47 protein-coding genes and 3 pseudogenes (1 of these 50 only partly in view) are annotated in these 44,357 nt (G+C 41.6%); 43 read left to right on the top strand and 7 right to left on the bottom strand.

Going from position 1 to position 44,357, the window contains the following annotated elements; translation table 11 throughout:
• From RJP21_RS21440 to RJP21_RS21450, 3 genes are all read left to right on the top strand, one after another.
• Nucleotides 1-1,045, top strand: the 3' portion of a protein-coding gene (locus RJP21_RS21440) for a cobyric acid synthase (protein WP_310861153.1). The gene continues 500 nt to the left of window position 1, outside the view; the window shows 1,045 of its 1,545 coding nt (coding positions 501-1,545); the start codon falls outside the window, past its left edge; it ends in the stop codon at nt 1,043-1,045.
• A gap of 333 nt (nt 1,046-1,378) precedes the next feature.
• Nucleotides 1,379-2,773, top strand: coding sequence for an L-cystine transporter (locus RJP21_RS21445; RefSeq protein WP_310861103.1), 1,395 nt, complete (start codon nt 1,379-1,381; stop codon nt 2,771-2,773).
• A gap of 315 nt (nt 2,774-3,088) precedes the next feature.
• Nucleotides 3,089-3,811, top strand: a complete 723-nt coding sequence (locus tag RJP21_RS21450) for a queuosine precursor transporter (protein ID WP_160042703.1) — start codon at nt 3,089-3,091, stop codon at nt 3,809-3,811.
• A 148-nt stretch (nt 3,812-3,959) separates the two neighbouring features.
• On the opposite strand, the gene RJP21_RS21455 is transcribed toward RJP21_RS21450, so the two are convergent.
• The 3 genes from RJP21_RS21455 to RJP21_RS21465 form a co-directional block, all read right to left on the bottom strand.
• Nucleotides 3,960-5,051 carry a M24 family metallopeptidase gene (locus tag RJP21_RS21455; RefSeq protein ID WP_310861104.1) on the bottom strand — a complete coding sequence of 364 codons (1,092 nt, stop codon included), beginning with the start codon at nt 5,049-5,051 and terminating at the stop codon, nt 3,960-3,962.
• Between the two features lie 294 nt (nt 5,052-5,345).
• Nucleotides 5,346-6,092 carry an MBL fold metallo-hydrolase gene (locus tag RJP21_RS21460; protein ID WP_310861105.1) on the bottom strand — a complete coding sequence of 249 codons (747 nt, stop codon included), beginning with the start codon at nt 6,090-6,092 and terminating at the stop codon, nt 5,346-5,348.
• Between the two features lie 227 nt (nt 6,093-6,319).
• Nucleotides 6,320-6,772: a DUF2231 domain-containing protein gene (locus tag RJP21_RS21465; RefSeq protein WP_310861106.1), complete on the bottom strand. Its 453-nt coding sequence runs from the start codon at nt 6,770-6,772 to the stop codon at nt 6,320-6,322.
• Nucleotides 6,773-6,974: 202 nt separating this feature from the next.
• On the opposite strand from RJP21_RS21465, the gene RJP21_RS21470 reads away from it, so the two are divergent.
• From RJP21_RS21470 to RJP21_RS21505, 8 genes and pseudogenes are all read left to right on the top strand, one after another.
• On the top strand, nt 6,975-7,844 hold the full coding sequence (locus RJP21_RS21470; protein WP_310861107.1) for an SDR family oxidoreductase: 870 nt from the start codon (nt 6,975-6,977) through the stop codon (nt 7,842-7,844).
• A 90-nt stretch (nt 7,845-7,934) separates the two neighbouring features.
• Complete coding sequence (locus RJP21_RS21475; protein WP_310861108.1) at nt 7,935-8,498, top strand: DUF2569 domain-containing protein; 564 nt, start codon at nt 7,935-7,937, stop codon at nt 8,496-8,498.
• 120 nt (nt 8,499-8,618) lie between these two features.
• Nucleotides 8,619-9,128, top strand: coding sequence for a GNAT family N-acetyltransferase (locus tag RJP21_RS21480; RefSeq protein WP_310861109.1), 510 nt, complete (start codon nt 8,619-8,621; stop codon nt 9,126-9,128).
• Between the two features lie 356 nt (nt 9,129-9,484).
• Nucleotides 9,485-11,020: a copper amine oxidase N-terminal domain-containing protein gene (locus tag RJP21_RS21485; protein WP_310861110.1), complete on the top strand. Its 1,536-nt coding sequence runs from the start codon at nt 9,485-9,487 to the stop codon at nt 11,018-11,020.
• Nucleotides 11,021-11,620: 600 nt separating this feature from the next.
• Nucleotides 11,621-11,953 (top strand): hypothetical protein, encoded by a 333-nt coding sequence (locus RJP21_RS21490; RefSeq protein ID WP_310861155.1) that lies wholly within the window; start codon nt 11,621-11,623, stop codon nt 11,951-11,953.
• Nucleotides 11,934-12,358: pseudogene (locus RJP21_RS21495) on the top strand (tyrosine-type recombinase/integrase). The gene RJP21_RS21490 and the pseudogene RJP21_RS21495 overlap by 20 nt, the downstream one beginning before the upstream one ends.
• A 155-nt stretch (nt 12,359-12,513) precedes the next feature.
• Complete coding sequence (locus tag RJP21_RS21500; protein ID WP_310861111.1) at nt 12,514-13,029, top strand: DMP19 family protein; 516 nt, start codon at nt 12,514-12,516, stop codon at nt 13,027-13,029.
• 277 nt (nt 13,030-13,306) lie between these two features.
• Nucleotides 13,307-13,747 carry a pentapeptide repeat-containing protein gene (locus RJP21_RS21505; protein WP_310861112.1) on the top strand — a complete coding sequence of 147 codons (441 nt, stop codon included), beginning with the start codon at nt 13,307-13,309 and terminating at the stop codon, nt 13,745-13,747.
• 388 nt (nt 13,748-14,135) lie between these two features.
• On the opposite strand, the gene RJP21_RS21510 is transcribed toward RJP21_RS21505, so the two are convergent.
• Nucleotides 14,136-14,219, bottom strand: a complete 84-nt coding sequence (locus tag RJP21_RS21510) for a putative holin-like toxin (RefSeq protein WP_310861154.1) — start codon at nt 14,217-14,219, stop codon at nt 14,136-14,138.
• 544 nt (nt 14,220-14,763) lie between these two features.
• Here RJP21_RS21510 and RJP21_RS21515 point away from each other — a divergent pair.
• The 14 genes and pseudogenes from RJP21_RS21515 to RJP21_RS21580 all read left to right on the top strand — a co-directional run bounded on the left by RJP21_RS21515 (nt 14,764) and on the right by RJP21_RS21580 (nt 26,834).
• The gene (locus RJP21_RS21515) at nt 14,764-15,318 is read left to right on the top strand and encodes a hypothetical protein (RefSeq protein WP_310861113.1); all 555 of its coding nucleotides are present in this window, start codon (nt 14,764-14,766) and stop codon (nt 15,316-15,318) included.
• A 213-nt stretch (nt 15,319-15,531) separates the two neighbouring features.
• A complete protein-coding gene (locus RJP21_RS21520; RefSeq protein WP_310861114.1) occupies nt 15,532-15,984 on the top strand; it encodes a hypothetical protein in 453 nt (150 codons plus the stop codon).
• A 509-nt stretch (nt 15,985-16,493) separates the two neighbouring features.
• Nucleotides 16,494-16,631, top strand: a pseudogene (locus RJP21_RS21525) (CPBP family intramembrane glutamic endopeptidase); the annotation flags it as partial.
• Nucleotides 16,632-16,816: 185 nt separating this feature from the next.
• A complete protein-coding gene (locus tag RJP21_RS21530) occupies nt 16,817-18,313 on the top strand; it encodes a serine hydrolase domain-containing protein (RefSeq protein WP_310861115.1) in 1,497 nt (498 codons plus the stop codon).
• Between the two features lie 309 nt (nt 18,314-18,622).
• Nucleotides 18,623-19,276, top strand: coding sequence for a lysozyme inhibitor LprI family protein (locus tag RJP21_RS21535; RefSeq protein WP_310861116.1), 654 nt, complete (start codon nt 18,623-18,625; stop codon nt 19,274-19,276).
• Between the two features lie 330 nt (nt 19,277-19,606).
• On the top strand, nt 19,607-20,083 hold the full coding sequence (locus RJP21_RS21540; protein WP_310861117.1) for a GyrI-like domain-containing protein: 477 nt from the start codon (nt 19,607-19,609) through the stop codon (nt 20,081-20,083).
• 250 nt (nt 20,084-20,333) lie between these two features.
• Nucleotides 20,334-20,819: a GNAT family N-acetyltransferase gene (locus RJP21_RS21545; RefSeq protein WP_310861118.1), complete on the top strand. Its 486-nt coding sequence runs from the start codon at nt 20,334-20,336 to the stop codon at nt 20,817-20,819.
• Between the two features lie 262 nt (nt 20,820-21,081).
• On the top strand, nt 21,082-21,585 hold the full coding sequence (locus RJP21_RS21550) for a hypothetical protein (RefSeq protein ID WP_310861119.1): 504 nt from the start codon (nt 21,082-21,084) through the stop codon (nt 21,583-21,585).
• A 214-nt stretch (nt 21,586-21,799) separates the two neighbouring features.
• Nucleotides 21,800-22,339 (top strand): hypothetical protein, encoded by a 540-nt coding sequence (locus RJP21_RS21555; protein ID WP_310861120.1) that lies wholly within the window; start codon nt 21,800-21,802, stop codon nt 22,337-22,339.
• A gap of 204 nt (nt 22,340-22,543) precedes the next feature.
• On the top strand, nt 22,544-23,206 hold the full coding sequence (locus RJP21_RS21560; protein ID WP_310861121.1) for a HEAT repeat domain-containing protein: 663 nt from the start codon (nt 22,544-22,546) through the stop codon (nt 23,204-23,206).
• Between the two features lie 1,065 nt (nt 23,207-24,271).
• Nucleotides 24,272-24,367: a competence inhibitor ComI gene (gene comI / locus RJP21_RS21565; RefSeq protein WP_015736610.1), complete on the top strand. Its 96-nt coding sequence runs from the start codon at nt 24,272-24,274 to the stop codon at nt 24,365-24,367.
• 1,233 nt (nt 24,368-25,600) lie between these two features.
• Nucleotides 25,601-25,786, top strand: coding sequence for a DUF4177 domain-containing protein (locus RJP21_RS21570; RefSeq protein WP_310861122.1), 186 nt, complete (start codon nt 25,601-25,603; stop codon nt 25,784-25,786).
• A gap of 139 nt (nt 25,787-25,925) precedes the next feature.
• The gene (locus RJP21_RS21575) at nt 25,926-26,066 is read left to right on the top strand and encodes a hypothetical protein (RefSeq protein WP_310861123.1); all 141 of its coding nucleotides are present in this window, start codon (nt 25,926-25,928) and stop codon (nt 26,064-26,066) included.
• Between the two features lie 78 nt (nt 26,067-26,144).
• The gene (locus tag RJP21_RS21580; RefSeq protein ID WP_310861124.1) at nt 26,145-26,834 is read left to right on the top strand and encodes a class I SAM-dependent methyltransferase; all 690 of its coding nucleotides are present in this window, start codon (nt 26,145-26,147) and stop codon (nt 26,832-26,834) included.
• Nucleotides 26,835-27,053: 219 nt separating this feature from the next.
• Here the strand turns inward: RJP21_RS21580 and RJP21_RS31330 are convergent, their stop codons facing one another.
• A complete protein-coding gene (locus tag RJP21_RS31330; protein ID WP_397386254.1) occupies nt 27,054-27,362 on the bottom strand; it encodes a putative holin-like toxin in 309 nt (102 codons plus the stop codon).
• Between the two features lie 223 nt (nt 27,363-27,585).
• Here RJP21_RS31330 and RJP21_RS21585 point away from each other — a divergent pair, with 223 nt between their 5' ends.
• The 11 genes and pseudogenes from RJP21_RS21585 (at nt 27,586) to RJP21_RS21635 (ending at nt 36,873) form a co-directional block, all read left to right on the top strand.
• Nucleotides 27,586-28,425 carry a P-loop NTPase family protein gene (locus RJP21_RS21585; protein WP_310861125.1) on the top strand — a complete coding sequence of 280 codons (840 nt, stop codon included), beginning with the start codon at nt 27,586-27,588 and terminating at the stop codon, nt 28,423-28,425.
• 1,081 nt (nt 28,426-29,506) lie between these two features.
• Nucleotides 29,507-29,872 carry a DUF4180 domain-containing protein gene (locus RJP21_RS21590; RefSeq protein WP_310861126.1) on the top strand — a complete coding sequence of 122 codons (366 nt, stop codon included), beginning with the start codon at nt 29,507-29,509 and terminating at the stop codon, nt 29,870-29,872.
• 174 nt (nt 29,873-30,046) lie between these two features.
• Nucleotides 30,047-30,633 (top strand): annotated as a pseudogene (locus RJP21_RS21595) (sigma-70 family RNA polymerase sigma factor).
• A complete protein-coding gene (locus RJP21_RS21600) occupies nt 30,623-31,384 on the top strand; it encodes a DUF3600 domain-containing protein (RefSeq protein WP_310861127.1) in 762 nt (253 codons plus the stop codon). Before RJP21_RS21595 ends, RJP21_RS21600 begins: the two are co-directional and overlap by 11 nt.
• A gap of 380 nt (nt 31,385-31,764) precedes the next feature.
• The gene (locus tag RJP21_RS21605) at nt 31,765-32,484 is read left to right on the top strand and encodes a hypothetical protein (protein ID WP_310861128.1); all 720 of its coding nucleotides are present in this window, start codon (nt 31,765-31,767) and stop codon (nt 32,482-32,484) included.
• 51 nt (nt 32,485-32,535) lie between these two features.
• The gene (locus tag RJP21_RS21610; protein ID WP_310861129.1) at nt 32,536-32,784 is read left to right on the top strand and encodes a hypothetical protein; all 249 of its coding nucleotides are present in this window, start codon (nt 32,536-32,538) and stop codon (nt 32,782-32,784) included.
• 153 nt (nt 32,785-32,937) lie between these two features.
• Nucleotides 32,938-33,531 (top strand): YdeI/OmpD-associated family protein, encoded by a 594-nt coding sequence (locus tag RJP21_RS21615; protein WP_310861130.1) that lies wholly within the window; start codon nt 32,938-32,940, stop codon nt 33,529-33,531.
• A 144-nt stretch (nt 33,532-33,675) separates the two neighbouring features.
• On the top strand, nt 33,676-34,215 hold the full coding sequence (locus RJP21_RS21620) for a GNAT family N-acetyltransferase (protein WP_310861131.1): 540 nt from the start codon (nt 33,676-33,678) through the stop codon (nt 34,213-34,215).
• A 331-nt stretch (nt 34,216-34,546) separates the two neighbouring features.
• Nucleotides 34,547-35,488: a phosphotransferase enzyme family protein gene (locus RJP21_RS21625; RefSeq protein WP_310861132.1), complete on the top strand. Its 942-nt coding sequence runs from the start codon at nt 34,547-34,549 to the stop codon at nt 35,486-35,488.
• Nucleotides 35,489-35,722: 234 nt separating this feature from the next.
• Complete coding sequence (locus RJP21_RS21630) at nt 35,723-36,184, top strand: GNAT family N-acetyltransferase (protein WP_310861133.1); 462 nt, start codon at nt 35,723-35,725, stop codon at nt 36,182-36,184.
• A gap of 116 nt (nt 36,185-36,300) precedes the next feature.
• Nucleotides 36,301-36,873: a GNAT family N-acetyltransferase gene (locus RJP21_RS21635; protein WP_310861134.1), complete on the top strand. Its 573-nt coding sequence runs from the start codon at nt 36,301-36,303 to the stop codon at nt 36,871-36,873.
• Nucleotides 36,874-37,059: 186 nt separating this feature from the next.
• On the opposite strand, the gene RJP21_RS21640 is transcribed toward RJP21_RS21635, so the two are convergent.
• Nucleotides 37,060-37,527: a winged helix-turn-helix domain-containing protein gene (locus tag RJP21_RS21640; protein WP_160042664.1), complete on the bottom strand. Its 468-nt coding sequence runs from the start codon at nt 37,525-37,527 to the stop codon at nt 37,060-37,062.
• Nucleotides 37,528-37,791: 264 nt separating this feature from the next.
• On the opposite strand from RJP21_RS21640, the gene RJP21_RS21645 reads away from it, so the two are divergent.
• The 7 genes from RJP21_RS21645 (at nt 37,792) to RJP21_RS21675 (ending at nt 43,547) form a co-directional block, all read left to right on the top strand.
• A complete protein-coding gene (locus tag RJP21_RS21645) occupies nt 37,792-38,586 on the top strand; it encodes an aminoglycoside phosphotransferase family protein (RefSeq protein ID WP_310861135.1) in 795 nt (264 codons plus the stop codon).
• Between the two features lie 407 nt (nt 38,587-38,993).
• A complete protein-coding gene (locus RJP21_RS21650) occupies nt 38,994-39,359 on the top strand; it encodes a hypothetical protein (protein ID WP_310861136.1) in 366 nt (121 codons plus the stop codon).
• 442 nt (nt 39,360-39,801) lie between these two features.
• Nucleotides 39,802-40,791, top strand: coding sequence for a phosphotransferase enzyme family protein (locus RJP21_RS21655; RefSeq protein ID WP_310861137.1), 990 nt, complete (start codon nt 39,802-39,804; stop codon nt 40,789-40,791).
• 191 nt (nt 40,792-40,982) lie between these two features.
• On the top strand, nt 40,983-41,528 hold the full coding sequence (locus RJP21_RS21660; protein ID WP_310861138.1) for a GNAT family N-acetyltransferase: 546 nt from the start codon (nt 40,983-40,985) through the stop codon (nt 41,526-41,528).
• Nucleotides 41,529-41,614: 86 nt separating this feature from the next.
• Entirely contained in the window at nt 41,615-42,076 is a 462-nt protein-coding gene (locus tag RJP21_RS21665) for a DUF2691 family protein (RefSeq protein ID WP_310861139.1), read from the top strand.
• A 118-nt stretch (nt 42,077-42,194) separates the two neighbouring features.
• Nucleotides 42,195-42,974: a phosphotransferase family protein gene (locus RJP21_RS21670; RefSeq protein ID WP_310861140.1), complete on the top strand. Its 780-nt coding sequence runs from the start codon at nt 42,195-42,197 to the stop codon at nt 42,972-42,974.
• 87 nt (nt 42,975-43,061) lie between these two features.
• Entirely contained in the window at nt 43,062-43,547 is a 486-nt protein-coding gene (locus RJP21_RS21675) for a hypothetical protein (RefSeq protein ID WP_310861141.1), read from the top strand.
• Nucleotides 43,548-43,714: 167 nt separating this feature from the next.
• Here RJP21_RS21675 and RJP21_RS21680 read toward each other — a convergent pair whose 3' ends face one another.
• On the bottom strand, nt 43,715-43,927 hold the full coding sequence (locus tag RJP21_RS21680; protein WP_310861142.1) for a hypothetical protein: 213 nt from the start codon (nt 43,925-43,927) through the stop codon (nt 43,715-43,717).
• Nucleotides 43,928-44,357: the final 430 nt, after the last annotated feature.

A 44,357-nucleotide genomic window follows, 5' to 3' on the forward strand; every position in this document is an offset into this window, starting at 1 on the left:
GTTTGCTTTTCTCGTGGGGACGCTGGAGCTGCTGGAGCCTCATGAGCGTGCGCGCGTCAAGGGCTTCATCATCAACAAGTTCCGCGGGGATCTGTCGCTGCTTCAGCCGGGGCTGGATTGGCTGGAGGAGCGGACAGGCATTCCGGTGCTTGGCGTGCTGCCTTATATCCATGATCTCCGGTTGGAGGCGGAAGACTCCGTGGCATTGGAGGGACGAAGCCGGCCTGCGGCGGACCGACAGGCTGGCGGAGGCATCGACGTTGCCGTCATCCGCACGCCGCGCATCTCCAATTTTACGGATTTTGATCCGCTGACCGGGGAGCCCGGCGTGTCCGTGCGTTTCGTCAGCCGCTCCGCCGAGCTTGGGCAGCCGGATGTCATCCTGTTGCCCGGCACGAAAAACACGATCGGCGATCTGGAATTCCTCAAGGAACAAGGATTCGACGCCGCCATAGCCGAAGCGATGCGCTCCGGTTCGACCCAGCTGATCGGCATTTGCGGCGGTTATCAGATGCTTGGCAGAACTTTGTCCGATCCGGACGGGCTGGAAGGCCGGCAAGCCGGCGAGACGGAAGGGCTCGGTTATTTGCCGCTTGCAACCGTTTTTGCCGTGGACAAAAAAACAGTCCGGGTCAGCGGCCGGCTGCTGCCGGATTGCCCGCTGCGCCTTGAAGGCGGTTGGGACGCGGCGGCTATTCCGGTGGAAGGTTACGAAATACATATGGGACGCACCACCGTGGTCGAGGACCATCAAGGGAGCGCACATCCGCTGTTCGAAATTCGGGAAACAGACGGGGAGCCGAAAATGGAAGGATGCGGCGCAAAAAACGGCCGGATCTGGGGCACGTATTTGCACGGCATTTTCCATAACGACGAGTTCCGCAAAAGCTGGCTGAATGCGATCCGCGCGGCGAAAGGGCTTCGGACCGAAGCGGAAACGTTCTCGGTTAAGGCTCTAAAGGAGCGGGAATTCGACCGCGTCGCCGAAACGGTAAGGCAGCATGTGAAGATGGACGAGATTTACAAGCTGCTAAGTATTGGCTGAATAGCCTGCCCACCTCCGAACCTGAGCATGAAGTTATAAATTCTTCAAAAAAGGAAAAAACTGAAGAGAAGTCATCCCTAATGACAAGGGATGACTTCTTTTTGCGTCATATGCTTAAAAATAGCAAAAAATTAATCCTATCCAAATACTATGAATTGTGCTAAACTTAAAATCAATTTCAAAGACTGGCCAAAAGAAGCCTTCCAAATGCTTTACGCGAAGGCTGTTTTACCGGCCGCGCCATCATCAATCATCAAAGGCCAGGCGAACTTCCGGTTGCGGACGGAGGTTTTGCCGGGGAGCCTTAAGAATACTAAGGGGTGCTAAAAAGAGATGAACACATTATGGGTTATTGTCAACGTGATCGTCATGCTTGCCTTGATCGGCCTGCTGATTTGGATGCAGAAGAAGCATATATCGTTCACAAAACGCGTATTTACGGGCCTTGGCCTCGGCGTCGTGTTCGGCGTCGTTTTGCAGTTGATTTTCGGCGTCGACTCCAAGGTCATCACCAAATCGGTAGACTGGTTTAACCTGGCGGGTTACGGCTATGTCGGCCTGCTGCAAATGGTGGTCATTCCGCTGATCATGGTTTCGATCATTTCCGCCATCATGAATTTGAAGGGCAGACAAAATCTCGGCAAAATGAGCGGGTCGATCATCGCCGTGCTGCTGATTACCGTAGCCATCGCAGCCGCAGTTAGTATTGCGACCAGCCTTACCTTCAACCTGAAGGCTATCGATATCAAGGCTGGAGACCGCGAGGCGCAGCAGGGACAGAAGCTGGAGCAGAAGCTCGGGGATGTCCAGGATAAAACGATTCCGCAGCAAATTCTCGAATTCGTTCCGACCAATCCGTTTGCCGACATGACGGGCGCCCGCCGTTCGTCCACACTGGCCGTCGTCATTTTCTCCGCCTTTATCGGCGTAGCCGTGCTGGGCATTGACCGCAAAAAGCCGGAGCAGGCGGCAACCTTCCGCAAAATGGTTGAAGCGGTCTACGCGGTGGTGCTCAGGATCGTAACGCTCGTATTGAGGCTGACGCCATACGGTATTTTGGCCTTGATTACGAAGACGGTGGCAACGACCAACGTCGACGAGATCCTGAAGCTGATCAAATTTGTTGGAGCATCGTACGTCGCTTTGATCATTATGTTTATTATTCATTTGATCATCATCGCTCTTTTCGGATTCAATCCGGTGCAATACGTTAAAAAGGTGCTGCCGACGCTGACCTTTGCGTTTACTTCCCGTTCGAGCGCGGCTACGATTCCGCTGAACGTGGAGACGCAAACGAAAAAGCTGGGCGTATCCGAAGGGATCGCCAACCTGTCCGCAACCTTCGGCGCCACGATCGGGCAAAACGGCTGCGCCGGCATCTATCCGGCCATGCTGGCCTGCATGATCGCGCCGACGGTCGGCATCGATCCGATGAGCTGGAGCTTTATCGTACAGCTGATTCTGATCGTCGTCATCAGTTCCTTTGGTGTTGCCGGCGTAGGCGGCGGGGCGACGTTCGCTTCCCTGATCGTCTTGTCCACGATGAACCTGCCGGTTGCGCTTGCCGGTCTGTTGATCTCGGTTGAACCGCTGATCGACATGGGCCGTACGGCGCTGAACGTCAACGACTCGATGGTTGCCGGGCTGGTGTCCAGCAAAATTTTGAAAGAAAACGACCATGACGTGTTCAAAAACGACGTAGAGCTCGACAACGCCGTTCAAGCGTAAAGCTTGGACCATGAAAAACGTTCTTCTCTCGGGATTTGCGGGCATTTCGATCCTGGTTTCGCGCTTGGCCGCGGCAGGATCTCTCTCTAGGATTTGCCTGCAACATCCCAAACCATAGATGCTTTGGAGCTTCGGCGGCCGCCGGGGCTCTTTTTTTAGGTTTACGGCGGATGGGCAAAAATATTTTTCCGAAAATAAACATAGCCACAAGGGGACGAATTATGTTACATTAGAACATGTTTTTGGGCGGGACAGCCTGCCCGGAAACCGCGGTTCGAAACCATCCCGCGTAATCAAAACTAGGAGGAAAACCTGATGTTCAACTTGCTTTGGGGTATCGTGTACGTACTCGTCAATTTTTCGCTATATTTGCTGTGTTATCGACTGTTCGGCAAAAAAGGCTTGTATGCCTGGATCGGCGTCGCAACCGTCGTGGCCAACATTCAGGTGACGAAAACGATCGAAATGTTCGGCATCGCCATGACGCTGGGCAATACGATGTATGTCAGCCTGTACATGACCAGCGACCTGCTGAACGAAAAATACGGCCGGCAGGAAGCGCGAAAGGCCGTCTGGTTCGGTTTTTTCACCTTGATTATCACGACCGTGCTGATGCAGATGGCTTTGTATTTCAAGCCGATGGGCGGAGCGGACGACGAAATGCAGAAGGCGCTGCAAAACATTTTCGGCCTGATGCCGCGTCTGGCGCTTGGAAGCTTGACCGCATATTTCGTGAGCCAGTTCCTGGACGTAAAGCTGTACAGCTGGATCCGCAAGTTTTACGGCAAACGCCATCAGTTCTGGATTCGCAACAACGGCAGCACGATGATCAGTTCGCTGGTGGATACGCTCGTCTTTTGCGTGATCGCTTTTGCGGGACGGGAAGGTTTTACGTGGACCGTATGGCTGGAAGTGTTCCTGACGACGTACATCATCAAGTTCATTTTGACAGCCGTTGGAACGCCGTTTTTGTACATTGCCCGCGATTTCAAGTTTGCCGATGAGGAGGATGGCGCAAGCCGTCCGGCGCAGTCATAGTTTACGGCATGTTTTTTCATGAACGGTCTATCGCTCAGCTATGCTGAGATGTTCGTATAAACACCAAAAAACCGGAAGCAGCATCCGAAGAGGATGAGGCATTCCGGTTTTTTTGTTTTCGCGTGATGGTTGTGTTGAAAGTCCGGTGTCAGCCTTCGAGGACGATCAATTCTTTCGGGTAGGATGTCAGCACTTCCGCGCCGTTGTCCGTCACAAAAATGTCGTCTTCGATCCGCACGCCGCCAAGGCCTGCGACATAGACGCCCGGTTCGACGGTGAACACCATGCCCGGCTGCACAAGATCGGCGTTGTTGCCATGCACGGAAGGATATTCATGCACATCCATGCCGAGGCCGTGGCCGAGGCGATGCAGGAAATACGGGCCGTAGCCGGCTTTTTCGATCGCATCCCGGGCCGCTTTGTCCACCGATGCGAGCGTCACGCCCGGTTTGATGGCCTGAATGCCGTGCAGGTTGGCTTCCAATACGGCGTTGTAAATCTTTTTCAGTTCAAGGGAGATCTCTCCCACCGCAAACGTGCGGGTAATGTCGGACGCGTATCCGTCAGCGTATACTCCCATATCGAACATCAGCAGGTCGCCGTGCTGGATTTTGCGGTCTCCCGGCGTGCCGTGCGGCAACGCGGTTTTCGGTCCGGACAAGACCATCGTATCGAAGGAAGGCCCCTGCGCGCCGAGTTTCTTCATTAGATATTCCAGCTCGGCGACGATTTCGATTTCGGTGACGCCGGTTTTGACGCTTTTCAGCCCTTGGCGCAGCACTTCCTCGATCAGGTCCATCGCATGTTTCATCCGTTTGATCTCTTCCGGCGATTTGTTGACGCGCATGCTGCGGAGCAGCGGGCCGATATCCGCGTATTGCTTGGCCGAAACGGCTGCGGACAGCTCTTCGTAACGGGCCACGGTCAGCTGTTCCTTCTCGATGCCAAGCGTGCCGATGCTTCCTTTAAACTGCCGCTGCAGCAGCTCATACGGATTGTCCGTATCGTTGTGGGTCACGATGTTTTTGACGCTGGAGGCGGCGTTCGCCGCTTCGGCGTCCAGGGCCGGCACGATCAGCATCGGCTCTTCGCCGCGCACGAGCAGCAGGCCGAGAAAACGTTCATGCGGATCGCTCGCAAATCCGGTCAAATAGTAGACATGTTTGGGATCGGTCACCAGCAGGCTGTCCAGTCCCTTTTCATTCATGGATTGCTCCAATTGCTCGATACGACTGCTCATGTTCAGGTCTTCCTTTCTAATCCCTATGGGTTCTCGTTCTTGCCTCGCCTTCAGCGAAAAAGAAAAGCGTTAGAGGTTTCACCCTAATTCGCCTTCAAAACGCCCGCGTAAACGCGGGCTGTCTTCCGTGGGAGGACATCATAGACGTTGTTTTCATTATAGCACTAAACACGCCCAATGAAGCTTTTCATTAGAAGCGATGAACCAGCTGTCGGCAGCCAAGCGGGAGAACCCGGGATTTCAAGAATGATTTTGCATTGGCTTGTACGGTAACCGCATCGGACTGCGGAATTTTTAGTCTTCGGTTTCTTCCAATGTTTTGAGCAGCTCGGCGAGCCGTGCGGAAGGGTTCCGATCGTATAATCCGCCGTGATAACAGAAAATGCCGTTCAGCGTCAAATCGGTCAGCTTGTGCATGCTGCGTATGGCTTCTTTCATGTCCGGGGTGAAAAATCCTTCCGGAGGTCCCGCCAAATCCCCGTCAACGACACGCAGCTCGTCCGCGGCCAGCAGCAGCTTCTCTTCCGGAAGGTAGAGGCAGACATGTCCCGGCGTATGGCCCGGCGTGTGGATGACGCGCATTCCGCCGTGAATGTCGAGCATTTCGCCGTCCTCGAGCACGCGGGAAATTCGGATGGAAGGCAGCTTCTCAAAAAGAGCACGGATGGCGGACTGCGCCGCCTCGGGCATTTGCACAATGCGTTCGTCCGTCATTTTGATGATGCGTTTTTCGCCTGTGATGTACGGTATGTCATCGGCATGCGCCCACACCTCGATATTCGGATTTGCTGCGATCAGCGCGGGCAAATTGCCGACATGGTCCACATCCTGATGCGTCAAAATGATCCGTTGGATATCTGAAAGCCGGAGTCCGGCTTCGCGAACCGCTTTTTCCATCTGCTCCATTTGCCCCATCATGCCGGTGTCCACCAGCGTAGCTCCATGTTTATCGTCCCATAGCAAAACAGGCTGATAGGCCGGCTCGGCGGCGCCCGGTTGGTTGTACAATTCAACGGATACGATCTGTTGTCCAAGTTTCATGCGATTTCCGGATAAATATCCGGTGCACCTCCTTTGGTATGCTGTTCTCTTTCATTATAATGCGGCGGAATGGAAAAGAAAAAACGCCGGCCGTCGATCCGTGATCCGGCGGGCAGGCGTTGAAGCGCGTTGTAGATATCGGTGAAAAAAAGGTGGGGGCTTTCGGGCCGGTCGGTTGCCGTTTTCGCGTATAAAATCCCGGGCTTCCCCCCGTCAATGACACTTGATCAAGGATTGGCGGATGCTTGCGTGCCGTGATACACGATCTGTCCGCCGTAATGGCCGGTGTAGTAAACCAGCACGAGTCCGGCCAGGGACAAGATCATCACCAGCGGCGAAGCCCAGCGCATGCCTGCAGCGAAACGGCGCCGGACCCCGGGCAGCCGAAACAAGATTTTGACAGCCAGCAGGAGGCCGTAGACGATGAGGGTATAAAATGCGATATTTTCGTGTTTATGGATCATGTCCCGGGTAGCCCCGAATACGCTGATGGCGTAACGTTCGCCTCCATCCCCGGTCATATAAGCCGCGATTCCGCTGAGGAATCCCAATCCGAGAAGGATGTCCGCGGTCCGGTCGAACAGCCGGGGGCGCCATATGGCAAAGAGCTGCATAACGGCTGCAAGAAACAGCAAGGCGATGGGAAAGTGAACGATTAATGGATGAAGAGGCGTAGTCATCGGTTTTCCTCCCTGAAATAGGTTCATAGTTCCTGCTCCATTGTATAAAGAACGGATTAAAATTCCATGAGAAGCCGGCGCAGCATCAAAAATGATTGATTTCCTCCAGCCGGCATGTTTAATTACAGTTAGGGAGAAAAAGGAAGAGACGAACGGCAGGCATGGTCATTTGGAGCGAAAAAGAGACGGGAGGAATGAAGCGGTGGACAAATTGATCGTCGTGACCGGAGCCAATTCCGGCATGGGTCTGGCTTCCACGATTGCGCTCGCGAAGCAGGGCGCGGAAGTCGTCATGGCATGCCGCCATGAACGGCGGGGCCAGGAAGCGCTGGCGGAGGCCATCCGGCAAAGCGGTTCGGATCGCATTCATCTGATGCTTTGCGACTTGGGCCGTTTGGACGGCATCCGGGAATTCGCCCGGACGTTTCGGGAGCGCCACGGCAAGCTTGACGTGCTTCTCAACAATGCCGGCGTGGTAATGCTCAAACGGAAGGAGACGGCCGACGGCTTCGAAATGGACCTGGGGGTCAACCACTTGGGCCATTTTCTGCTGACGAACCTGCTGTTGGAGCCGCTGCTGGCGGCTGAGCAGGGGAGAGTCGTGACGGTGGCCTCCGGCGCGTATAAGGCGGGAAAAATCCATTTCGACGATCCGTTCCTGACGCGCGGTTTCAATCCGGCCAAAGCCTACGGGCAATCGAAGCTGGCGAACATTTTGTTCACGAAGGAGCTTGCTTCGCGCCTGGAAGGCACCCGTGTCACCGCGAACTGTTTGCATCCGGGAGCGGTCGGAACCCAAATCGGCGTCAACCGCGATACCGGGTTCGGCAAAACGGTGCTGGCGATGATGAAGCCATTTTTTCTAACCCCGGAACAAGGCGCCGAGACGGCGGTGTATCTCGCTTCCGATCCGGAAGCGGGGCAGGTTACCGGGCAATATTTTTACAAGAAAAAACCGCAAAAACTGGCGGCCCGAGCCGAAAACATGGAGGATGCCAAACGCTTGTGGGCATGGAGCTGCAGTCAGGTGGGGATCGCGGATGAACCTATTGATCGTCTCCTAGGAAAATGATTCGTATCACATAAAAGCGGGCATCTGTCGATGTAATCACTAAGAACTTAACGCATGTCGTAAATGCGATAAACGAAAAAGGAGAACGCGATGAATCCAAACGATAACCTTGAGCGCGAGGATCAGCCTGTAAGCGGCGAGATAAGGGGCGGACCGCAGGCATCCGTTCGGACGGATGACCTCCGGGGGCTGGGCGGGTGGTTGGTGCTTGTGCAAATTAACATGTATTATTCGCTTCTGCTGCTTTCCGATTATTTCTTTCGGAATTTGCTTCCGATCTATTCTCCTGAGACTTGGAATTCATTGACATCTCCGAACGGAGAATATTACAACCCGCATGCCAAGCGGCTGTTTATGCTGGAAACCCTGTCTACGGCTGTTTTGCTGGGCCTGCTCGTCGTCGCTTTTGTCCTGCTGTACCGGAAAAAGGCGGCGTTTCCATGGATCTTGATTTGTTATTTTGTGCTTTCCGTGATGTTTGATCTGGGCACGAATATGGTGTTTGACCGTTTTTTGACGTATGAAGACTTGAGCGGAGCCGAGAGGGACCAGTACATGCAAAATGGGCAAATCATTCGGCGGTTTGTGTTTTCTGTCGTGTGGGTGGCGTATTTGCTCCGGTCCAAACGGGTGAAAAATACGTTCGTTCATTGATCTCGGATGGCTCCATCTTGGCAGGGCGTCCCTAAATCTGCCGTATAGCGCGCCCGCCGTTCTTCCTATACAATAGATATCAAAATCTATCGGACTCGCGCGAGGAGGACTATCTACAGCATGACATGGGACAACTATACGATCGAAGATGCCGCACCTGAAGATTTGCCGGACATCGTCGCCATTTACAACTCTACGATCGCTGGAAGGAAAGTAACCGCGGATTTGGAGCCGGTAACGGTGGAAAGCCGCCGGCGCTGGTTTGAGGAGCATAACAGCCATCACCGCCCGCTGTGGGTCATGAAATCGGAGGGGAAGACGGTCGCCTGGCTGAGCTTTCAATCCTTTTATGGACGGGCGGCTTACAATGCGACGGCGGAAATCAGCATTTATGTTTCGGAGGACTGCCGGGGCAAGGGTGTGGGCGGCATTTTGCTGGAAAAAGCATTTGAGGCCTGTCCGCGTCTTGGGCTGAAACGGCTGGTCGGCTTCGTGTTCGGCCATAATGATCCGAGCTTGAAGCTGCTGCGTAAATACGGTTTTGAGAATTGGGGATTGCTGCCCGGCGTAGCCGAGCTGGACGGCATCGAGCGCGATCTCGTGATCGTCGGGAAAAAGGTTGAGGCCTAAGGCTCGAAGTGGCAGGTTAGAACACGCAAAGAACGATTGCCGGGAATTTTGGTCGGCTCAAAAACGCCGGGTTTTTCGGTGATTATGACCCGCATGGCTTCATCCAAATGGATAGGAGAATCAACGGTATTCGCATCGCCGCCGGATAAATGAAAAAAGCGGATCCATCTGTTTTTTCGGACAGAATCGGGTCGGCTTTTTGTGTTTTTCGGGCGAAGCTCGCGACTAGTTCCAAAATGATGTAAAAATAGTGTTTACACCGTTATACAAGCACTGGCATACTATACTCAACCGGGATGTTCCCGGCCGCTTTTTGCGCAAGAAATTATTATGGGTACATAAGGAGGAACATGATGATGAAGCGTTTCAAATGGGGACTGGCCGCCGCGCTGTCCTTGCTTTTGGTGGTGCTTGCAGGATGCCAAGCCGTTGGCGGCGTGGATGTCTCCAAAGCTGCGCTGAGCACGCTGGATGTCAAATCGGCGATGTCCAAACAAACGTTGTCCCTGCAGCTGGTTCCGGCAGACGGCAAGCTGAGCGAAGAGGACAAAAAAGCCATCGATCTGCTGAATTCCTTGTCCGTTACGATTGACCAAGCCATCATGCAGGACATGAACCACGTATCTATGGAAGGAGCCGTTCAGCTCCAAGGCAAAAAGCTTCCTTTCCATCTCGCCATTGACGATAAGAAGATGGACCTGTCCGTCGAAGGCATGACGCAGCCGATTTCTGTATCGCTCGTTCCGGAGGAATTGGATCCTTCCTTTGCGGTTCCGCAAATGAACAACGAAAGCGTCATCCAAATGTACAAGGACATGCTCGGTTTTCTGCTGAAGCATACGCCGAATCCGTCCTCGATTTCGATCGCGCCCGTAACCGATAAAGTGAACGGGGAGTCGTTATCCCTGCAAAAGCTGCACATCGAAATCCGCGGCGATGAGCTCGCCGGCCTTGCCAAGGGCTTCCTGACCAGCTTGTCTCAGGACAAAGACGGCCTCAAACAGTTGATCACCCGTCTGTACGACACATATTATCCGATCATTGCCGCTTACTACGCCGGCGTTCCGGGAATGGAAACGGCTGCGCCAACCAGCGCGGAGAAGGAAAAAGAAATCGCTGCCGTAGCGGATGAACTCATCGGTGCGGTAAACAAGCTGCTGCCTGACTTCGATAAAAACGTAAAAGCGCTGTTCGAGGGAACGCCTGAGCTGCGTACGATTTTGGGCAAAGACACCGTGCTTTCGCTCGACTACCTGCTCGACAGCAAGCTGAACATCCGCAAGCAAAACATGGACCTGACCGTGCAGCTTCCGGCGAATGATGACGTTCCGATCAAGCAGGTGAAGGTGCATTCCGAGGCGGAAACGTGGAAAATCAATGAGCCTGTGACCATCCATGAAGTGGACGGCTCCAAAGGTTTCTGGAACGTGGCTCCGGGCGAAGGAACGCCGGGCGAGATGCTGCGCCATCTGGACAGCAAGTCGGACCTGTACCGTTTCATGAAGGATGACATGAAGATTACCCACAAATCGTTCGACATGTATGCGGAAGATGATCCGACAACCATGTTAGTGCCGGGATACGAGCCGGTCATCGTGAACAACACGTTGATGGTGCCGGTAAAACACGTCGCAAACCAGCTGGATGCAAAATTGTCGTGGGACAAAGCGACCAAGCAAATCACGCTCACGGAAGACCTTACCGGTGCCAAAATCGTCCTGAAAGTAGGCTCCAAGCAAGCATCCATCAACGGCACCGCCGAGGTGCTTGCCCAGCCCGTGCAAAACTTCGATGGCTCCAACTACGTGCCGATGCGTTTCATCACCAAAGCACTGGGAGCGCAAGGGCATTGGGATGCGAAAGGGAAGGTTTTGACGATTGAGAGGGATTAAGCGGGGCTTAGCTTGGGTGCTTGATCGTACAGGCAGACAAGGGACGGAGTGAATGTAAGTCGTAATTCCGTCTGGGCCCGGCCCGCATGAGAAAAGAACCGAAGAGCCCGCCTGTTGCCTCTGAGGTATAAAAAGGGATTTCAAAAAGAAATTTTCCGAAAGAATCGGAGACGGTTGCGAAACCGTCTCTTTTTTCATTCTTGGAGAAGCGCATCTGTAGGTAAGGAGAACATATTTGAGGGAGGGACAAACCGTGGATGTAAAACGTATTGAAGTGCAAAATGTCTACGAAGGGCGACTATGGCTGACTCTTTCTCCCGAGAAGGATTGGATTCGGCGAATACGTAACGTTCCGAAACGAAAATGGCATCCAGATCTAAAGCAGTGGAGCTTTCGATGAAAATACCATTGGAATGTTTGTAGAGTAATTTACGGATTGTCCCGTTCATGTGAAAGAGGTGATGGGGAGTGAGTATCCGCAATTAAGAAGATTATCTCCTTATGGAAACCGTTGGCGTAAAAGACACACAGAAGCCATGAAATTAAAAGGATATAGCAGAAATACGGAAAAAATCATATTTAGGGCATTGGGAAAGATGCATGCAGCGTACGGAAAGCAGCTTGGAATTCATGCGTGCAGAGGATGTGCGAAAGTACTTGCTTGAGCTTCTAGGTCAATATCACTCTCACACTTATGTGAACCAGGCGATCAGTGCTTTAAGTTTCTGGTTTAAGGAAGTAGAGAAGCGAAACGATTTTCCGAAAGTATGGGCGCGGCCGAGACGGGAAAAGAAGCTACCCGCCGTTCTATCGGCACCGGAAGTATCCACGCTTCTTAAAAGTGTTCTTAATTTAAAGCATAAAGCCATTTTAACCCTAATTTATTCGGGCAGGACTGCGGATCAGCGAGGCTGTGTATTTGAAGGTCCGTGATCTGGATGTAGAGCGTGGCATCATTCATATACGCCAGTCAAAAGGAAGAAAGGACCGATATACGGTTTGTCACCGACGGCATACAAGCTCCTGAAGCAGTATATCCGAATAGAAGAGCCTGAAACCTGGCTTTTTCCTGGGCGAAGCAAAAACAGTCCGATCACCACGAGAACGATTCAACATGTATTTGAAAAAATAAAACAAAAAGCAGGCATTCAAAAGCCCGCGACTGTTCATACGCTGAGACATTCTTTTGCTACCCATCTCTTGGAGGCAGGTACAGACATAAGATACATTCAAGAATTACTAGGCCATACGAGTTCCAAGACTACTGAGATCTACACTCATGTGAGCATTAGAGATATCCGTCGCATCCAAAGTCCTTTGGACCGAATGCAAGAATGAATTGAATATACTGGAAACTTCGCATAACATTATAATATATGGATTTAATGCGAATGTCGTAATATTTCGAGAAAGGGGAGGGATTACGACATTCGCAGAATAAGAGTTATACGAAATTTCTGGTTAATATTTAAAACTTCAAGGAGAGAATCTTAATGAATGAAGAACTAATCGAAGTAGTTATTGATGACTCTATTATTAGCTCAAATAATCTCTTTAAGATAATTGAGCCTTTATGGTGGAGCGTAAATATATATGAAAGTGAAGAACAGTATTATAAAGACTTATCAAACTTTACTAAACCACAACAATATGTGTTTGCAATTCAATGGTATTTATCTGAAGTAAATAATGGTGGACATGATCAATTTTATTACAATTCTACGGGTATAATTTGGGAAGAAGTTATGAATGGATTTAAAGAGATAGAATTTAATGAGTTATATGAATTGATAAAGGAATCAATAAGTAGACTCGGAGGTTCTCCTTCTAAGGTAAGAGAAGTTAGACAAGATCAACTTGATAAATATGAACCCGATTTTGAAGATCTTGATATGGAATTTTACAAATTAGAAAGTAGATTGGAAGCACATCTTATGAAATATATTAAAGACCATCAAAGAGATTTCTATTTTAAAGGATTTGTTCCAGTGCCAAAAGAATTTAGATAAGATTGTGGTAGTAACTCGAAGAAGTCAGAAACTTCGCATAACATCATATCCACGCTTCGGAGCCTGACGGTTCCTCGGTCCGCCCGAAGGGGATTGGCAGGGAAGCAGAATCAGGCGGACACATCCGCACCGACTAACCGCATCGCGGCCGGCTGCTGGCGCAGCCTTAAGTCGGTGGGACGTCGTGGATATAGGAACGTTATATGAAACCAGCGCAAACATATATCTGAACAACCTTGAATTTACATATAAACTAAATCCAAAGAGGAGAATGAACATGGAATTAGAAGTCACAAAGATGGAACTTACAATGAAAGATATTTCTGGATCTTCATTTAAGGATGTTAAAGCTCAAGGATTAGATTATGATAATGTTAATTTATCAAAGACCAAGATAAATAACGCTAACATGCGTGGGATGACAATGAATGACATCAATGCAGCTGAAATTACAATTACCAATGCTAACTTGTCAGGCACTTCAATCCAACATGCAAATATGAGCAATATGATGATCGATCATGTTCACCTTTTCGGAACTGAATTTGTCAATATTGTATTGCCCCAAGAATCTGATGGTAATTATGACCCGCAAGGGAGTTATAAGCCAATAAAATTTAACAATTGTGATCTAACTAATATGGAAATTAATAATTGCAATATTTCTGGACTCAAGATAAATGGAATTCTTATTGAAGAATTGTTAAATAGGAAGTAATAGATTCTTAAGAGTCTCGAAGATGGCGCTGGCAACATATAACACAATATTCACGCTTCGGGCCATTCGGCCCTCGGTCCGCCAGATGCATCTCGATGAAGCAACTCAGAGGACACATCGATCCCCCTAAGATAGGAGCTATCTAAGGGGGATCGACGTCGTGAATACGGGAACGTTATATGAAATTACTAACAGACACCATTACAGACCTTATATAAATAAAAATAATCAACAAAACCTATAAAAGCGTTATAAAATGAGTTATACTGAGGTAAGAATAAATAAGGATCCGTGCGGGAACACGACTCCAAAGCACAATAACTGCATAAAGAGCAGTCGGCCACAGGACTTAGGTCGAGAAGTAGACCGTTACCTTAGCGAGGGCGGTCTATTTCTTTTTCATGTAGGTGAGCAATGCCAAAATGAACATGCCGAACATGAACATTAAGGAAAGTGCATCTTTGATCTCCATGGGCATCACCTCCCTTCTGGGAGATTAGCCGACCGCCCTTATAGCCGTATATTGTACTGGAAAATTATAACATATAAAACATGATGAAATATCATTGAAATACTATAAATAACTAGAATACATAGGAAACAAATATATTTATCTAAACCGTATATGGAATGTAAATACAGAGAAGGCAGTAACATCACTTAACAATGCATCTATGCTGCGGGGCATTCGGCCCCTTGGTTGTCAGAAGCAAGCTCATAGGGGCAAATTCAGACAACACACGACCCGGCCTAAGATAAGAGCTATCTAAGGCCGGGTCGCGTCATAGATGTGGGAACGTTAGACGAAAGGGCCTGATGTCCCTTGGTCTGCAGAGGCTATTCGAAGAAACGGAATCAGCAGACAACCCTACACTGGCAAAGTCCATCGGACCCCCGGGGCTGGTGCCCCTTAAGCCAGTAAGGGTTCGTGAATACAACAACGTTATATAAAATCGCGCACAAGATGTTAAAGACAGTGTACTTACAATATAAATAAGTATTTAAGGAGTGATCAAATGCTAGATACTGCATGGGATTTGGAGATAAAGATGATAATACCATTTCATTCATTGATATTTTACCCAGATGATTACAAGGATGAGTATGTAGAAGAACCGACTTTTGAAAAGCTGAGAAAAATATTAAATATTGACATGAACGTTTCTGAAATAATTGAAGAGATACGTATTAATCGAGGTAACATTAACTCAGAGATTTCCATCTACTATTCTGAGAAAACATACAAAAATTTTATTATCATAGACTCAGAGATGGACCCTACAGACCAATTGGATCTAATAACAATATGTATTAGGTGTACAGCATCTCTTGGGGGAGTTGTTAGAAATTACGCCCATGATTTTTATACTAATTGTTGTGAGTATAATATTATTTACTCTGAGGGGAATTATGTAGTTGAAAATCTCTATAAGATAGATTTTAGTTTATATGGTCAAACTAGTGAGCAAGAATATAAAAATAATATAATAAAGAAAAGTATAAAGTTCTTCAAATCTGGGGAATTATTAAGACATTTCATTTTTAAAAATAAATTAACTAATTGTTTGTAGATATAGCAAAGATGGCGCGACTCTACATAACACAGCATTCACGCATCGGGGCTATCGCCCCTCGGTTATCTGAAGTATAATCGTGGGAGAAGCTCGAACAATAAACGCCCCAGCCTAAGATAAGAGCTATCTAAGGCTAGGGCGTTTCGTGAATACAAGAACGTTATAGGAAATCGGGGTAAAGACAATAAATAATAGACAAGGAAGAATAATATGAAACATATAATGATTTTAATTTTTTTTATATTGTGTATTACCTTAGGTGGATGTGTCAGTAAAGAAGCAACATCAGTTTTTGTCAATTACCAAGTAGATCAACCTTCAGATACAGACTTAGAAGAGACCATTAGTAATTACTTCAAAAATTTTGATGACGTTAGAAAGTGGAGAAATTACTCAACAGATGAATTTATTAAAAGAGCATACGCTTGGTGTAGTAGCGATTACTCAGAAGAAAAATCACTAGAAGAGATGATCCAGATATATTACAAAATTAATAAAAAAAGTCTAAAGTTAAAGTCTGCTCAGGTGAATAACATATCAGAAGTAAGTGAAGAGGAAGTCATAATTGACGTAATAAGAATATGGGAGAATGACGAGCAGGATGAAACGACATATACAATTTTGAAAGAAAGTGGAGAATGGAAGGTAGATAACAGAAATTGAATGTATTTCAGGAAGTCCCCGACATCCTATAACACTATATCTACGCTGCGGGCTTTGCCCTTTGTTCGCAAGAAGAGGTAGGCAAGGAGGCTGATTCAACTCACAACCGAACCTAACTGCGCAAGTGCAGCCGGCGACTCCGTCGCCTTAAGGTTCTCGGGATCGCGAATGCAACAAAGTTAACTGAAATGCCCTAATGATTGTAAACCAATCTATGAAGACCAAAGATAGTTCAACAAGAAGCAAACCAATACTTGAGACGTTATTTTAAATATAGAAAGATCGATTCCGTATCTTGAAACTCATTGCTTGTAAGGGTTACCTAGATACGGTTTTTGTCGTTTGAAGGAATGTAGCAAGATAAGGTTGAATTCCTTTTAGGAAGATATTAGATTTTTGGATGAAGGCGTATCTGATAAGGGACTGACTAGACGAAATTTGAAATGGCAGAAAGCAAACATTAGGTGATAAAAGTTGAAGCGTCCATACGTCAAAATTAATGTATATACATGTTCAATGCGGCAAGCTCCGTCTTTGGCATCCTGCCTATGACTTGGGCGGGAACAATTGCCGCAAATGCTGTGATTGTTCTTGTTTCAATTGTAACCGTTGTGATATACGACAAAAAGAGCAGGCGAATAGTATAAGTATTTTCTCCATTATGCCTTAGTCCAACAATGTGAATGTACAACTTGCAGATTTACTCGCAAATCGGGCCGTTACGCCTATCCAGCCAGTCAATGGACGAGTGGTATTTTGCTGACGCAAAATCTCCATATATAGTTTGGTTCATTATTATTTTTTTAGAAGACTTACAATAGGGAGAACCACATTGAAGAAAATACTAAGTAAAACAGGCCCATTAACAGTATGTGTCATCCTACTTATCGCAATCATTACTACTATAGCGTGTTGGGATGAACTTGGAAGTTTGGTAAGGACAGGGGATTATGATAATACGGATAATATGGTGGAAACCATAATGGCTAAATCAGCGATTCCAGGGGTGGCTATGGTAGTATCAGAGCAGGGCAAGACAGAATATAAGAATTACGGGTATGCGGATGTTAATAATAAGAAGAGGGTGACTGAGGAGTCATTATTTGAATTGGGATCGACTACAAAGGCATTTACGGCTTTGGCCGTTATTTTATTAGAAAATGAGGGCTACTTATCTCTTTCAGATTGTATTACAGATTATATTCCATCGTTTGAGCCAACCATTAAGGGTAAGAAAGTTAATATTACGATTCATCAGTTGTTAGCTCATACAAGTGGAATTCCACCGTGGAGTATTCGGTTAATTCCTGAAGGTACCACGGATGATATGCTTGAAAAAACGATACATAATGTGTCAGGCATTGCATTAGATACGTATCCCGGGACAGCATATAATTATGCTACAGTTAATTATGATATTTTAGCGATGATTATTGAAAAAGTTACAGGCAAACGTTATCAGGATTACATGACTGAAAACATACTGGTTCCTTTAGGAATGACTGATAGTTATTTTTCAACAGGTCAGGAAAAGGAATCTGATAAACTTACCAAAGGATATCGTGTATTTTTTGGAAAAAGCTTAGAATATGATGCCCCTAGATATTATGGGAATATCGCTGCAGGATATTTGGTAACGAATTCAAAAGATTTAGAACGCTGGATTAATGCCCAAATGGGGATAGGCGATATGCCAGATCATTTATTGAAAGCGATACAACAATCTCATCAAGTCGACATCAAAACGGCGGGATACGAAGATGAAAATCAATACTATTCATTCGGATGGAGTATTGATACGGAAAATAGAGTTGTTAGTCATAATGGATCTAATCCTAATTACTCCTCACAGGTTCTTATTGATTTAGAAAAGCAGCAGGCCATATTTGTTCTGGCTAATTTGAATTCAACTGCACCATCGCTTATTGCTAATAACATATATGAGAATATGAATGGAAGTCACATGAATAAATTTAATTATGATGACGTGTATCTATTAATTGATTTGGTATTTTCATTCTTAGTGATAATAGCCGTCGTTATCTTATGTGTCCAAGTAATTAAAATCTTTAGAGGAATAAAACTAAATATTAAAGATGAAAAGACAAGATTCAGAAAAATGACAGGAAGTAGTATCACTCTAATCTTAAGCATTATGCTTTTGGTATTGGTAATGATCTTGCCTTTTCTATTAGACAATAATTATTTAATGGTATGGGTGTGGATGTCGTATTCAGTATTTATTTGGATGGGTCTTACTTCTATCAATTGTATTTTATCGATAATAATTAATATTAAAAAAATCGGAATTATTAGAAGCAATTTATAAAAAAATTAGAGGTGAAATGTGAAAATCACATACGATTGTTTGTCTGTTCTTGATCTCTCAAATCTTTAAAGAAGAATAGGTATATTTCGAAGAAGGCGCTGACATCTGATAACACAGCATACCTACAGCGGGCATTCGCCCTTGAGCGCTAAGAAGGATTTCCAAGGAGTTTATTCAAGCGATACATTCAATCAGCAAAGTAAGACGACACGTTTCCTACGGTCACTTAAGCTGCTTAATCGTCAGGGATGTCAAACGTTATGCGCTATTACCGGTAAATATTAAAGATAATATTTAAGGAGATAATTTATGAAAGATAAGATACTCTTATTATTTTTTATTACGATAATGTTTTCATCTTGTCAAAATATTAGTCAATCGACTACCTTGAACAGCAAAACTAAATCAATAATGAATTCTGAACGGCCTCCTGATGTAGTGAGTACAGGTAATGGAATAGAATCGAAAGAAATAACTGAAGGTCGATCAGATCCATCTAACAATGAAGTGTTATCCATGAGCATTGGGAACTATGATTTGAAAGGAGAATTTTATGATGAAATGCTTCGAAATCCTATAGATCATGATTATGAAGTCGAATTAAATGAATTAATAAATTCCAAAGAGAATAATACAACATTGGGATGGGGGGCGTTGGAAGGCAAATATACCGAGATTTGGGATAAAGAGTTGAATCAAATATATAAAAAGCTTCTTTCTAAGTTGGATAGAGAACCAAGAGAAGCACTAATTGAATCGCAGAAAGAATGGTTACAGTATCACTTAAAGGAAACAAAATTTGCAGAGAAGACATTTATTAATAATGGTTACCTTGGATCACGAGGATCGGTAAGCCTAGCTACGGTTATACGGGAGAGAATAAGGGAAAGAACAATGCAATTATTTGAATACCGATATTTGCTAGATGGTGAAGTTGAGTTTTTATACCAAAGCCAAAAATAGAGTTGGAATCTTGATCAAAGGTTTTAAGTGATGCTTCGAAGACAGTAACGGCGCATAACAATGTATTCACGCTGCAGGGCTACCACCCCTTGGGTGTCAGATGTATAGAAGGAGATTCAAGGCGGCGATTTCAGTAGCAGGGAAGCATATTCAGCCGGACACACCAGCACCACCTAGCCGCATCGCTGCCGGCTCCTTTGGAGCCTTAAGGTGGTGGGGCGTCGTGAACACAAGAACGTTATACGCAATTACTGCGGGAATATAATAGAGATCAAAAAGAATTGGCATCATGATATTCAGAAAGTAAAAACCAATTGGAGAGTGATAATCATGGAAGCAAAGAAAGTAAGATTACCGTCATTCATAGTTGTAGGATTTAGGATTGAAGCAAACCTAGACGAATTAGAATCTGGCATTGGGAAGAATACATATGATTCATTGATATCGAGGAAAGACGAAATTCTCCTCAAGAAGAATGAGAATATGATTTTCATGCAGATTTATCCAATGAAATCTGGGTTTAATCCAAGGATCGATCGTTTTACCCAAATATTCTGTTATGAGGTCAATGAAGTTGACTCAGTTCCATCAGGGATGGTAAGCCATCAAGTAGCTGAATGCAACTACGTAACATATACACATAAAGGTCTCGAATCCGAGTTGGGAAGATCATATGATTATCTATATGGACAATGGATGCGCGAACATGGACATGAACCGATAGGATATGACTTTGAAGTTTGGGATGACAGGTATAAACCTGAAAGTTCAGATAATGAGATCGATATGTACGTTGCATTAGGATAAATTATTAGCAAATTCTTCGATAAAGGCAGTAGTAACTGCGTATAACTCTGCATTCACGCTGGGGGACTTACGCCCCTCGGTCGTCAGGTGTATAATCATGGAAGATGGCTCAGACGACACACGAGCCGGCCTAAGATAGGAGCTGTCTAAGGCCGGCTCGCGTCGTGAATGCGGGCACGTTATACGCAATTGCTGGAAACCGCTAAATAAATTCATAACGCCATAATTTGTTTAGGGAGGGTATAACAAAATGACGCTTACATTGTTCAAATCAGGTATCAATGAAGCAGTTGTTATTCACGAAATGCAAATCAAGGCATTTATGCCCTTACTAAATAAATATCAGGACTATGAAACAAACCCTGCGAATGAGTCATTGGAACGAGTAATAGATCGAGTAAATCAAACCTATTCGGATTATTACATTATTAAAAACGATAATATTCCAGTAGGGGCAATTAGGATTAGAAGAAAAGAAAATAAAGTGTATCGAGTCAGCCCCATTTTCGTTTTACCTGAACATCAAGGGAACGGAATTGCTCAAAGGGTATTTACTATTATTGAAGATAAATATAATGATGCGAGAATCTGGGAGTTGGATACCATATTACAAGAGCAAGGAAATTGCTATCTTTATGAAAAATTAGGATATCAAAAGACAGGCCAACTAAAACAAGTAAACGATAAAATGACATTAGTGAGTTATGAAAAACGTATAATTGAATCTAATCAATAGTGAAATAAACAGAAAGTTTAGGTTAACTCACCGAAGTCAGAAACAGCTTATAACAGAGTATTATCGCAGCGGGCCGGCTTGCGCCGTTCCTTGGTCCACCCGAGGCATTTCGAGGAGTTGAGTCAGGCGGACAACCCTGCGAACCTAACCGCGTTACGGCTTGCCCCGATGGGGTTTAAGTTTCTCGGGTTCGTAGATACAAGAACTTTACAAGTAACCGGAGAAGTGCATTTAAAAACATATAGAAAGATGGTATAACTATTTGAAACAAATCATTCATTTCTTATTATTGATTTCTTTCCTATGTAGTTGCTCCGGTGGCAATCGTACAAAAATTGATCAGAATCATAATACAATTTTTAGTTATAACAACAATTCATTGAAATCAGTAGAGATCAGTATGTATCGAACCAATTCTATAAGAGTCCAACCCGAGTTAATAAATGTATATTTTGAGCAATCTGAAATAGAAAAAATAAAAAGTTGGATTATGAATACAACAAATGCGACCACATCAATTTCCTCATCAATAAATTCAATTTTTCTTTATAAGTTCATTTATCAAGGATTAAATAATATTGAAGAAGAAAAAATGCTAGTATATGTGATAGACCAAAATAATGATGTATTTATTCATCAGATTTCGGCAGACACTTTAAGAAAAATAAATAGTTTTGATACATTCCAAGAAAAAGATCGGTCAACCATATTAAGTTATATAGGAGAAGATGATTGGTATAAGACAAACGATTTAATAATGAATTAAGAGACTGTGTAAGTAGTTCAAGAAGCCTCTGGCTGATAACAATATTCACGCTTCGGCCCATTCGGCCTTCGGTCCTGCCGAGGTTCTTCGGGGAAGCGGGAGCAGCCGGACAAATCAAACTCCCTAAGATAAGAGCTTTCTAAGGGGATTGATGTCGCGAATATAATAACGTTAGCCGAAAGCCCTTAAAAACTTGTAAATATGGGGTAAGCCAATGAAGTTAGAACTTAATAAAAATTTTGCTTGCAAGCTCAGCAATATGCTTATGTGCAAACTGATATGGTACAAGCATTTTCAGCCTTTTTGTGATGAGATCATTGAAGAACAAGAAAGACCACCGTATTGGATCATTGAATTGTCTGTTGTGAAATTCCAACCTACAGCGATTGAGATAGTGAATAATTATATATATTCGGAACCATTTGTTGAGTTAGATTATGACTATATGGCAAATCAATACATTGGGTGTCTTTATCTGAAATACACTAGTAGAGAAACATCTTGGGCTAGTTTTCTGTTTTCATCAGGAGAATATGCAGATAGTTGTCAATGTGTTAAAGAACAATGTGAATATTTTTATGAACTACTTACTAACTATGAAGACTCTGATTTTAATCCTGAAGTTGAACAGAGACAAAAAAAGGAGATATATAGTAAATTTAGTGCTGAAATAGATGAAATAAAACCCATATACATGTCTTTTAAGAGCTACTATAAAAAATATTTACAAGAGCAAAGAAATAATAACGAGTAGGTATTTCGAAGAAGAAGTGCCATCGGCTAACACCGTATTCACGCTGCGAGATTACCGCCCCTTGGTTGTCAGAAGCAAGCTCATAGACGTTAACTCAGACAACACACGACCCGGCCTAAGATAAGAGTTATCTAAGGCCGGGTCAGGTCATAGATGCGGGAACGTTTGGTGAAATTACCGAAGAACATGAAAGGAGTCAAATCCTTGAATGAGTATTATAGGTATATCCATGATTCTACAAAGAGCTTAGAAATCAAAATAGATGAACAAGTTGATGAGTTTTGGCAATGGTCGAAGACTCAAAAACAGGTTAATGAATGGGAAGCAAGTTACTCAGAATGGAGCTTAATTAATACATTACTTGATCGATTAGTACGTTTTACTGATTTTACTCAATGGGATCAAAGGACAATAAACAACATTCTATATTTAATTGCTCGTAACAATGAGTGTGAGACTCTGATTGATACAATAAGTGAAAATCCAGCATGTCTGATCTATTTATCAAGAGAAGGGCTAAAGTATCAGGACGATAATGCAAGATGGCAGTTGGTCCATTACCTTTCTAAGATAATAGTTGAGCAGCCTGAAGCGGAAAGGTTAATTCTGATGTATTGTGATGATCACATTGAATATGTAAGACGTAGAGCATTACTTGCCTTGGGGGATATCAAATCTGAACATGCTGAACAAAAAGCAATAGAGGCCTGGAGTTCAAATCTGGAATACCAAAGAATCGCAGCACTCGAAACGCTGTATCAAGTAGAATCACGAGAACTAGAGAAGTATCTACAATTAGGATTACAAGATTCATTTGATTATGTAAGGATGAACGCAGAAAGAATATTAAAATTATTACGTGATTAAATCGAAGAAGTCAGTAACCTCTCCTAACAACGTGTTCGCGCATCATGGGCAAACCCCCTCGGTCCGGCAGAGGAATTTCGAGGAAGTGGAAGCAGCCGGACACATCCGCACTGACTATGCGCTTCGCTCCCGGTCACTTCGTGACCTTAAGTCGGTGGGACGAACACAATAACGTTAGATGAAATCGGAATAAAGGAGAACTCATTTAATTTATGTTTAATACTCTTCAATCACAAAATTTATTGATGCTGGGATTTTCTTGCTAGGTTATTGGACTATGACTAATTTTTTCGAGTTAGAAACACGCTTTATTTTGAGTTTTTCATTAGCAGGTTTTTTGTTTATAGTTTCTGATTTTGTTAACTTCAAAATCGAAAGAATAAAGAAGACAAAGATATTAACTCGTACATTAAAGTGGAAACTTAAATCCTTAAGATACACCAGTGGATCAATGCTTTTATTATCAGCCTTTTCAATTGTTATTTTTCCTCATTTACCGATAAATTGGGAATCAGAAATTATTAAACGAATAAATGATTCTATAGTATTGCTAAGATTAGGTATCGCATTTTTCTTATTGGCTTGAAGTCTGATGCAGAATTTGATGAGATGTTGGATCGCAGAAGTGCTAATTCAACCCAACTTAATGAATCTGCTGAAGAGTTGAGAGCATCCATAAAAGAGCTAAAATCAGAATTATCAATATTGAAAAAACAGAATGAAGAAAGTTCTATGAATCTGAAAGCAAATCAAGAATATTCCGACATCATCTAACATTATATCCACACATTGGAGCCTGGCGGCTCCTCGGTCCGCAAGTAGCAATCGGCAAGGTAGCGGGATCAGAAATGACACATCCGCACCGACTAACCGCATCGCGCCCGGCGACTTCGTCGCCTTAAGTCGGTGGGAAGTCGTGAACACATTTACGTTATATGAAAGAGATGCAGAATAAAGACTAGAAAACAAATTGAGAACGCTTGTACGCGGATGTAAATAAAGGTAAAATATAACTACAATTGAATCTTGGGTGGGCATGGTTTCCCTTCGAAAGGAGGTGAAGCCATGGAAGTGAAAGATGCGTTAACGATCATGTTCCTCTTTGGAACGTTCATTATTGCTCTTTTAACATACATCAATAATAACAACAAGAGAAAGTAAAAACCCACCCAAAGGTTGAGGCCAGAGGTGGGTTTTGTTCCTTTACGACTTAGAAGGGAATAAACCATCCAAGCCAATTGTACTGACCAAGTGTTCGCAGCACTTGGTCTTTATTACATATATAATAACACAAAGAAAAAAATGTATCAAAGCGTGAAATAAAATTGGAATGACAATATAAACAAATATGCTTAAGGGCTAAACAAATATGACATCCCCATCATATAACATCGTATCTACGCTGCGGGCTGTTCGGCCCTTGGTTTGCAAGAATAGGCACGCTGAGAAGCGGAATCAGCTCACATGTATTATCAATGTAAGCGAATTAATAATAAAGTAAACCGAGGGGAACGGATCAAGGAATTTTAGCTGATTCGAAGTAGGCAATAACCTCGAATAACAACATATTCACGCTGCTGGCTCTGAAGGTCGCGTGGTGCCTGGAAGTTATAAGAAGTGAATCCGTAATTGAGGCGAGTTCAGAAGTAAGGAAGCGAATTCAGGAGACAACCCTGCGAGGCTGTCTCGGACCCAATGGAAAGTACTCCTTTAAGCCTCTCGGGTTCATGAATACAAGAACGTTATAAGAAATCCCCCGATAAAACTCATAGTAAAAACTGAAAGGAGAGAAAAGTAATAAAAGCATATAAAAGAATGGCAATGATACTGTTGATAATTGTGGCTTTATTCATGTTTTGGAACTCGTATCGTTCATCAACTATTGAAGCAGTTATTATTCAGAAAGTAAGTAGAAATGAAATAACCGTAGTAAATTTAAATAATAGAGAAAGAACAATAAAATTACCGATCGATATTTCTAAACTGTTAGAGGAGAATAAAGAATATATAATTTCTTACGACAAAAGACTCTTTGATAAACATAGACTTAAGTATATATCTTCACAAGTACCTGAATAACAGCTCAAGAATATACCAAATGAGTTAAGTCAATGCTTCGAAATCAGAGACATCTTATAACACTATATTCGCGCTAGGTCGCTATCGCTCTCCTTGGTCCGACCGAAGCAATAAGAAGCGGTTTTCGGAGATGGTATTTCAGTGGCGAAGAAGAATATTCAGCTGGACAACCTTGCACTTCTAACCGCGTCGCAATCATTCCCTACTGTCACTTAAGGCAGTGAAGGATCTTGAAAAAAACAACAACGTAAGACGATGAGATTATTGCTTGCCGAAAGAAAAATAGATCAAAGTCAAATGGGAGGCATTAAGTATATGTACAAATATATCTTTGTGGAGACTGGTCTTGGTGGATTTTTTAGAGAAGCTACACACCATGAAACAATAGCTGAATATGCCAAGAATGGGTGGAGATTAGTTCAAGTTTTACCAACAAACTATAATGGTCAAGGCAAGCCCACGAATTATGAAATAATCTTTGAAAAACTTGTAGACGAATAGAAGAAATTGAACATTAGGTTTACATAGGAAGGGCTTCATTTAAGATCAAATGTAAGAGCATAGATAAGAGAGAGTTCATATTATCCAAATTTTGTAGGGTTATATATAGGAGTATGAAATCGATTGGGAGTAACGCAAGATGGCAATAACCTCATCTAACATCATATTCACGCTGTGGGGCATTCGCCACTTGGTTTGCCCGACGGATTTCGACGAAGAATTTCAGGCAAGCACACCCGGACTCCCTAACCACGTCGCGGCTGGCTCCTTCGAAGCCTAAAGTGAGTGGGCCGCTAAGAATACAACAACGTTAGCCGAGATCATGTGCAAGTAATAAACTCATTGGAGGCAATATTTTATGACAAGTCATAAAGAAATTTACAATGAAAAATCTATTTCATATGAAGATATGATTAGTCGGCAGCCTGATTTAACGGAAGTCATTAAAGAAATAAAACCTTTTAAAGGGATTGATGTATTGGATCTGGGAGCAGGATCTGGAAGGCTTTCTAATTTTATTGCCCCGGAAGCTAAATCATTAGTGTGTACTGATATATCGAAGTCAATGTTGGATATTTTGAATGAAAAATTAAAAAGCAAAAATACGACTATAAATTGGACTACATTAGTGGCCGATCATCGGGAAATTCCTATTGAAGATTCTTCTGTTGATCTTGTGATATCTGGATGGAGTATAAGCTACTTAACTAATTCCAGTAATGAAGATGGAAATAAGAACCTTGAGACGATTATAAAAGAAATTAAAAGAGTTTTGAGACCAAATGGATCCATTATTATTTTGGAAACGTTAGGGACAGGAACGGAAACACCAAATCCTCCGCAATTCTTGAAGGAATACTATTCACTTCTTGAATGCAAATATGATTTTTCACACCGATGGATCAGAACAGACTATAGATTTTCTAATACATTGGAAGCAAAGAAAAATACGGAGTTTTTCTTTGGAACTGAACTTGCAAGAAAAATAGATGAGAACCAATGGTCAACAGTTCCAGAATGTGCGGGGATATGGTGGAAGCATCTGTGATTGGTTTGACGATGGTGACATCAGCTAACATCATATTCACGCATCAAGCATTCGCCTCTCGGTCCGGTAGGAGTTAGAAGTTGGATCAAAGAAGTATTTTCAGCAGCAGAGAAGCAAATTCAGCCGGACACATCCGCACCGACTAAGCGCTTAAGCTGCCGGCTCCTGACGGAACCTTAAGTCGGTGGGACGTCGTGAATACGGGAACGTGAAGTGAAATTACTGCAGGATAAACCTGAATAAAACATCTAAGACATAACCTATAAAAGCGTTATAAAATGAGCTATACGGAGGTAAGAATAAGTAAGGAGTGCCGTGCGGCGAACATGACTCCATGTACAATAACTGCGTAAAGAGCAGTCGGCCATGCAAGATGGGGCGAAAATAGACCGTTATCCTACCAGGGCGGTCTATTTCTTTTTTTATGTAGGTGAGTAATGTCAAAATGAACATGCCTACCTTGAACATTAAGGAGAGTGCATCTTCGCTGCGAGTATTCTCACCTTGGTTGTCAGAGGTTATATACATAGAAGAATATTCAGCAAACAACCCGGCCTAAGATAAGAGCTGTCTAAGGCCGGGTCATGTCGTAGATCGAGAACATTATCTGAAAGGATGTATGGTCACAGTAGTAAATGTTACTTCGCAAAATATTGAAGAAATGGGTTTCTTCTGTCGTGGGAACGTTAGCTGAAACCAGATAAATGAATAGTACTTCATAGTTTAACTTTAATTAGAAGGGAAAAGCGATATGAATACAAAATTGATTATTATTGAGGGATTACCTGGATCAGGGAAGTCTACTATCGCACAATTAGTATATGAGATGCTTACTGGCAGAGGTATTGAAGCTCAATTATTTCAAGAAGGTAGTTTAGAACATCCCGCTGATTACGATGGAGTTTCTTTTTATAGACAAGATGAGTTTAATCAGTTGTTATCCGACTATAAAGGATTTAAGGAAGTATTAGAGAGTAGGGCCATAAAACGCAGGAATGATTTTTTAATCCCCTATCGAAAAATAAAAAATGAATTCGGATCTGATTTTCCAGATGAGTTACTACAGGAGATATTCACAAAAGATATTTATGAATTGCCCTTCGATCAAAATGTTAAGCTGATTACGGAGAGGTGGAGTAGCTTTAAGAAAGATAGTTTTCATAATAATTCAATCCATATTTTTGAATGTTGTTTCATACAAAATCCTCTAACGATAGGTACTGTGAAATATAACATACAGAAAAGAGAAGTTATTAACTATGTTTTGCAATTGGAGGATATAATAAAGCCTTTGAATCCCTTATTAATTTATATTGATCAAAAAGATATCAGGTCCACTTTTGAGAAAGCAGTAAATGAAAGGCCAAAGGAGTGGTCGGATGGATTCATCGAATATTATACCAATCAAGGATTGGGTAAGATGCAAGGATATCATGGGTTTGATGGGGCTGTTCAAGTTCTCCAAGAAAGAAAGAAGATTGAACTAGAGATTTTTAATTTATTAGAAATTAACAAGCGAAAGATCGATAATTCCCAATATAATATTGAAACGTGTAAAGAAGAAATAAGAAAAATCCTTGTTATTATTTAGAAACAAAATGCAAAGTGAAACCATGCTCAAAGACGTGTCTGACATCAGCTAACATCATATTCACGGATCGGGCATATGGGTTCGGCAAATATTTCAGGGAAGCAGAGACAACCGGACACACCTGGCATACGCCAGGCGTCGTGAATACAGCAATACGTTGTATGAAATCATTGCAATATCAAAAAAACGAGGTGATTTTATTGGTGTCGAGCTACATACATCATCGGATTGACGAACCTCTTAAGAACTTAAGACTATATTGCAATTTGACAGAAGATCATCTATCAAGTTTAAGCAAAGAGGTTGAAGATACGCCTTTTAATGATGATAACATTTTAGATTGGATTAGTAATTCCGTAACGTACTCAGTCGAGTTAACAACAATTCTACGACACTCTTTGTTAGTCTCATTGTATTCATATTTTGAAAACCAATTGATATTATTATGTAAATCAATTCAATTTCATAATAACATCATTTTATCTGTAACAGAGATTAGAGGTTCGGGAATTGAGAAGGCTCAAATTTATATAAAGAAAGTTCTTGAATTAAACGTTCCAGACGATACAGTCGAATGGCAGTTTGTAATTCGATGTAACCTAATAAGAAATTGCATTGTTCACTGCGGTGGGGACGTAGATTTATTTCCACAAAAGAAAGAACTGCGCAGATTGATAGAAGAAACATCAAGTATATATGAGGGACCGAATAACAGAATTGTTCTTTCAAAAGAGTTTTTATATAAAATAATGGATTGTGTAGAAACTATATTAAAGTCGCTATATATAAATGCTAAAGAGACAAATTTACTCTATTGAGTTTCGAACATGACAATCGCATCAGCTAATATCATATTCACGCATCGGAGCCTCACGGTTCCTCGGCCCGCTGGCAGCTATGAGCAGGGAAGCGAATTTCAGCGGACACATTACACTTACTAACCCCATCGCAGCCAGCTCCTGACCGAGCCTTGTGGGACGTCATGAATACAACAACTATCAGACCATGGCAGAATAAAACTTGAAAAAAACGTGAATTAAATTCAATTTACGAATTCAATTATTGAAGGAGATAGATTTATATGAACATAAAATTGATTACCGAGAATGGAATTGATATTGCCCTTATAGATAGTAGTGAAATTTTGATTTATGATATTCAGTCCGCGTTGGATCTTATGGCTACTATTAGTTATCAAACAGGGGCTGATCGGTTTGTTCTAAACAAATCAACCATTGATGAGAAATTCTTCGATCTAAGTTCTGGACTTGCCGGAGAAGTTCTTCAGAAATTCACCAATTATCGAGTGAAAGTCGCTATCATAGGTGATTTTTCAATCTATTCGAGTAAAAGCTTAAAGGATTTCATATATGAGAGTAATAAAGCAAACCATATATTTTTCCTACCCATTGAACAACAGGCCATCGAAAGATTAAGCAAAATATAGATTATCATTTAACTCAGAATATGAATGCACCCCCCCAAAAAAAGTCCTTCGATTGTCATAAACGGAGGGCTTTTACCATTTCTTTCTCCATTACAGATACATTTTGAAAATAATTCGAACGATATCATTCGTTTTTACCAATAAATACTGTAAGGCTTAAGGGGGAGGTGGCAAATGAATCATTCAACTGATTATTTAAGGCTCGTTGCACTTACATTAGCGGGAAGCCGTGATGCATTTGGCGAGTTATATGAAGCAACCATCAAGGATGTATACAAAACCGTTTGTTTTCTTGTTAAAGAACAGTCTGACGCAGAGGATGTCATTCAGGAGATCTACATGCAAGTATATCGGTCTCTGGACAAGTTTGATGCAAACAGGCCGTTTCGGCCTTGGTTAATGGGCATCGTGATGCGGCAAATATTCAAGCACATCGAAGAAAAAGTTGGACGCATGTACGAATCATCAAAAGAGTGGAACAGATTGAACAATTGGTGGCCTATGATTTCTCCAACGAAGTGGTGAACAAGGTATCGAACCGTTCGCTGCTTGCATGCGTAGATCGGCTTCCTTTCAAGCTGAAAATCGTAATTACCCTGCATTATTTAAATGATTACACGCAAGAAGAGATTGCAGCCATACTCGAGATACCTCTGGGTACCGTAAAATCAAGGATCCATGCTGCTCTGCAAAAGATACGCAAAAAACAGAATATGAACATTCTGGCGATGGGAAGGGTGAAGAAACTAAATGAGTCTTGATGAAAGATTGAAAACGGCTTTTACGGAAGAAACCAAAGATTGGAACGTACCCGCGGATCTTAAGGGGAAAATATTGAGCCAGGTCGTAACTCATCAAACTGGACGGCGAATGAAAAAATGGATTGCTGCGGGTATTTTGGCCGCCGCCTTGTTAATCCCGACCGGTGCATATGCCGGGTACAGTTACCTAGCGGATTCCATCTATGGTTCGCAGGAGAATATCGCCAAGTATGGCGTAAGTCAAAAACAGTACGAAGAGCTCGAGGCAAAGCTGCAAAGCGCCAAACAAAACCTCAGTGAAGAGGAATTTACAAAATGGCTGTCTTTACTTCAAGAGTTGGAAACAATGAATTTGAAAATTGCCGATGCCCATGGGGACACCCATCCAGATCGATTGAGCCCAGAGGAGCTTAAACACTATAAAAGCTTAACATCAGAGCTTGAGCCTATCTTTAATAAATTGAACGAAATTCAATCATCATCAACAAGGGAAGTTAAAATGGTAGATAACGCTGCTTTTTGGGGAGGAATCGTAGACCAAGCCAGGCTGGCATTAAGTAAAGAGGAATTCGATGCGTTTCAAACATTGATCAATGAATGGAAGGCGTATGACGACAAGACGCTCGATCCGGATGGAAGCGTTCATTTAGAACGAATCTCAGAGGAAGATGAATCGAATATAGATCGGTTGACAGAGCAGCTGCAGCCGTATTTTAAGAAGTTGGGCATCATGGTTAAACCAAAATCTTGATTTTCCCTGATTATATGAGTTTTTTAAAATGAGCATTCTATACTGGAAGTAAGTCTATCAACATTGGGGGCGCATCATCACTGCGGGCCGATTGACGGCCCCTTGGTGTGCCCGGTTCGTAATCCATTTTTAAAGGATGATTCCATGAAAAAGAATCTTATACTCGTTGAAGGAATTCCGGGTTCAGGCAAATCCACATTTGCCCGATTTTTGGCCAATCAATTGAACGGAATGGGATCGCGTGTGGATTATATCTTGAAACGACATATGAGCACCCGATTATCGAGTTTACCGGTCACGAAAATAATGCAGTGTTCCTTGAAGCATATTATGATCGATGGTCTGAATTTCTGGATCATTTTCCTAAAGAAGTGGTTGTGATGGAATCAGCGTTTTTGCAGAATCCGATGGTTCATTTGCTCCATAAAGAAGCGGAAAGAGAGCTTTTTAAATCATTGGTACATAAAGTGAGTAATCGGCTGAGTACGGAAAATTGTAATTTGATCTACTTTTACCAGAAGGATACGCCAACCGCCATTAACAAGATGATCGAGGACCGTGGTGGCAGAGAGTACTTGTTGCGAAAACATGAGGAATATAAAGATGAGCCCTATTTTAGAAAACGGCAAGAGCAAGGACCCGAGTCGCACATCTCGTTCTTTTTGGAATATGCGGAAATTGCCAATGAGATTGTTCGTGAATTGAACATCCCAGCTGAGATCATCGAGAACTCGTCCGCAGATTACGAGGCGTATCAAAAACAAGCGCTGGAAAAATTCGATTTGAAATACGTTCCCGATCCCGTTCTTGAAACTTCATTGCTCAGGAAATACTCAGGTTTATATCATAATCAGGATATGGATCTAAAAATTTCAGTAGAATTCATCAAGGATAAACTGTGGATCTTTGGAAACAAAAAATTGAAGCCGAAAGGTACCGACCAATTTTATCTGGATGATATAAGCGTAACTGTAACGTTTATTACTGATCAATCGAATGTCACTGGATTATGGATAACCGAAAAGGATTTATATGCGAACCACAACGATGGGGGGACCGTTTTTGAAAGAATCTCAGCGCTTGATAACAATTCTGTTTAAGGCTTATAAATAGATGATACAATATATTTAAAACGTTTGGAGGGATCTAACGTGAAGTGGCAAGAGGTGCGGAAAATTTTCCCAAACCAATTTGTGAAATTTGAAATTCTTCATTCCGAAGAGAAAGATTGCCAAGAAATTATTGATGACGTGGCTGTAATTGGACCTATTAGAGATGAAGAAGCGACAGAGGAATTATTAAACAGCAAAGGAAAAACCTTGGTTTACCACACTTCAAAGGATCAGGTTATCGTAAAAATTCGGAAGAATGTTGGCCTGATTAAGGCAAATTCAATATAGACCTGGACAGCCTTGAACTACTACGTCTGCAATGATGATTGCGGATTTTTTGTTTATTTTTAGAGGATACAACCCCGTATCAGACACCAGCTTTCTGTAAACAAATATGGATATATTACCAAAACCGCTGCGAGAAAAGGAACGAGCATAACCATGGAAAATAAAATGAATCCCAAAGTAGATGCATTTGTAGGCAGAGCCACAATGTGGCTTGAAGAAACGGAGAAATTGAGAGAGATCCTGCTAGACTGTGGGCTTACCGAGGAATTGAAGTGGGGGAAACCTTGTTACTCGTCCCAGGGACGAAACATCGTGATCATCCAAGGGTTTAAAGCTTACTTGGCGCTGCTGTTTTTTAAAGGTTACTTGTTACAAGATCCTCACGGTGTTCTAGTCAAAACCGGGGAAAATACGAAGGTAGGACGCCAGATTCGGTTTAAAGATACCCAAGAAATCGTGCAGTTGGAACCCATCTTGAGAGCTTATATTGCGGAAGCCATTGAAGTAGAACGGTCCGGTGTGAAAGGGGATATCATCAAAGAAACACACCTCGATATTCCCGAAGAGTTTCAAAATAAACTAGATGAAAACCCTGCCTTGAAAGCGGCCTTTGATGCCCTGACGCCGGGGCGGCAGAGAGCGTACGTGTATTACTTTTCAGCGCCCAAACAATCCAAAACCCGGGAGTCCCGGGTCGAAAAATGTACGCAGCAAATCCTCGATGGCAAGGGATTGAACGATCGGTAAAATCCGGTAGGAAGGGCATAGCTAAGTTCATTTTTAAAGACGGATTTTACATCCGGAAAACGCAGCATTCATCCAATCCTTCAGGTCCTTTTATATACTTAGAATGTTGGTTATAGCTAATCACAAGGACTAGGGTGGGATGAAATGTTAAAACAACGTGATTTGCACGAATGCTATGCATTGTACAACCTGATGACGGATCCGGCCGTTTTTCCCTATGTCCGTTATCCATGCCAATCGTATGAGGAATACTTATTCATCACCAAGCAGTTGATCGTTGATGAAGAGCAGGGGACGTGCATTTCCAGAACGATCCTTGACGAGATCGGCCATCCCATCGGCACTATTGATTTATATCATATCCATCATCAAACAGGCTTCCTCGCGACTTGGATTGGGGCTCCTTACTTTGGAAAAGGGTATAACCAGCGCGCAAAGGAAGCATTTTTGGCTGAGCTGTTTCTTGGACATGATATCGAAACAGTCTTTTTGAAGATCCGCACCCAGAACATCCGATCGAAGAAAGCAGTGAAAAAGCTGCCGTATGTCAAATTAGCCAATGAACGGTACGAGCAGGTCTATCAATCGATTAATCATTCGCAGCAGCGTTATAATTTGTATTGTGTGGAGCGGTCCGATTTTTTGGAAAGCAGTGGAGGCATACAGCATGAGGTTGCCACATAACCGATCGTGCAAAAATGCTCTTAATGAAATTTCACGACCAGTCTAAAAAAAGTTAAGGCTGAGGTGCTTTGTCAACATATCATGAAGACCGTACTGTTGGGATGCTGCAGGCGGTTTTTTTCTTTTCAGAAGGAAACTCAATGGAACCCCCGGTAAAACGAATTTCACGCTGCAGGACTACCTTCCTTTGGTTGTCAGTTGTATAATCAAGGGAGACATAGCAGACAACAATCGACCCAGCCTAAGGTAAGAGCTATCTAAGGCTGGGGCTTTTCGTTGATACAGAGCGTTACCTGCAATCATATCCAATGACAATTAGGGGGGGAGATCAATGAAAGTTGACCAATCGGTAATCAATCAAATTCTTGATGTATTGGACCACCACGGAACAGACATTCATTTACTTGGTGGATATTTTAATAATGTTTACGAAATCACTTCCGAAGTACCGATCGTTGTTAAGATTTTTAATAGAGAGTTTAATACGGAGCAGGAAATTTTGTCTGAAATCGAATGGACTCAATTCCTTCATGAAAATGGAGTAAATGTATCGATTCCTATAATTATAAATGGAGAATCATATATCAATAATTTGGCGAACGATCTATTTTTTGTTGCTTACGAGAAAGTTAAGGGAACCCATATTGATATTAACGGTGAAGACTGGAACGAACAATTATTCAAGCAATGGGGTAAGGGGATGGGGACGATGCATTCCTTATCCAAAAAATACAAAGGAAAGTACAAACGACCGGAATGGAATGAGCATAAGATTTATCAGATGAGTATGGATTCGTTTGACAGTAAGATTAAAGAGAAATGGGAGCAATGTCTTGAAAATATCAAATCAATGGGCAAGTCTGAAGAATTATATGGAATCATACATGGCGACCTAAACCATCATAATTTTATATATGATAAGGGCGAAATCACCTATATTGATTTTGGAGACAGTGAATTTAATTGGTTTGCATATGATATTGCAATTGCTATATACCATGCATCGCAAACGATTAAAGATAGAACTCAGCGGGATCAGTTTGCGTCTATATTTTTCAATTCATTTATTGAAGGATATTTAATGGAGAATTCAGTGAATGAAATATTGAAGCACGTAGATTTTTTTGTTGATTTTAGGCATCTGTATTCATTTGTTTATCATAATCAGTTTTCACAAAAAGATCAGTTGAATAGACAACAGCTTAAATATTTAGAAGAAATGGGACAGACCATAATAAAAGAGAAAACTTATTTGAGAATTTCGTTAGTTTAACAGGAAGGCATATGACATTAGCTAATAATACATCTACGGTGTGGTCTTTGTCCTTGTTTCGCTAGAGAACGGCAGTAAGTGGATTAAACTCAACCCCCTTCAAGGCTAAGTCTGTCCGGATCGGCTCGTCGTCATGAATACAAAAATGTTAGCTGAAAACAACGAAATAGTGACTGAAAATAGAACTGAAAATAGAACTGAAAATAGAACTGAAAATCGGAAGGAATATAAAGAATGAATTTAATCCATATCGAACCAATTAATAAAAGTAATTTTGAAAAAGCCCTCTCGATATCTTTACTTCAATCCCAAGAGAAGCTAGTTCCCTCTGTTATCGAATCTTTAGCATGGGCTTATATCAAACCGTGGGATGAGGCTTTTGATCCATATATTTTGTGTAAGGATGATAAGACATTTGGATTTTTTTATCTTTCCTATATACCTCATAGTACGAATAACTACTGGATCGGTGGTTTTCAAATTGACAAGGAGTATCAAGGGATTGGATTAGGAACACAATCTCTAAAAAGAATAATAGAATTTATTCAAGACATGCACAAACAATGCGAAGTAATATCTCTAACCATCGAAAAAAGTAATGTTCATGCTAGAAAGCTTTACGAGAAATTAGGGTTTGTAAATCAAGATAGAGAGAATCAAGATGGTGAGATAATATATAAACTAAAGTTAAAATAAAACTTGTGTTTGGCTACTCGAAAACCCGGCTGCCTTAAGCCGCTTGGACGTCAGCAATGTAAAAATGTTAACTGAAATTGATGAAAAATTAAAAAATCGAAAGCCTGAGGATCCATATGCCATTTAAAGATGCATTTAATACTTTTCCTAAGCTTGAAACTGAGAGATTTATACTGAGAGAGTTACGTTCTGATGATGCCAAGGAATATTACGCTTATCTCTCGGATCATGAAGTAACAAAATATTGGGGATATGAAGGACCTAAAAATATGGAGACAGCCGCAAAAACATTTACGCGGTTTCAAAACGCATTTACTAGAAAAGAAATGATTACTTGGGGAATAGCTTCCAAAGATGATGATAAGATTATTGGGACATGCATATTGAACGATTTTTTTAGAGCATCAATGGTTAACTTGTCCTACAACTTATCAAGAGATCATTGGGGAAAAGGAATAATGACCGAAGTGCTCCAAACGATCATTCCCTTTGCATTTCATGTGCTTGATATGAATCGAATACAAGCTAAAGTAATGCCAGAAAACAATTCATCTGTAAAACTTTTATCAAAATTGGGTTTTGTGCAGGAGGGTTTACTTCGGGACTTTATATTTGGTGAGATCATTACGGATACATTGATATTTTCAATTTTAAAGAAAGATTTTATTGAAAAGGCTTCTTTGAGTTAATTCAGAGATGTTATCAGCACTAGCTAGCATCGTATTTATGCTTCGGGCTATTGCTCCCGGTCCGCCCGAGGCAGTTCGAAGAAGTGGAATCAGGCGGACGACTCTGTGATAACCTAACCGCCTCGCGGTCGGCAGCAGAAGCTGCTTAGGTTTTCGGGCTCGTGAATACGGGAACGATTCTTGCTATCACAAATCAAGTGAATCTTCAAGTTCATGCTTTAACTGATTCAATATTTCTGGAGCACTTGTTAAAATACCCTTTTTAAGAAGGAAGATTATTGTATCTTCAATAGAGCACGTGGTGGAGTTGTTGTTGATTTGGTTGATTATATTGATTTTGTTTATTATGCTCTTAGGAAGCCGAATAGTAATTTCTTCTGTAACTGATGAATCATTTGTATTAGTAATTCTAGTTTGAATAGATGGTAGTGTTATTTTTCGCCCTGAACTTGTTTGAACGAATTCTAATCGAGGATTATTTCCTGAATTCATTCTAATATTTCTCTCAAGTGTTTGAGCAAAGGATAATTCAGGTTCTTTTGCAGAACTAGATACTAAATTTCTATCAATAATTAATTTTGCAAGTTCCTTAGAAGATAAAGGTTGGTTAAATTCTTTTAATAAGGTTTCTGCAGCTTGTTGAACAGTCAACATAAAGTCACCTCTCCAATGATTATGATCTGATTATAATCATTGGATCTGGGATTGTAAAGTGATTTTTTGGTGTTGCGGTAAACTATTCTGGATGATTATTCAATGAAGGCAATAACTTCATCGACATTGCATTCAACGCGGTGGGCCGAGCGGCCCTTGGTCAGTAAGGGGCATTTCGGGGGAGTGATTCCACCGTCGTGGATGCAAAACGCAAAGGAGCTCAGAGCATTGACATACAGATGATTCAAGGAGGGTTTATACATATTGAAAGATCACGAGGAAATCCTAACTGGTGGAAATATTAATAAAGTCGTAAAGGTAGGAGAGACGGTCCGCCGTGAATCAAAACCAAACCCATATGTAAATGATCTTCTTAGGTACCTCGAGAAAGAAGGTTGTCCATACGTTCCGAGATATTTGGGAGTTGACGAGAGGGGAAGAGAAGTACTCTCTTACATTCAAGGCGTGGTTCCCGGGAATAATTACCCTGAAAATGAAAGTTATATGTGGTCAAATATGGCGCTGGCTGAATTGGCAAAGATCCTAAGGGGCTTCCATGATTCATCTGTAGGATTTTCAACATCTGAAAAATCTTTAAATGATTATCCAGAGGAATCTCAGCATGAAGTAGTCTGTCATAACGATGCTGCGTTATATAACATTGTGTTCAAGGACGAGCTCCCAGTTGGGATTATTGATTTTGATATGGCGGGATTTGGGCCCCGTATTTGGGACATTGCTTATACTCTGTACACGTCTGTTCCCCTAGCTGGGTTTGCGCCAAGCGGAGAAGATTATACTGTTGTTGAATACAACAAAATAGATCATGCATCCATGCGGAAAGAACGAATAAAGTTATTTTTTGATTCCTACGGTATGGATATGCCGATGGATTTAAAAAGATGGGTTATTTCTCGTATCAATTTTATGTGTACCACACTGTCTGAGCGTACTGCCGCCGGGGATCCTGCCTTTATAAAACTAGTTGAAGAAGGTCATCTAGCTCATTATAAAAAGGAATTAATCTTCCTAGATAAACATTTCGATGATTGGAGTTAATTGGTTCTCTCCGCCGGTAGCGAAGTAAATTCGATTGAGGTACTCTGGGTTTGACGGAGCATATTCAGCGGACACATCCATACTGACTAATTGCATCGCGGTCGGCAGCTGTCGGAGCCGTGAATCTAACCCATTATTATTTTTGGTTTCAGAGGAGAGAGCTTCTACATGAATCTGATTTGTCAAATATCTGAGAATGAAGTAATTGCTGAATTCTTGAAAGCTGAAATAAATTCAAATAGATTTCGGGACAGGGTAATTACTGCACTTAATGGTATTGAAATAGGTATAATCAATCAACCTGACTTAAGTAATACAACTGAAAACCAAATACGAAAGAAAGTTTTAGGGGAATTCAGAGGATATGGTTTTGCAACAAGGACTTGTTCGAGGGTTTTCCTTCAGATGTGGCTTGGTATAAAGCCTCTATTGATAAAGATGTGCTCTATAACGTGATGTATATCAATTATAGTTATTGGAATGAAATCTCGAACAATACAAGACTACCTATTAATGCAAGACTCAATATACATAATGATGTTAGAGTATTTGGTGTTAGTAACCAGAGCTTTATTGATATCAGTTTGGCAATTAAGAGGGGGGAGTCCTTTCCTAGATTGATTTTTGTTTCTATGAATAAAAACTCGAGAATAGTTGTATTAGAAGGCCATGCGAGGTTAACGGGCTATTTCCTAGCTCTTGAATATCTCCCTAAAAAATTAGAAGTAATTATTGGTTATTCAGAGGGTTTTAAAAACTGGGACTTATATTGAATATTAGGAAGTCGCCGACATCCAATAACATCATATTCACGCATCGGGGCTTGGGATAAACCAATGGAGACTTGTATCTCTATTTTTCTATTGAGAAAAAATAAAAATATTAGTCGCGTTCCCGTCCGCCCTGGGGGGTTAAGGCTCTAGGATTGGCCAATACAAGAACGTTAAGTGAAATAATGACATATCCACGCTGGGGCTAAAGCTCCTTGGTTGTCAGATGTATTTTCGTAGAAGAAACTCAGACACAAACGCCTCAACCAAAGATAAGAGCTATCTAAGGTTGGGGCGTTGCTTCATTGTAAAGCGGAATAATTATAAAAAATAAATAAAAGAATAATAGCCGCTTAGTAGAACAATTACGTATGGTAACATCAAGAGTAAGAAGGGAGTGGAAAGATCAACTCTCGCAAAAACCTACAAGAAATGAGGAGTCAAATTGATCGATCCATCTTTTGTTTTACGGTCTGTGATTCATGGTGATTATTTGCGTCAATTATTGTCACCGCAATATTCACTTGGTCCTTGGATTGAATGCAATTATTTATTAAGAGGGCTAAATGACACATATAAAGTACGAACCCATCAAGGCTTCTATGTATTAAGAATTTATCGTGTTGAGGTACAAGAGGATCAAATCCAATATGAACTATCGATAATAAACAAACTTTCTAACATATTATTGGATGACACAACACAAGTCGCAGTACCTATAAGCAAACTCGATAATAGTTTTTATAGTGTAATTCATGCTCCTGAAGGGAATAGATTTGCTGTATTGTTCCAATATGCTGAAGGTGAAGAAAATCCACTAAATGATGAAGATTCTTGTTACTTATTTGGTCAATCCGCTGCAAAATTGCATCACGCCATGGATCAAATAAAAATCGGACTACCAAAGCATGAACTGGATACTGATTTTCTCATTAGGCAGCCGGTTGAGCGAATTATAAATTACGTAGGTAAGGATCATTCACAGTCGGAATTTTTATTGGATTTTGCAAATGAATTATGTGCGATTATTGAAAGAAGAATTGAACTGGGTTTAGACTGGGGTATTTGTCATGGAGATTTGCATGGCAATAACAATGTTCAATTTAAAGAAGGGACATGTACACATATTGATTTTGAATGGTCCAGCAAAGGATGGCGTTCATATGATCTTGCTCAAGTCCTCATTTCAAGAAGGCGGCATCATCCAATAGACCAAGCAAATACTTTATGGAACGCAATTATTAATGGATACAGGTCTGTTAGACACTTTTCTGCGAATGACGAACATGCTGTTGAGGATTTCGTAATCGTCCGAAGACTTTGGGTAATGAGTCTGGATGTGGCATTTATCAACTCGTTTAGTGGATCTCTTGATTATGGCGAAGATTGGTTAAATGGATTTATTAATGAATTTAAAGCATATTTGTCCAGGTAATATGAAGAAGGCGAGAGGATCCGATAACGGTGTTCAAGCATCGGCAGACAAACTGCTCTGTCCGGGAAGTTAAGTGCCGGGATACAGATCTACCAACCGATACTGCCGGCAATATTACTATGTTTCAAGAAGGCGCCAGGCGAAAGACTCTGCAGAAAAGGGTTGAAACAAATATGTGTTAGATTGGAGAGGTGACTTTGAAGATAGAAAAAGTATTTGAATATGATATAAGTAACGAATTAGAAGCAGCTATACAAGGATTATTAATCGACAGTTTTCCGGATATCTATCCTAAGGATCGAATTTATTTTAAACAATTACCGCATTTTAGATTTCTGGCTTTTAACGAAGAAAATCAACTCATAGGGCATGTAGGATTAGAATATAGAGTGATGAATCTGAATGGGAGAGCTGTGAAAATACTGGGTCTAATTGATTTGTGTGTTTCACAAAACTGTCGTTCACAAGGAGTAGGTTCAAAACTGCTTTTAGAAGTTGATAAATTTTCTGAGGGCCGAAATATCGATTTTATACTTTTATTTACAGATAAGATGAACTTCTATTTGAGAAATGGATATAAGCCGGTAAAGAATAAATGTAAATGGATGAAAATTGATTATGAAACGCAGACAACCAATGGTATAGGCCATGAAGAGGTTGATCAGTTAATGATCAAGGAAGTAGGAAAGGCGGCTTGGAGCGGGGGAGACTTGGATTTTTTAGGGTATTTTTATTGATCTAATGTTTTAAAGAGGGGATGTAAGGGATAAAATGGCTGGCTAACGTTATACGAAATAATACGATAAAAAAAAGAGGAACCACAATGAAAAGAGGAATTACTTTAGAAATCCCAAATGAATATGGAAGTTTTCTCTCGGAGCTGTTAGAGCCCCTCGAAGTATCCCAATATGATTGGCGTATTGGAGGAGAGGAGTCCTACTTAATAAATGACGGCGATTTAGAGCCGCTATTCCCTGACAATGTAGAAGCAGTGAACGGCGCGCTTTTTAATAATATCATTCGAAAGACGTATTATTTGATCTTTGCAGATCTCAAAGCGTTTCCAAAAGGCAAAAAAGTAATTCATGTTGAAACCTATGAAGAGTTTTTGAACAGCGAATGTTACCTTGTTCTGTTGGTAGTGGATAGCGTCTATATCACTATTTACTGTAAGAACGATAATGAAATCGATATTCTATATAATAATGCCATTAAAAAAGGATTCATAAATGTCCGTCATATCACTGATAAGAACGATTCAAGGACTAAGTTATCTGTAAGGTAAAAAGTAACTGCGTCGCAGCTGCCCTCTTTGAGCTTAGTTTGTTATTGGTGAGAATTCATGAATACTGGAATGTTTATGAAAAAGCACAAAAAACATGTGAAGAAAAGGAATCTAATCCATGAACATACATGATATTCCCGATGAGATATTGGGACAAATCGGAAAAATCCATAATATTAACTTTCCACGACAGGGTCATACTTCAATCGTGGCGATACTTGAAACTACGAATGGGAAATTTGTAATCAAAAAGACAGAAAACGAACTCTATAATGAGTGGTTATTAGAAGAATATAAGGCTCTTCAATACCTCTCGCAAACAGGACTACTTGTTCCTAAAGTTTATTCTTTTCATATTGAGAATAAAACGAGATGGCTTTTAATGGACTATATTCATGGTATAAGTTTGCGAGCGTTTTTATCCGGAACACCAAACCTCAAAGATAAAGAAAAGGCAATTACTAATTTTGGATTATGTTTAAGAAGTATACATGAATGCCCGTGTCCGATTGAATTAATCAAAGACGATAAACCGTGGTTAGATACAATGCTCAGTAAAGCAGAATATAATCTAAAACACTTTGAAGTTGACGGAACAGAAGAGCTTCTCTCACAACTGAGAGGGGTTAGGCCCAAATCCATGGAAAACACATTAATTCATGGTGATTTTACAATCGACAATGTATTGGTGAATGATTGCAGTATTGTAGGAATTATTGATTGGTCCGGAGCAGCATACGGAGATCCAAGATATGATGTTGCATTAGCAATAAGACCCAAATTTAATGCCTTTGATCATGATCGAGATAGAGAGTTATTTTTAAATGCGTATGGAAAGATAAGATTGACTGAAGATGAATATAATTATTTCGAGGGTGGGTTATATCAATTCTTTTAGTATCGTAGTGAAGCATGCTCCTTCATATAACACTATGAAGAATGCAAAACGTTACTGAAATAAGCATAAGTGGAATAGGGGTGAACAATGCACGTCACAATAGATAGAACGTTAAAAGAGACATGGTTACATAATATAAAGAATGATTATTTATCAAATTTCATTTTACTTGAAGACAGCTTAAAGAACGTTTTTTATTACCATGTAAGGAGTAAACTCACTGATGCTTTTTTGAATGAGAATAACTTAAGAATCTACACAGAATTGAACACAGGGTATGGGGAACGGATTGATATTAAGAAAAGAGATAATCAATGTCAGTCTTACTTAGCATTTATGCATGAGGCGGAATATAAATTAGAAGAAGTCTCATGGTTAAATCCCAAACAACAAATTACCTGGGCTAAGGGGAATCTAACAGAGTTATCTGGCTTTTATAAGAAAAGATTGTGTTATAACGGAATGAACGAAGATCTAAATAATCCGAAGGTTTATTCGGATAACAATATATTTGCGCTACGGATTCGGAGTGAAAAAGAGATTTTGGGAAAGAGTATTTTTTTAAAGCTCTAGAAGCTGCCCAAAAGCATGTAAATTATCTAAACATTAGGTAAAGAAAATCTATCAGTAATCTTCACATATTATTTTAATTATAAAATCATATTTTTAATTCCTCATTCAAAAAAATAAACGTTACCTATCAAGTTATTATTCTCTCTGTTTTTATTTATGGGTGTCACCTAGCCACCCCATTTTTTGTTCTTCATAATCATGACTAGGAAAATAATAATGGCTGCAACAATACTTATAATGCCTCCAGCAAATGTGTACTTAGTTATTCCCCAAATGTAACTGGGAACGTTTATATCAACTCCATTCATGGTCATATTTTGAGTTTTTAAGAAAACTGCAGAAAAAAGCAATACTTGTTCTAGTCCTGCAAGTCCAGACAAAAATACCCCACATAGCAGAAAAATCAACGCTGTGTTCCGGATAATTTCCTCCTCCTTTTTAATACATAGGCTTACCGTTTAAAGTAAGCCTATGTAAAAGTTACATTAATAATTACAACAATAAATAAATATTTTATATTATTCCGGTCACAGAAGATAAACATATGTAAGTTATTGTGTCAACTAATACACTATTTTAGCTAAAATTTTGTTGACACTGTAATTGTATCCTATATTTTGGAAGATATACATGGGAGATACGGTCTATTGCTGTCTAATTGACACCTATTATGTCGAATTATATATATTTTTTCGAATATAAAACATTTAGCAATTAATGGAGGATGGTTTTCCTAGTACTTTTTTATATTCCTACTATATTTTTTCTAGTCATAACCTCTCATCAAAACTGGTAAGATTTATATAGGCA

Origin of the sequence: Paenibacillus sp. VCA1 (genome assembly GCF_031583795.1) — a bacterium.
Taxonomy (GTDB): Bacteria; Bacillota; Bacilli; order Paenibacillales; family Paenibacillaceae; genus Paenibacillus_AQ; species Paenibacillus_AQ albilobatus.

What these genes read in the sequence shown, in the direction of transcription:
- RJP21_RS21445 (WP_310861103.1), top strand. Translation starts at nt 1,379, where the DNA reads ATGAACACATTATGGGTTATTGTCAACGTGATCGTCATGCTTGCCTTG.
- RJP21_RS21450 (WP_160042703.1), top strand. Translation starts at nt 3,089, where the DNA reads ATGTTCAACTTGCTTTGGGGTATCGTGTACGTACTCGTCAATTTTTCG.
- RJP21_RS21455 (WP_310861104.1), bottom strand. Translation starts at nt 5,051, where the DNA reads ATGAGCAGTCGTATCGAGCAATTGGAGCAATCCATGAATGAAAAGGGA.
- RJP21_RS21460 (WP_310861105.1), bottom strand. Translation starts at nt 6,092, where the DNA reads ATGAAACTTGGACAACAGATCGTATCCGTTGAATTGTACAACCAACCG.
- RJP21_RS21465 (WP_310861106.1), bottom strand. Translation starts at nt 6,772, where the DNA reads ATGACTACGCCTCTTCATCCATTAATCGTTCACTTTCCCATCGCCTTG.
- RJP21_RS21475 (WP_310861108.1), top strand. Translation starts at nt 7,935, where the DNA reads ATGAATCCAAACGATAACCTTGAGCGCGAGGATCAGCCTGTAAGCGGC.
- RJP21_RS21480 (WP_310861109.1), top strand. Translation starts at nt 8,619, where the DNA reads ATGACATGGGACAACTATACGATCGAAGATGCCGCACCTGAAGATTTG.
- RJP21_RS21485 (WP_310861110.1), top strand. Translation starts at nt 9,485, where the DNA reads ATGAAGCGTTTCAAATGGGGACTGGCCGCCGCGCTGTCCTTGCTTTTG.
- RJP21_RS21490 (WP_310861155.1), top strand. Translation starts at nt 11,621, where the DNA reads ATGCAGCGTACGGAAAGCAGCTTGGAATTCATGCGTGCAGAGGATGTG.
- RJP21_RS21500 (WP_310861111.1), top strand. Translation starts at nt 12,514, where the DNA reads ATGAATGAAGAACTAATCGAAGTAGTTATTGATGACTCTATTATTAGC.
- RJP21_RS21505 (WP_310861112.1), top strand. Translation starts at nt 13,307, where the DNA reads ATGGAATTAGAAGTCACAAAGATGGAACTTACAATGAAAGATATTTCT.
- RJP21_RS21510 (WP_310861154.1), bottom strand. Translation starts at nt 14,219, where the DNA reads ATGGAGATCAAAGATGCACTTTCCTTAATGTTCATGTTCGGCATGTTC.
- RJP21_RS21515 (WP_310861113.1), top strand. Translation starts at nt 14,764, where the DNA reads ATGCTAGATACTGCATGGGATTTGGAGATAAAGATGATAATACCATTT.
- RJP21_RS21520 (WP_310861114.1), top strand. Translation starts at nt 15,532, where the DNA reads ATGAAACATATAATGATTTTAATTTTTTTTATATTGTGTATTACCTTA.
- RJP21_RS21535 (WP_310861116.1), top strand. Translation starts at nt 18,623, where the DNA reads ATGAAAGATAAGATACTCTTATTATTTTTTATTACGATAATGTTTTCA.
- RJP21_RS21540 (WP_310861117.1), top strand. Translation starts at nt 19,607, where the DNA reads ATGGAAGCAAAGAAAGTAAGATTACCGTCATTCATAGTTGTAGGATTT.
- RJP21_RS21545 (WP_310861118.1), top strand. Translation starts at nt 20,334, where the DNA reads ATGACGCTTACATTGTTCAAATCAGGTATCAATGAAGCAGTTGTTATT.
- RJP21_RS21555 (WP_310861120.1), top strand. Translation starts at nt 21,800, where the DNA reads ATGAAGTTAGAACTTAATAAAAATTTTGCTTGCAAGCTCAGCAATATG.
- comI (WP_015736610.1), top strand. Translation starts at nt 24,272, where the DNA reads ATGGAAGTGAAAGATGCGTTAACGATCATGTTCCTCTTTGGAACGTTC.
- RJP21_RS21570 (WP_310861122.1), top strand. Translation starts at nt 25,601, where the DNA reads ATGTACAAATATATCTTTGTGGAGACTGGTCTTGGTGGATTTTTTAGA.
- RJP21_RS21575 (WP_310861123.1), top strand. Translation starts at nt 25,926, where the DNA reads ATGGCAATAACCTCATCTAACATCATATTCACGCTGTGGGGCATTCGC.
- RJP21_RS21580 (WP_310861124.1), top strand. Translation starts at nt 26,145, where the DNA reads ATGACAAGTCATAAAGAAATTTACAATGAAAAATCTATTTCATATGAA.
- RJP21_RS31330 (WP_397386254.1), bottom strand. Translation starts at nt 27,362, where the DNA reads ATGTATATAACCTCTGACAACCAAGGTGAGAATACTCGCAGCGAAGAT.
- RJP21_RS21585 (WP_310861125.1), top strand. Translation starts at nt 27,586, where the DNA reads ATGAATACAAAATTGATTATTATTGAGGGATTACCTGGATCAGGGAAG.
- RJP21_RS21590 (WP_310861126.1), top strand. Translation starts at nt 29,507, where the DNA reads ATGAACATAAAATTGATTACCGAGAATGGAATTGATATTGCCCTTATA.
- RJP21_RS21600 (WP_310861127.1), top strand. Translation starts at nt 30,623, where the DNA reads ATGAGTCTTGATGAAAGATTGAAAACGGCTTTTACGGAAGAAACCAAA.
- RJP21_RS21605 (WP_310861128.1), top strand. Translation starts at nt 31,765, where the DNA reads ATGGAATCAGCGTTTTTGCAGAATCCGATGGTTCATTTGCTCCATAAA.
- RJP21_RS21615 (WP_310861130.1), top strand. Translation starts at nt 32,938, where the DNA reads ATGGAAAATAAAATGAATCCCAAAGTAGATGCATTTGTAGGCAGAGCC.
- RJP21_RS21620 (WP_310861131.1), top strand. Translation starts at nt 33,676, where the DNA reads ATGTTAAAACAACGTGATTTGCACGAATGCTATGCATTGTACAACCTG.
- RJP21_RS21625 (WP_310861132.1), top strand. Translation starts at nt 34,547, where the DNA reads ATGAAAGTTGACCAATCGGTAATCAATCAAATTCTTGATGTATTGGAC.
- RJP21_RS21630 (WP_310861133.1), top strand. Translation starts at nt 35,723, where the DNA reads ATGAATTTAATCCATATCGAACCAATTAATAAAAGTAATTTTGAAAAA.
- RJP21_RS21635 (WP_310861134.1), top strand. Translation starts at nt 36,301, where the DNA reads ATGCCATTTAAAGATGCATTTAATACTTTTCCTAAGCTTGAAACTGAG.
- RJP21_RS21640 (WP_160042664.1), bottom strand. Translation starts at nt 37,527, where the DNA reads ATGTTGACTGTTCAACAAGCTGCAGAAACCTTATTAAAAGAATTTAAC.
- RJP21_RS21665 (WP_310861139.1), top strand. Translation starts at nt 41,615, where the DNA reads ATGAAAAGAGGAATTACTTTAGAAATCCCAAATGAATATGGAAGTTTT.
- RJP21_RS21670 (WP_310861140.1), top strand. Translation starts at nt 42,195, where the DNA reads ATGAACATACATGATATTCCCGATGAGATATTGGGACAAATCGGAAAA.
- RJP21_RS21675 (WP_310861141.1), top strand. Translation starts at nt 43,062, where the DNA reads ATGCACGTCACAATAGATAGAACGTTAAAAGAGACATGGTTACATAAT.